Origin of the sequence: Fibrisoma limi BUZ 3 (assembly GCF_000296815.2) — a bacterium.
In the GTDB taxonomy this organism is placed as follows: Bacteria; Bacteroidota; Bacteroidia; order Cytophagales; family Spirosomataceae; genus Fibrisoma; species Fibrisoma limi.
This window is the reverse complement of sequence record NZ_CAIT01000006.1, coordinates 1,612,132-1,669,802: the sequence shown is the minus strand read 5'-3', so window position 1 is coordinate 1,669,802 and position 57,671 is coordinate 1,612,132. Positions and strand designations below refer to the sequence as shown.

Here is a 57,671-nt window from a genome sequence, read left to right as displayed (position 1 = left end):
TGGCTGGCCGCGTAAGTGATGGAAGTAATGTAGCCATGTTGCTGGCCAGTCGATCCACCGAATCAGCCGTTGAAGCCCGACGGCTGGAAGGTGGCGTATTTACCCACTATCTTTTGCAGGGGCTTAACGGCCGGGCCGATCATAACGCTGACGGAATTGTATCTATTCGTGAGCTGCACCAGTACGTATCTCCACTGGTGCGGAAAATGACACGAGGCAGGCAGGCCCCGGTTTTTTACGGACGGTTTTCCGATAATCTGGCTTTAGCATACCTTTGATATCTTCCACATCGTGCAACTTAATCACACGCTATGAGCCAAAACTTTACGTCATTTCAAGACTTTAAACAACGGTATCCGATCCGCCCCAACGATGAAGGAAGTCTGTTAGGAAGTGGCTCCTATGGACGCGTGTTTAAGGTAGAGGACCAAGTCGAAACCGAGTGGGTGGCTATTAAGATCAGCGAGTTTAAAGGCAATGATACTAAGTCTTTAAAAGCCGAAGTCGAATTAGCTCAGCGGGTTCCCCGTCAGACTAATATTGCCCGGTACGATGCCTGTTTCAGACTCGAGACCGATACGTCGATCAGTGATTTTGCCATCATGAAGTATTATCCTGATGGTAATCTGGCGGACCTGCTTCGGCGCGAGCCCTTAACTCCGGTTCAAATCTATGACATTACCAAAGGAATTCTGTTAGGCTTACAGCATCTGCATCGGAACCGGATTGTCCACCGCGATTTTAAGCCTGCTAACATCCTCATTTCGCGCGATAATGCCGGGCGTTTTATTCCTAAAATCGCGGACTTTGGCCTGAGCAAGCTGGTTAGCGACGATGAACTAGATAGTTCTGACTTCGACCTAAGCGATGGCCGGGGTACCCCATCTTACAAGGCTCCGGAACAGATTGAGGGTAGTCGAGTTAGCTTCAATCTTGATCTTTGGGCTTTTGGTGTCATTCTATATGAAATGCTCACTGGGCAAAAGCCCTTCCAGGCAGATACACGTAATAGCAGTGAACAATCGATCCGGCGGGAGATTGAGAAAAAGATTGTTTCCGTTGAGCTTCCCAACCAATTTGAACGAATTGTCGAGCCTTACAGAACGATGATTCGGCGGTGCCTGGTACGTGACATCCGTGAGCGGGTGCGCAAAGAAGACGAGTTGCTGGATCTGCTGGACAACATTCCACAGTTGCTGACCGAGGCCCGAAAACTACGCGATGCGCAGTTGTACGAAGAATCGATTAAAGTATATGAGCAGGTATTAACCAAACGTGAAAATCACTCTCAGGCTACAAAGGAATTGGCACAATGCCATTCGCTGCTGAAAACGAGGCAAATCAATGCATTGGTAGATAGAGCCAGTGCGTGTGTAGCAGCGCAGCAATACGAAATGGCTAAGGCTGATTTCGAGCATGTGTTACGGCTTGATCCGACTCATCCTATTGCTGCCAAAGGCTTAACGTTGTGTTTGGATGGACTCAAAGCGAAAGCAAAGGAGCCTATTCACACCGTTTCACCGGAAACAACAGATGTTTACCTGGAAGAAACGGATATGTACGTGCCTTTGGCGAAGCCGACTCCACAAGCTGATGTGGCGATAAAAGAGGTTCCGAAGTCCAAACCTGCTACAGTGCCTAAAACTGTGATGGCCAATAGCGGCAAAGCCAACCCAACGATTGCCAAGAGTTTAATGGTACAACAGCCAGTTGATTCGCCCGTAAAGCGTTTGCCATGGCAAGTAATCGTACCAGTAGTCGCAATAGTAGGAGGAACTGCATGGTACTTTGCGTCTAATAACACATCTTCGGTTCGTGACGGAAAACAAGTAGTTGGTTCGACACAAGGAACAACTGAGCCGCGGGGAAGTGAAAATGAGAGTTCTACGCCAACCGAGGAAGCAGCGCCGGCTCCCGGTGCCGTGATAACAGTTGTCCCGCCCCAATCAAAATTGACTGATGCAACAGCTAAGCGAATTGACGTAGCACTAGTGAAAGCTCGTCGGGCTTACAGTCAAAAGGATTACAAAACCGCACTTGAATTTTTAAACAGTGCTAATCTACTTGACCCTCAGCGTAGGGACGTAATTGGACTTCGCAACGAGGTGCTTAAGACGTTCTCTGTGCCAGCTAACTTAGAAAAGGAGCCGAAAACTGAAGGTCAAGATGCACCACCAGAAAAAGTAGTGACAGTTGATACTGAGAAGGAGAAGCGCTTAAAAGAACAGCAGGAAGCTCAGGCAAAATATGATGACTTGGTTGAGTCGGGACAGAAAGCCATCACAAACGGAAACAACAAGGCGAAGGCAATGGCGGATTTCAGTGAAGCTCAAACTTTAGCGAAAAAGTATGGGCTGAGCACTGAGAAAGGAGATGCTGCTTATTCTCAAAACATGACTCGTGCCAATCGAATTTTTGATACTGACGAATTTGAAGGCGCTAAAGCATGGTACTTAGTGGCTCAATCCATCAAGGATACTCCTGAAGTCCGCACGAAAATCAAACAATGCACCAATCAATAACCTATCCGTATGCTTAGATCAATACCTCATCTGGTACTTATCCTCTTTTTGACTACGCTGAGTCGACCTGTCTGGTCGGCAGTGGTAGCACCTGTGGCGACCGTTATTGTTGATGAAGAATATGACCGTTACAAAAAAAGAGGTGACGAATTCTTCAAAGCCGGAAACTATACCGATGCTCGTAGACAATACCAGAATTGCCTGTTAGTTCCTGGTTTTGAGAACGATACTTATGCAAAAGCACAGATTGAAAAATGCGGAAATGCACTCGCATTACGCCAGCAAGCCGACGATGCGCTGAAGCAGAATAAAGTAACCGAGGCTATTGGCTTATTCAATCAGGTGCTGGCTATGAACCCGGATGACGCGATTACTAAATCTCGGATAGCTGACTACTACGAGCGGGAAGGGAATCAACTGTACAGTCAGCAAAAGTACGCTCAGGCTAAAGAATTGTACACAAAGGCTTTGCAATACACCCCAAAGCAGGAAATCCTGCGTATTCAAATCCGGAATTGTGACGAAAACCTTGTGGCAAAGCCCAATAAGAAGATTGGTTTGAAATTACTCGCAGGGGCTGTTGCGGTTGGCAGTGGAGCTTATGCGATTATGCTGCGCAGTGATTACCAAAGCAAACTGTCAGAATTGAATCGCATTAGTCAGGCCGTAGACCCTGAGAATACAGGTATTATCGCCAACTCTAATGCCTATCAACAGTATGATGATGCTTATAATGATGCAGAATCGGCCCGGCAAAAAACCAGTACATATAAAGTGTTATTGGGCGTAGCGGCTGTGGCTACCATAACCGAAATATATCTGCTGCTTCACAAACCAAAACCACGAACCGGAGCTAAGCCAATAAGCTGGTATCCTGCTTCGCATTCCTTAGGATTGGCTATCAGTTACACATTCTGATTCTTCACACCATAATAGTTCAGACGAATGAAAACCATATCTGCTTACATATTAAGCATACTTACTATTTGCCTGGCTGGAGCGCTGTTAGTAAGCTGCGACCCCTGGGACTTACCTACCCGGAAAACCAAACGAAACTGCGTAAAGCCATCCGGAACGCTAACTACGAAAATTCAACAGCGGCAAGTTGATTTTGCAGTTGAAGGTAGTTCAGGTACGATCGATAAAGTACAATGGGATTTCGGCAATAATAGCACAACGGTTACCAGTGGCCTGTCAGCAAAGTACACTTACCCAACTTCTGGCACTTATACGGTAAAAGTCACTTTATCAAACACTTGTGGTGATGAAACTACGTTGTCGCAAACGATTGTAGTAAGTGATGCAGTTTTACCTGCTGTAACTTTACAGTCACCTACTGACATATCGCTAAACTCAGCTTCGTTCCGTCTGACTTTGACATCGACTGGTAATGCAACCATCACGAGATACGGTATCTGTTATTCTAGTTCAAGTGGAATACCAGAAGTTGATAAAGATCGAACCGCTGATGTGAAGGGTGGATTGGCTATAAACGATCCTAAGTCATTCACTGCATTGAGTCTTGAACCAAATACATTGTATTACGTTCGGGCTTTTGCCTATAATGAAAAGGTTGGTCCAGCGTACAGTACGCCAGTCATAACATTTCGGACAGGATCTTTACCGTCAGTAGCTACCAATGGAATTTCTAATGTGGCTACTACTACTGCCAATGTCAATTTTGTGTTAAATAATGCTGGAAGCCCGGCCGCTGTAGAGTATGGAATTTGCTATTCTTCGAGCACTAATGCACCGGATGTTAATAACTCGAGCAAAGTCGGTGTTACTAGTCCAAGTGTAGGTACTAATACGCTTGTAGGCCTTACTAGCTTAACGCCTAACACTACTTATTTCTATCGGGCTTACGCCAAGCTTCCTTCTGGTGAGATAATTTATAGCCTCGGACCTGCTCAATCATTTACTACACAAGCTGAGACTGTTACACAGGATTTAGTGGCGTCTATATCGTTTACAGATCGTTCGCTGCAGGACGCAAGTGGTAATGGTAATCATGTTAAGCTGGTCAACAACCCTACGTTTACGGAGGACCGAAAGGGTAATCCCAACTCCGCAATTTACCTAAATGGGCAAGGCAGCTATTTCTACATGGATGATAGTGAAAGCTTGAATCCGGATGCTCTTTCAGTTAGTATCTGGATTAAGCCAATTGCTATTACAAGTGCCGGTCGGGCACAGATCTACAATAAGTCGCGCTTTAGTGATAGTGCCCATGAGGTGTACAGTTCCTTATTAAAGCCTAATGAAAATGGGACAGGCGTTACTGTTATGACCAATATTAAGCAGGGAAGTAATTGTCAAGCCGGTAAAGGATGGCAGGATATAGCTATGACCAGTAATGTTGAATTCAATAAATGGCATCAAGTGGTGCTTACCTACAGTGGTAATACTGCACGTATGTATTATGATGGAACACTGATATCTGTCCAGCCTCTACCTACTAATAGCATTGATAAGTGCCGTGGTGGGGAATTGAAATTTGGCGCTCAAGTCCAGTTTGACCCTGACTATTTCTACGGGTCAATGGATGATATCCGGATATATCGTCGAGTATTATCTGACAACGAGGTTAAAATCTTGTTCAACCAATAAATAGTTCTAGTTAATCTTTTGCAGCACGCGCTGCGCCAACAAGTTAAAAGGATGGGCTTTATCGGCACTGATTCGCTTCAGAGTTGGTAGAGCCTTCTCTTTTTGGCCATTCTTCACGTAGGCCAGGGCCAAAAACCACTCTGCTTTTTGCCGCAACGCAACGGATGGTGTAGCTAAGGCTTTCTGTAGCAGCGGAATGGCTTCGGTCGGTTGTTTGTTGGCTAAATAGCTTAAGCCTAAAAAAAAGTTTCTGTAGTGAACCGTCTGCCGGTCGGCGGGCAATGTCTTGAGCTGGTCAATAGCCGTGCTATAGTTTCCGGCTTCGTACTCTTTAAGTATATCGAGAAACTGCTGACGAGTGTTTGGGGCCAGGCCACGTGGGAACTCTTTGGTCAGTTCATCCACAGGCACGAACGTCTCATTATAAGCTAAGTCAGTTGGCTGCTCTGTGGTTTGTTGAAAGACGAAATAGCCAACCCCCAATACAACCACTACCGAGGCCGCAGCGGCCCAGTACTGCCAGGTTGATAAAGGACGTGTAACAGGCATTGGTTTCGATGATGGATCAGCGGGAACGGCTTCAACACGTCGGTTTGCGTTGTACTGAGCACGTGCCTTGTCGAGTGCCTGAGAGATACCAATGGCCCTAAAACCTAGCCGCAGGTCACGTTGTAGCGTCACTTCCGCCATGAGTTCACTGTCCGCTTGCAGTTCGTTCTCAAACGAAGTACGGTCTGCTGCCGAAAGCTCGTTGTTCAGATACGCTTCGATTAGCTCATACTGTTCTTCAGAAAGTCTCATAGGCCCATTTTTTTAGCGTTCTGCGCATAGAACCCTTTCAGCTTTTCGGCACAATCGTACCGCTTGGATTTGACAGAAGTTTCTTTCATGCCAAGGCGCTCGGCAATTTCACGTAGCGATAATTCCTCTATGTAAAACCACTCGATGAGTTTGCGGCATTCGTCTTTAAGTTGGCTAAGCGACTTCTGAACGGTATTCACCACTTCAAGTCTTTCCAAATCTTCAACCACATTACCTGTATCCATACTATCTACCGAATCAGGCATTGCTGCTTTAGTGCGAACTCGCGCCGATTTCAACTCGGTTAGCCATACACGTTTACAGTACTCAAATAGTACCGTTGTTACCTGAGTACTTGCCTGAAACTGGTATTTACCGGTTTCAACATTGAGCAGAAAGCTTAGCATTCCTTTCTGGAAAGCATCTTCTGCGTCCATTTCAGAGCCATTGTGCGTAAGCATCCAGTGCCGAAACGATGGAAACGATTCAGCATATAAATACTGGTACGCTCGGTCATCACGTCTTTTCAACGCGTCATATAGCTCCTGGTCTGACAGGAAAGTAGGTAATGGTCGGATAGCCATAAAGCTGTAGAATGGACGAAGATAAAACGTAACGCTATTAAGTGTTCTCGTTTGTTTGAATACCAGTTCTCAGCTTATTGGTTATTAATAGGTGATAGTCCTTGAAAGTGAGTGATGTTTGCAGGTTTTTTACAAAATCTAAACAGCCCGGAGTTAGGTAGACAAGACGGGCAGAAAAAAAGAGAAAGTCTCGACTTACCTTTTCTAGCGGCTGCCTATTAAGTGATGAGTATGGCTTATTGGAACGGTCTTTACGAGGCTTTGACCATAATGATAATGCACGTATTCAACGAATACTAGGCGTGAGGTGCACTTTGTGATGTTCTGTTTGCTGTTGATTTGTGCAGGAGGGGCAGCTTCTATCCACACCAGTTACAAAGTGACACTACTGGTAGTTCAATCTTTAGCTCAATGTCATGTCTCAGATGAGCAGCGTTGAGCTAAAATTTTTTACTAAATCGGTAGTCGGCGCCATGACCAGATATGTCAATCTGACTCAGTAAGTCCCCGCATCCTTTAGTCGATATAATCCTGCATCTCTAACACAACCGATGAATAATTCAGGTTGACAATACGCTCAAACCCGCCGATCTTTCTACTAACTTGGCCCAGTTCTGTAGCCTTTTGCTTTCAGTACGTTGTGAACAAGACCACCCCAAGCGGTTAATTAGTAGATTTTTCCTCTTTTCATGAACATAATCGAAGTCCCATTACCAGAGGTCGCAACGGCAGATGCCCTGTTGGCCGATGCCGTTGCGACCATCAACCTGGACGCTTATTTTGAACGCATCGGTTACTCCGGGGCGCGAACGCCGACCCTCGATACGCTGACCGCTATTCAGTTTCTGCACCCGCAGGTTATACCTTTTGAGAATGTCAATCCATTGCTACGGTTGCCGGTTCGTCTGGACCTGGCATCGTTGCAGGAAAAACTTGTTTACAATGGTCGGGGTGGCTACTGCTTTGAGCAGAATACATTGCTCAGTCACGTGCTGCGGGCACTGGGTTTTTCCGTCAAAGGTCTGGCGGCCCGCGTGGTGTGGAACGTACCGGAAGGCGAGGTGAAGCCCCGTACCCATATGTTGCTGCTGGTAGACGTAGCCGGCGAGCCGTATATCGCTGATGTGGGTTTCGGCGGAATGACGCTGACAGCTCCGCTGCGTCTGGAACCGAATGTTGAGCAACCAACTCCGCACGAACCATTTCGACTGTTTCTGGAGAACGACGAATACGTATTGCAGGCCAACGTCCGGGACGAGTGGAAGTCGGTGTACCGGTTTTCGCTTCAGGAGCAGTTACTGCCGGATTATGAAATGGCCAGTTGGTATTTGTGCAGCCATCCGGACTCACATTTTCTGAAAGGCATCATTGCCGCCCGCACCATGCCGGATCGACGGTACGCCCTGCGAGGTAACGAACTGGCTGTGCATGCTGTCGGTGGGGAAACTGAACGGACGGTGATTGCGGATGCGGACACGTTACGCCAGACGCTGACGGATACGTTCCGCATCAAGCTACCGGATGACCCGAAGCTCGATGCCATCCTGCAGCAGACCGTGCAGCCAACGATGTGAGCGTGTTGCTGAATGGTGCGGATGTACAGGTACGTTAAAAAACGTACGGTGAATAGCTCACAGAATTTTTGGGGTGTAGATGGTATGGCTCAGTAGCTCTCCTTATGCATTTCCTTTTGTCGGTGTAATCCCGCTTTCACCTACAACCGACGAATGATTCAGATTGACGATACGCTCAACCCCACCGATTTCTCTACCAAACTGTCCCGATTCTGGGAGCAGTCTGCCCAGAAGATCCGCCTGATCGACGAGCAGTACGATACGGCCAAAGGCTCACCCGTTTTCACTGTTCAGGGCAAGTATACCACTCGTGGCTGGACCGAATGGACGCAAGGGTTCCAGTACGGTTCGGCCATTCTCCAATTCGATGCGACCGGCGACCCGTACTTTGTTGATCTCGGTCGGCAGAAAACCGTCGAGGTCATGGCCCCGCACGTCAGCCACATCGGCGTTCATGATCACGGCTTCAACAACGTCAGCACCTACGGCAACCTGCTGAGGCTGATGGTGGAGGGCAAACTGCCGTACAACGAACAGGAGCGCAACTTCTACGAACTGGCCCTGAAAATCTCGGGAGCCGTTCAGGCCAGTCGCTGGACGACAACGAAGTCCGGCGGTTTTATTCACTCCTTCAATGGACCGCATTCGTTGTTTGTCGACACCATCCGGTCGTGCCGGGCGCTGGTGCTGAGCCACAGCCTGGGGCATGTGTATCAGGCTGAGGGCGACGTAAAAATCAACCTGCTGGAGCGGGCTATTCTGCACATGCGGGCCACCGCTGACTACTCCGTTTTCTACGGCGAAGGGCGCGATACGTACGACATCTGGGGACGAACGGCCCACGAGAGCGTGTTCAACACCAAAGACGGTAATTTCCGGTGCCCCAACTCGCAGCAGGGCTATTCCGGCTTTACGACCTGGACGCGAGGTCTGGCCTGGGCCATGTGCGGCTTCCCCGAGGAACTCGAATACCTCGCTACGTTGGAGGACGCTGAGCTTGAGCCGGTTGGCGGCCGCGATGCCGTGGAAGCCTTTATGCTCAAAGCCGCCCGGGCTACCTGCGATTTTTACATCGAGCATACACCGACCAACGGCATACCGTACTGGGATACCGGCGCGCCGAATCTTCACAAGCTGGGCGATTACCTGGACCGGCCGGCTGATCCGTACAATGCGTTTGAACCGGTCGACAGCACGGCCGCAGCCATCGGCGCGCAGGGCCTGCTGCGGTTGGGGAAGTACCTGACCGAAAAAGGGGATACCGAAGCCGGTAAGCGCTATTGGCAGGCGGGTCTGACCGTATTGAACACGCTGCTCGACGAACCGTATCTGAGCACCGACCCGAACCACCAGGGACTGCTGCTGCACTCGATCTACCACCGGCCGAACGGCTGGGATTACGTACCCGAGGGTAGCCCGATTCCGTACGGCGAGTCGAGTATGTGGGGTGATTATCACCTCCGCGAGCTGGCTTTGTACGTGCAGCGCATGGGTAGCGATGAGCCGTATTATGCTTTCTTCAATTGTCTACGAAAGCCCTCCGATGAGCACAAAGTCTAAACCCCGATACACCCGAATGGCGCAGTTGAAAACGGCAGCCGACTTGCAGAATTACCTGCAGGCCAGTGGCGTTGACCTGCCGTTCGACGAAACCCTGCTGCCACCCGACGAAAGTCCGTTCAACCGGCCTATTCAGCTAAAATCGGGCAAAACGATCGGGAACAGTCTCTGCATTCTGCCGATGGAAGGCTGGGATGGTCTGCCCGATGGTCGGCCGTCGGACCTGACCCGTGGCCGCTGGGTGAAATTTGCCGTGAGCGGGGCCAAGCTGCTATTTGGCTGTGAGGCCGTGGCCGTTTGCCACTCGGGAAAGGCGAATCCCAATCAGTTGGTGCTGAACGCCGATACGTTCCCGGATTTTGTCGAACTGCGGCAACTGATTCTGGAGCAGCACAGGGCGAAGTTTGGCAATACCGACGATCTGGTGATTGGCCTGCAACTGACCCATTCGGGGCGGTTCTGCAAACCACACAGTCACAAGGCGTTTGAGTCTAAAATCCTGTATAGTCACCCGTTTCTGAACAAGCGTTTCGGCATGGACGCGGATTATCCGGCGCTGACCGACGACGAGATTGATCAGATCATCGAGCACTACGTTCAGGCGGCTGTGTTGGCTCAGAAAGCGGGCTTCGATTTCGTCGACATCAAACATTGCCACGGTTACCTCGGCCACGAGTTCCTGAGTGCGGTCAATCGGCCGGGCAAATACGGCGGGTCGTTCGAAAACCGTACTCGCTACCTGCGAAACATCGTAGCCGGTATCCAGCAGGCCGCGCCGGGGCTGGAAATGGGTATTCGCCTGAGTGCGTTCGATTTCCTGCCGTTCAAAAAAGGCCCCGATGAGGTAGGCATTCCCGAATCCGCCGATCAGTACTTCGCCTTTGGCGGCCAGTCCAACGGGCTGGGTATTGACCTGACCGAAACGAAGGCCGTCCTCGAACTGGTGCAGTCGCTGGGTATCCAGTTGGTGTGCATTACCGGTGGCAGTCCGTACTACAATCCGCACCTGATGCGCCCGGCGCTGTTTCCGCCTTCGGATGGGTATCTGCCGCCCGAAGAGCCGCTGCTGGGCGTAAAACGCCAGATCGACGTAACGTGTATGCTGAAACGGGCGTTTCCGGAGTTGATCATCATCGGGTCGGGGTATTCGTATTTGCAGGAATGGCTGCCGAACGTAGCGCAGTACGTACTCCGAACGGGCATGGCGGATAGCGTAGGATTTGGGCGGATGGTGCTGTCGTACCCAACCATGCCGGCCGATATGGTGGCTGGTCGTCCATTGACCCGCAACCTGCTGTGCCGCACCTTTTCGGACTGCACCACGGCTCCGCGCAACGGCCTGATTTCGGGCTGTTACCCGCTGGACCCACATTACAAGAAAATGCCCGAAGCCGATCAGTTGAAAGCGATAAAAGAGGGACTCTGAACAGGAACAAGTAAGGTCAGATTCTCAAATCTGACCAGTTAGGTTTCTGAAACCTAACTGGTCAGGATCTGAACCTAACTCCACTTACCGAAACGCATACATTGAAGCGAAAGCAGAATGACATTGAAACGAGTCGCGTTTATAACCGGCGGCAGTCGGGGCATCGGCTACGGCATTGCTGAACACCTGGCCAAAGCCGGGTTTGATCTGGCGATCAACGGCGTTCGGCCGGAGGAAGCGGCCCGGAAAGCACTGGGTGAGTTACGGGCGTTGGGTGCCGAGGTGATATACTGCCCCGGCGACGTGGCATCGGGTGACGCCCGTGCCGGAATGCTGGACAGAATCCGTCAGCATTTCGGGCGACTGAACGTATTGGTTAACAACGCGGGGGTAGCCCCCAAAGAACGGCGCGACATACTGGAAGCTACCGAAGAAAGCTTTCAATACGTACTGACCACGAATTTGCAGGGCGCGTATTTTCTGACGCAGGCGGCTGCCAACTGGATGATCCAACAACGTAGCGAACAGCCGGAATTTTGGGGCTGCATCGTCAACGTATCGTCGATTTCAGCGACGGTGGCGTCGGTGAATCGGGGGGAGTATTGTGTGGCGAAGGCCGGGTTGAGCATGGCCACGCAGTTGTTTGCGGCCCGGCTGGGCGAGTTTGATATTCCGGTGTACGAAGTCAGGCCGGGCGTTATTCGTACCGACATGACGGCGGGCGTAACCAGCAAGTACGACAAGCTGATCGAAGACGGCCTTTGTGTCCAGAAACGCTGGGGCCTTCCCGACGACGTAGGCAAGGCCGTGGCAGCTCTGGCGCGTGGCGACTTCCCGTATTCAACCGGGCAGGTCATCCTGGTCGATGGTGGCCTGACGGTACCGAGATTGTAGATTTTTTCTAAACGCAGAGGGGCAGAGGACGCGCCGAGTGCGCTGAGAAAGGATATAGATAAGCATTTGAATTTTTGTCATCCCGACCAAAGGAGGGATCTTCAGTAGCTTGTATGTAATTGTTTTCTACCGAAGATCCCTCCTGCGTCGGGATGACAAAAATAGGCTAAGCTATATAGCTGTAATTCAGCGGATTGTTTTAGGGATTATTCATGATTCACGTTAAAATATAAACTCTGTTTTCTCTGCGTGTCCTTTGCCTCTCTGCGTTTAAAACTCCTAAACCCCCATGAACAACCAACCCAACTCCCGGAGGACATTCCTCAAAACGGCCGCCACCGGTTCCCTGGCGGTACTCGGTATGCCGACGATCATTCCGGCTCATGCTTTTGGTGCCAATGACCGAATTCGTGTAGCGGTTATCGGCGTGAACGGTCGCGGTACTGACCACATCGCTGGTTTCTCAAAGCTGACCAACGTTGAGGTCGTTACGTTGTGCGATGTCGACAAAGTCATTCTGGCCAAACGGGCGGACGAATTCGAGAAAAAATACAACCGGAAGGTGCAGATGGAGCAGGACCTCCGGAAGGTCTACGACGACAAGAACATCGACGCCGTGAGCATCGCTACGCCCAACCACTGGCATTCGCTGGCGGCTATCTGGGCGTGTCAGGCTGGCAAGGACGTGTACGTCGAAAAGCCCGGTTCGCACAACCTGTACGAAGGCCGGAAGATGGTTGAGGCCGCTAAGAAATACAATCGGATTGTACAGCACGGGGTGCAGCTACGTAGTTCAACGGCCATTCAGGAAGCCATCAAACACCTGCGCGACGGCCTGATCGGGAAAGTGTACATGGCGCGGGGACTCGTGTATAAGTGGCGTCCCGACATTGGCAATCAGGGCAACTCCACCGCGCCCGACACCCTGAACTGGGACCTGTGGCAAGGCCCCGCCGAAGCCCGCGAGTTCAGCAAGAACTACGTGCACTACAACTGGCACTGGTTCTGGAACTACGGCAATGGCGATATTGGTAACCAGGGCATTCACGAAACCGACCTGTGCATGTGGGGACTGGACGTAGGATTGCCGGAAGAAATTAGCTCGGCAGGCGGTAAGTTTCTCTGGAATGACTGCAAGGAAACGCCCGAAACGCTAACGTCGGTCTACAAGTACCCGAAAGAGGGGAAAGTGATTCAGTTTGAGGTCCGGCCGTGGATGACCAACAAGGAAGATGGCGTGGAGATCGGCAATATATTCTATGGCGATAAGGGCTACATGGTTATCAACGGCTATAACGACTACAAAACCTTCCTGGGCCGGGAGCGTGAGCCGGGGCCGTCGGGCAAAGCCGGGGGTGATCACTACCTGAATTTCATAGAAGCGGTTCGGGCACGGGACAAGTCCAGGCTGAACGGCCCGGTCGAAACCGCGCATCTGTCGTCGGGCATTGCGCACCTGGGCAACATTGCGTATCGCCTGGGCCGGACGTTGAAGTTCGATCCGAAGAAAGAAGTATTCATCAGCGATGCAGAAGCAAATGCCATGCTCAGCCGTAAGTACCGCGCACCCTATACCGTACCACAACAAGTCTAACGTCTGGGCCAGGCCGCTACGGCGTACCGTTTGCGCTTGGCCTGATAATTAACATACACGGCCCAGGCTTGAGCCTGGGCCAGACAAACCATGGTCGAACAACCGAAAACCGAGCCGAAAACCCTCGCCCAGCAACTGTTACAACTCCCGGTACTCGTGGCCGCGCTGGGCTATTTAGTGGACATGTATGACCTGTTTCTGTTCAGCGTCGTGCGGGTGCCGAGTCTGAAAGCGTTGGGAACAACCCCCGATCGGTTGCTGCCCGATGGCATCATGCTCCTGAACATGCAGATGGCCGGGATGCTGATCGGTGGCATCTTCTGGGGCGTATTGGGCGACAAACGCGGCCGATTGTCAGTGCTGTTTGGCTCCATCCTGATTTATTCGCTGGCCAACATCGGTAACGGCCTGATCACCTCCCTGAACCAGTACGCCATTCTTCGCTTTATCGCGGGCGTTGGTCTGGCCGGTGAACTGGGTGCCGGCGTTACGTTGGTGACGGAAGTCCTGCCGAAGAAAATCCGTGGTTACGGTACTACAATCGTTGCGACGATGGGTGTGCTGGGAGCCATCATGGCGTACTTCGTCGCGGACCTGTTTGAGTGGCGGAACGCGTACTTTATCGGTGGGGGACTTGGTCTGCTGCTGCTGGTGCTGCGGGTAAACATCTTCGAATCCCGCATCTTTGAAACGGTCAAGGAACGGCAGGTGAAGCGGGGCGACCTCATCATGTTGTTCTCCGACCGAACCCGCCTACTGAAATACCTGCAATGCATTCTGGTTGGATTGCCGATCTGGTTCGTGGTTGGGATTCTGATTACGTTCTCCCCGGAGTTTGGTCAGGCCATGGGGCTGTCGGCGCCCGTCGTAGCGGGAAAGGCGGTGATGTTATCGTTTACTGGTCAGGTGTTCGGCGACGTAGCGAGTGGCCTGCTTAGTCAGCGCCTGCAAAGCAGGAAACGGGCCATTGGCGGCTTCATTTTGCTGTCGTCGGTGTTTGTGCTGGTGTATCTGCTGGCTCCCCTGCGCGACGTCGATTCGTTTTATCTGCTGTGCGTCTTCCTCGGCTTTGCCAACGGCTACTGGGCGTTGTTCGTGACCATTGCCGCCGAATTGTTTGGCACCAACCTCCGGGCAACCGTGGCAACGACGGTCCCCAATTTTGTACGGGGAGCCGTCATTCCACTGACGTCGTTGTTCATTCTTGGTAAATCGTATGTCGGTACGCTGTATAGTGCCCTGGGGGTTGGTTTGCTGACCATCGCCCTGGCCCTGATCGCCCTGTACTACATGGAAGAAACGTTCAGCAAAGACCTTAACTACGTCGAAACGGAGTAAGGACTTACGGCTGAGCGGTTTTTCCCGCCAGGGCAAGGTTCGGCTCCTGGGTAGGGGATGAGGCCTTCTGGGGTTTCGCGAACCGATAGAGCCGCCATTCCGAGCTGCTGCCCACAAGCGCCAGCGGACGCTGCGCTCGGGTGCGTAAACTGCCCAGATAGGCCTGGTTAATGACCGCAAACCGGGCTACCGGGTTGGTGGCTTCAAGGTGAATCAGCAAAAAATCAGCGAACGAATCGGGGTTTGTCAGCGCCGATAAGTAGTTCTGCTGGTACGGCAGCACAAACGGGCGGACGTTCTGCGTCAGGGCGATGATTGGGTAGGCCGTAGCATCGTCGGTCAGGATGCGGCTGTTGCGCGGCAGTTTCCGGATGATCTGAACCAGGTCATCCGTTTCGCGGTGGGCCAGATTATTCGCCGGACGCCACGGCAGCGCCGACTCCAGAAACGTGCGCTCCTCCTCGTAGGCCGACGTTGAGATGCGTAATCCACCCATCAGGATCTGGACCAGCATCAGGGTGAAGGCCAGTCCCTTCAGCCGACGAAGTTGCGTGACCGATAGCGTAACCAGCCCTACCCAGCCCAGCACCAGGAAAATCTGGTAATACTCGGCCACGAACGGGACGGACGGGTTCTTAATGTACAGGAACTCGATGAGCGCGAATGGACTCAGCAAGGTCAGCAACTGATACGTTCGTCCCCGGAAATTCAGCAGCACCAGCAGCAGCAGGGGCGCATACAACAACCGACGTAGTGAGATCAGCAGGCTTGTGTCCGGCAGCAGGAACTCGTCGGGGTGGTTAACGTAATCAACCTGTAAAATCTGGTTGGTCAGTACGCGCCAGTTGGCATACGGACTGTCCAGAAAGTACTGCGTATCACCGGCATACACCCGGTTCAGCAGGCTAAACAAAAACAGGCCCGCCAACGGCAGCATGAACAACAGGACCAGTAGCGCAAACGATTTGTTGACCAGTTTCCGGCGCAGCGACAGGTTATTAAAGGCCAGCCCCAGCCGAATCAACGTATCGTCGCCCCGTAGCGAAAGACCCTGCAGCGACATAAACAGCACCAGCGGCAGCAGGAACAGACACAGCCAGGCAAAATCGAACGCGCTGAATACCAGGCAGACCAGAAACAGGCTGGCCAGCGATACGTGGTAGGTCGTGTTCGAGCGGAAATAAGCCAGGAGGCTCCGAAAAAACAGGTACCCAAACAGTAGAACGGCATACACGCTACGTCCCGATGCGGCTGCGTAGAGCAGACCCGGATGCAGAAAAAACGTCAGCGCCGTTCCGAGCCGGATCAGCCACGGTACGTCGAGTTCGCGCTGATCGTCCAGTACCAGATAGAACAGAACGGCCATGCCCAGCGCCGACGCGATCACGGGGCCAAGCAGCGGAAAGACACTGCTGAACGCCAGGCTGAAAAAGAACGGGAAGACCGGGAACGTCAGCCCGATGACCGGTAGTTTGTCGCCGATGCCCTGCCACACAATCATGGCTTTTTCGGTCAGAAACAGCGCTTCCTGCGTATGAAAGCCCAGCCGCTGGCCGTTCAGCCCAATCAGCAGGTAGTATGCGGCCAGCAGAACGGCCGATAGAAAAATCCAGAGTCGGGCGCGGTTCATGATGGTTTCGGGGCAACGGGGTTGGTTTTGCTCAGACCGTGGTTGGTTTTCTCCCAGTAGAACGGTTTCGTAATCAACTGCCAGAGTCCTTTGTAAGCGGCAATCGAGTGCATCAGCCAGTACAGCGGGTTCACCAGCGAGAACCAGATCAGTTCGTAGAACCGTCGTTTGAACACCGCCAGCATGTTGATGTAGATCATCAGGATGTTCCCCACAATCAGGTTGAAGGTCGAGATGTACAACACCCAGTCGGGGAACAGCGGTCGGATTGCCTTCAGGTCAAACACCAGGTACGTAATGAAAAACAGCAGCAGCAGCGGATACAGCAGGAACGTCATGGGCGTAGCGCCGATGAAGAAGTTGAAGCCCAGGAAACCCTTCCAGCCAATTTTGTTGATCAGCTTGCGCGGGCTCCGCATGTGCACCAGGTACGTTTGCATATACCCCTTAATCCACCGCGACCGCTGCCGAATCCAGTTGAACGGCTCATTGTTGGCTTCTTCGTAGGTAGTCGAATTTACGATGGCCACTTTGTACCCTTTCGCGAACGCCCGAACGCCCAGGTCGGCGTCTTCCGTTACGTTGAACGGGTCCCAGGCACCCAATTCGCGCAGGACGTCGAGCTTGAAGTGGTTACTGGTGCCGCCCAGTGGAATGGGAATATCGAGCGTACCCAGGCCCGGCAGCATGTAGTCGAACCAGTAGCTGTATTCCAGCGTGAACATCCGGGTCAGCAGGTTCTCGTTCCGGTTAAAGTAGTTCAGCGCTCCTTGCAGGCAGATGAAGTTTTCGGGCAGTTTATTGAACAGAAATACCGTCTTTTTCAACTGGTCCGGGTCCGGAATATCTTCGGCGTCGTAGATGGTCAGAAACTTACCCCGCGAAAAATGCAGGCCGTAGTTGCAGGCTTTCGGTTTGGTTTTCGGCATGTGGAACGGCACGACCACCACCTCGAAAATGGCCGGAAACTCCAGCGCCCGCACGGCATTCAGCGTTTTATCGTCGTCTTCCTCGATCAGCAGCTTGATGTCCAACTGCTCCATCGGGTAGTCGAGGCTCTGGAGGTTCCAGATCAGTTTCCGAATCAGTTTGTCCTCCTTGTAAACGGGCAGGTGGATGGTGTAGACTGGCAGGTCTTCGTTCCGCACTTGCTTCACCTCCTCCTTCGTGACGGCCTGGTGCAGTTCAAAGCGCGAACCAACCAGGGCTAGAAACAGCTTGAAACAGATCGCAATCAGGAAGAAGCTGCTCATTACCACATTGATGGCAATCGTCGTGTTAACAAAATCAAGGCACAGCAGCGCTATCACCACGGCAATCGCGCCGAAGATGACAACCAACTGCGTGGTGGTGAACGTAATGAGCGCCGAGCTTTGCGGGTCGCGGTTAACCAGCTCGAATACCGCCGATTTGACGAAAGGCTCGCCCAGCAGCTTGTGGCTCAACCAGGTGATGTCGAGGTCAGAAGCCGTCAGAATGAGCAGGTCGCGCCCGAACGTCTCCCGAACCAACTGGATGTATGTTTCGTCGGTAGGGTCGGCCATGGCTACCACCACTTTGTCGTCCTGCAACCGCAGTGGCAGGGCCAGAAAGCGGTCGGCAACACGCAGGTCGATCCGGCTCACGACGTCCATGTCGTGCTCTTCGGTCCGGATATTCACCAGTTCGTAGCCGTGTTCGCCCAGTACCCGTTCATATTGCTTGCGGGACAGGTAGCCGTAGTTGAGCAGAATCTTGACCGCAGCAAATCCTGTCCGGGTCTGAAAGCGGGCGATCCGTTCCTGTTGATCATGGGTTAGCAGGCCGGCTTCCCGAAGCCAGTCGGTGGCGGATACGGTATGAATCGTTGCGTCTTGCATAACTTAAAACCGAATAACCGAGGTTACTGTAAAGCCACGACCAATCCCAACGTTCCGGCCGTAGAAATCACGATAGATACCGGCGTAGATCCAGGCTGATTCGCCCAGTTTTCGGCCGTAGCTGATGCTGGCTTTGAAAAACCGAAAATCGGTGTTAACCGAGAGGTTGGCGGGGTTCAGCTCACGAAAGCGGTTGCTGTAGGAAATCAGCCCGCTCAGTTCGCCGACCAGTACGTTCTTGGGGGATACGTACCAGCCAAACGTAGCCAGCAGTGGAACCTGGCTCAACTGGAAATCGCCCGCGTTGAAAAACCGTCGATAGCCAACTTCCGTGTTGAAATACGCATCCCTGGTGCCGAGTTTCAGGCTACCGGCGTAGAGCAGCCGCAGTTCGGCACCACTGCTGGCGTAGCCCAGAAACGGAATCTTCGTGCCGTTCTGATACAGCGGGGCAATACCGACGCCCTGCACCGACAGATACCGCCGGTTCTCGACGTTCAGCAGGTTATACCGAACACCCAGTTCGGCGTCGGCCAGACCGTTGTTACGAACATCGGTGGTATTACTGGTGTAGGCGTTAGCCGTAAACGGTAACGTACCGACGAGTGTCCAGCGATCCGACAGACCGTATTCGCCGTAGAGCCGGACGTTCACCGAGGTAAAGCGGGCATCGTCGCCGAACGCAATTACCTGTCTGTCGGGGTTCCAGTAGCTGGTAGCCCGGTAGTAATACACACCCGGCACGAGCATGAACTTACGCTTGGGCATTGGCCAGGCCGATTTCGGGGTGGCATAACTGCCAAGGCTGCCAATCAGCAGGAGCAGGCAAATCAGATAGCGCATCTTAATTTTCGAAAATAGCCTGTGAGCCTTTGACTTTGGACCGAACGTAGAGGAAGGCCAGCAGAACCAGGACCAGCAGGACCCCCAGCACATACAGGTTGTATTGCTGCCACCAGTCGCGGGCTTTCCCGAATCCGTCGTTGTAATCAATCACCGACTGATCTTCGGTCAGGTTGAACAGGTACCGGTTGGTTCCGGCCGTGATCAGTACGTTACTGGCGAGATTTGTTAGCTGATCCGTTACGTAGCGGGCGGCATTGCGGAAGGCTTCGTTGGCTGCGGGGCCGTTGACAGCCATGAGCAGCACGGCCTGATCGCCCTGCTCAAATACCTGCGCCACTCCGCACGATACCGAGTCCGACACGGCGAACAGCGGCTGGCTGCGGTCGTCGCTATACAGGCGGAAGTCGCGCTGAAACTGTACCGGCGCTTTGTCAAATTGCCCCCACAGGTTGTCGCCCCGATCAAGGAATGCGATCAGGTTACCTTTGGTAGAATCGCCCTTGGCATACGTATCGGAGGTGTAGACCGCCGGTACTGATAAAAAGGCTGGTTGGCTGGTGTTGCCGATATTTAACTGACGAACCACTTCGCAGATGCCCGGAATCGCCGATGCTACCTGTGATTTGCTGACTACCAACGCGATTGGCTTGTTCTGGAACGCTCCGGGGAATTGCAGAAAACTTAACTGCTCGGTTGAGTACGGCGATGTAAGGCGGATGGATGACCGCTGGACGTCGACCTGTGCAAAGAAATTCAGGAAGCTGTTCTGACAGACGTTGGTGCCGGGAAAGAACCGGAACTCAGCCTGCAGTGAGTTGAACGGCTTGAGCAGGTACCGCTTCAGCCGGGGTGAAATCGACACCAGTCCCGACTTGTCAAGCGTCGTCGTGCTGAACAGTACCCCGTTGATGTAGAGGTTCAGAAAACCCCGGTCGCCGGGCTGCAGGCCGCTGTAGCGGGCTTCGAGGTGGGTTTCGATTTCTCCCGGCTGCTCGGCAAAATCGCTCAGCCGGAATGAATACGAACGGCGCAGCGAACCAATGCCCTGCATCATGTCGGGCGTACCGCCCAACTGAGCGAGGGTCAGCCGGTCGGTACGTTCAACGGCCGGTGCAGCAGCCGCGGCTTTATCAACAACCAGAAAATCGCCGAAAGCTGAAGCCAGAATGTTGGGATTGGCTATGGCACCTACCGTTTTGGCATACCCAGCCTGATCGGCCCCGGTCACAAACAGGACTTCAGGGCCAGCGGGAATGCCTTTTTGCAGGAAAAACAGCCCCTGACCGGCCTGCGGCTGGCGGGTGAGCATGGCTTTGTACCGCGCGGGCAGGCTACCCGCTTCCCCGACAACAATGACGTTCCGGAGCGAATCCGGCGCTTTATCGGCGGCATAAAGCGTAACGCCACGGGGACGCAGGGTGAACATCCGGCTGTAGAGGGCGCTCACCAACTGAATGTCGTTCGGGGTTGGGTTAGCCGGGTAGACGATGGCTTCCTTTGACGGCAGGCAGTTCGATAGGTTCAGTCGCTGGGCGCCATTGGCGGCCGTGTTGTAGGCCACGAACGACGCTCCGCTCACCCGTAGCCACAGAGCCGGATTTTCGAGGTCCTTGCAGCGGTCGTTGGTGATGTTGAGCTGCGTTTTTACCTCGACCTGTACGAACGGCGAACCGGCGTCCCGGCTGGCTTCCGATAAGGGAATCGTTACGGGCGCGGTTGGGTCGAGCTGGTCGAGTCGCAGACTCAGCGCCGGTTGATTACGTATCAGCACCGTTACCGACGACTGGCCGAGCTGCAATGCCTGCGACGGTTTCATAAACAGCACCAGTTGCCCGTTTTGTAACGTAGCTGTAGCGGGTAGTCGCAGGTAATACGCCGACGAGCCGCTGAGCCCCTGGATCGTCTGATCATCATAACCGGCCGTCTGAAACGAAATACGGGACGCTGAAACCGGTGCCAGTGTTGTAACCGGTGCCGTTGTTGCCTTGGGGCTAGCAACAGCCGGCCGCTGAGCCTGAAGTTGAAACGGTATGAGTACAATTGCCAGTAAGCCACTGGCGATTAGACGTACAAAGATCGGTGACATTGTATAGAAGTGGTTATACAGAATTACGGGTAGGTATTGACACTAATTCGATTAAACGCTGGGAAACTCGACCCGGTAGTAATTGCCGGTTTCGGGGCTGCTGCGGTAGTACAGATGACCGTTCATAGCTTCGGTCAGCCGAAGCGCAATGGATAGGCCCAAACCCGCCCGATCGGGGGAGTTGACGTTGTTGTGCGACAGTTCATCGAGCTTCCCGAACATTTCGTCCAGCCGGTCCTGGCCGATAGCCTTTCCCCGGTCGGTCAGTTCAAAAACGAACAGGTTGTCGGCCAGGGTGGTTTGCAGCGTAAGCGTATTGGTCGGTTGCGAAAACTTGATGGCGTTGTTGATGAGGTTCTGAAAAATCTGCCCGGCAAACACCCGGTCCAGCCGCAGCGAGATCGGAATGGTCGCCGGATCGTAGTTCAGCGTGATGTTCTTCTGTGCCGCTACTTCCTCGAGGTTATGGACAATCTTCTCAATCTCCTGGTTAACCTCAAATACCTCGTAATTGAAGGAGATGGCCGGGCCTTCGATGTCCTTAACGTCCAGCAGCTTGTTCAGTAAGTACTGAATGCGCTGGGTAGCATCGCCGATATACTCGACGTATTCGCGCTGGTCGCTGTTAAATGACCAGCTTTCGGTTTGTAGCTCACCAACCGACATTTTAATCGTACCGACCAGGTTTTTCAGGTCGTGGCCGGCAATGTAGATGAAATTATTTTTCTGCTCATTGAGCCGCTGCAACTGGCCGTTGGTTTCGGAAATGACCCGGTTTTTGTCGGACAGTTCTTCGTTGAGTCCCTGCAGTTGCTGGTTCGCCTGTTGGGTAATCAGTTGCAGTCGGGTTTCTTTCCACAACAGCCGGTAGCGGGTGCGGGGAATGTAGCCGGAGAACAGCGCAACGACAAGGAAAATCTGCCCCCCTTCTTCAAAAAACGTAGCCAACGGATACCGCTGATTCAGGGCATAATACCCCAGGAGCAGCAGTACAATAGCCAGCGCGGTATGCAGGTAGGAATTTGTCGATTCCCAGTAGATGACTGAATTAATGAGCAGAAAAATAACCGAAAGTGTCAGAAAGTACGTACTGACAGCGCTCAGATCGACAATGTTGCACAGCACAGCGTACGTAACGGATACCGTCGTAAACATGACGTGCAGGGGAAGGCGGTAATCCAGTCGTCGTTTTCGCACCAGTTCATACACAACATATACGAAGAGCACGGTGATCAGGCGAATCATAAGCACTGATTGCCAGACGTATGGGGCGAAAATCAAATCCAGGATCGAGAAGAACGGATAAATGAACAGGAACGCCCAGATAATAATGTTGGTGACATACCAGGAACGGCGGTAGACCTGTTGACTTAACTCAGCTTCAGAAACGGTGGTAGTATGGTTGCTTGTAGCGTCTATTACCATAGGATTAGGTTATGCTGGCTATTAATTTCTCGTGCAGTTGGGCGGTATCGAACGGTTTCAAAACACAGTCCGTAAAGCCACTCAGCATCATCTCTTCTTTGAGCAGCTCATTGGCCGATGCAGCGAGTATGACCACCGACTGGTCAAATTCGCGGATGGTGCGGCAGGCGGTGGCTCCGTCCATAACCGGCATCTGAAGATCCATGATGATAACGTGGTAAGGCGTTAAGTTCTCCTGATGCTGTCGTACCATGTCAACAGCCTGCTTGCCATTCTCGGCTGTAGCAGTCATGGCACCCCATTTGGCAATTAACTTGCTGAAAAGCTTTAGATTCAGTGTGTTGTCATCCACAATTAAAACACGTACTCCGGCAAGACTTGACTCCATACAGTTGGCGATAAATGATTCTTTTTTTAATTGTTGTTAACAAAACAACTAAGAAAGTATCAGTGTAAAAAACCCATTAGTAGAGTTTTAGGGTACTCGTAATCAGAATCAGTAGTAGTTGGCAGGATTAGCCGTATGAGAAAAGAACTGCTATGAATGTACAAGCCAACAATTTAACTGGTTGACAGGATCAATGTCAATACTTAATTGAATGTTTGCCAGGTGTATTGGCTGAAAGCTACGTCTTGTAGCAAGCTAAAGGTAATTGATTATCACTCAGGCAAATCTAAGTAGTCAGTATTAATGATTGGTTAAAACAAGATTAGATATAAGTTAATATAATATATAGAAATAATATTTTATATGATCAAATTATAAGGTTTACACCGAATGTAGCTCCAACGAGCCTACAACTGGTGTAAACCTTTGCTTTGTTATTATTTAAGAATCGGCTCCAGAGCAGCCCGGTTTTCGTCGAGCCACTGGGTAATGTCCGTTACGATTTCGCGGATGCCCAGTTCGGGTTTCCAGCCGGTCATCTGCGTAACCTTCGTGTTGTCGGTAATGTAGAGTCGAATGTCGGCGGCCCGGTTTTCGGTTACCTGACGGATCGGAATGGTTTTACCCGTCACCTCCTGGCAAATTGTTGTCAGCTCCTGCAACGACGCGCTGCTGTTGACACCACCGCCCGCATTGAGAATCTCGCCATTGACCTGGTCGAGGTTATGCAGTTGCCAATCCACCAGCCGATACAGATCGGCGATGTGCAGCATGTCGCGGGTTTGTTTGCCCGTACCGCCGTAGCCGATGTAGGCCAGCGACTGTTCGAAGTAGTGCTTGGCAATCCAGAGTACCATGACGCCCTGATCGACCTTACCCATCTGCCACGGTCCGGTAATGACTCCGCAGCGGTTTATGACCGTCTTCAGACCGTAGAACTCGTTGTATTCCTGAATGATCAGTTCCGATGCCAGCTTGGTAGTGCCGTAGAGGGACCGGGCTCCGTCGAGCGGGAAGTTTTCGGCAATGCCCCGCGATGATACGCCCGGTACCGGCTGGTTGTCGGTCAGTATGAACCGAGTTTCGGCTTCCTCAAAATTCAGCGTTTCAATCGTTTTGATCGGGTACACCCGGCTCGTCGACAGGAAAATAAAGCTGGCTTTATGACGCAGGGCATAATTGAGGCAGTTGACCGTGCCCAACAGATTGGTGTTGATGAGGTAGTCGGGTGTGCCGTCCAGACCGGCCAGTACCGATGGCTCCGCCGACGCTTCAATGACGGTGTCAACGGCTGGCAGCGCATCAAAGTCTTCCTTACTGCGGATGTCGCCGTGTACGAATTCGATACCGGCCTGCTTCAGCCGGGCAATGTTCAGTTCTGAACCGCGCCGTTTGAGGTTGTCCAGCGCAAAAATCTGGTAGTTAGGGTAGTTACTCTTGAGCGAAATGGCCAGCGATGAGCCAACGAAGCCGGCCCCGCCGGTGATGAGGATTTTCATAAGCAAAGAGTGAAAGAGTGAAAGAGTGAATGAGCGAAAGGCGATCCGTTATCGTTGTACGGCGGACCAATCTTTTACACCCGACGGCCCATCATTTTTTCGCTCATTCACTCATTCGCTCTTTCACTCATTAATTTAACTCGTTATTCGTTTCAGTTTGACGTTTTCCACCGGGCGGATGACCAGCGGCACTTTTTCCACTTTGACGGAACTGCTGTCCAGCCCGAACCAGCGATCTTCGGACGTAGTGAAACTCTTGAAGAAGAAATAGAGGTTCATGATCAGCCGCTCGCGGACGGGCAGATCATTTTCAAACGACAGGAATTTTTCGAGTACCACAAACCGGAAATCGCCGATGACGTTCTGGCGGCTCAGCGATTCGTAGCGGCTCGTGATGTCCACTTCCTTGTTCCGCACCATGTCTTCGATCACCTTTCGGAAAAACAGGTTGATCCGCTGCTCCACCCGGAAGCCCAGCCGGAAGGTTACCTTGTAGCAGTCGTCGGGGGCAATGGTGTTGACTTTATACTCCATCGTATACGGATCGTCGGTCGTATCGACGTGAACAAACCAGTAAATGTCGGCGCGTTTGGGGCGTTTCTGAAAAATAGAGTAGATAATCTTCGACTCGATCTCCGACTGCCGGGCCGCGTTGCTCATGAACACCAGATGCGTCGCGTATTTTGGAATACTGATGTCGCGGCTCAATTCTTTGATCGCCTGAATGTAGTGGTCGATGCGGACGTATTCTGTCAGGCGTAGTTTGATCTGGAAGGCCTGCAGCCAGATGAACATCACACCGGCAATGGCCGAGCCGATCAGCACAGATACCCAGCCGCCATGCGGGAATTTGATCAGGTTTGCGACCAGGAACGACCCTTCGATGGAGAGGTAAAGAACCAGAAACAGCAGCACACCCCACGCGCTGAATTTCTTAATGTACAGATAGTAGGACATCAGCAGCGTGGTCATCAGCATCGTCAGGGTAATGGCCAGACCGTAGGCGGCTTCCATATTCGACGATTCGCGGAAGTAGAGCACTACGCCTACGCAGCCGGCCCACAGCAGCAGGTTCACGCTCGGTACGTAGAGCTGACCTTTCTGAGCACTCGGATACCGTAGCCGCACTTTAGGCCAGAAATTGAGTCGGATGGCTTCGCTGATGAGCGTAAACGAACCACTGATGAGCGCCTGGCTGGCAATAACGGTAGCGGCCGTGGCAATGCCGATGCCAATCGTGAGAAACCACGAGGGCATGAGTTCGTAAAACGGAATGCGGTTATTCAGCGTTTGCCCTTCAATGGCCAGTAGCCACGCACCCTGGCCAAAATAGTTAAGCAGCAGACACGTTTTTACAAACACCCAACTGGTACGGATATTGGCCCGGCCGCAGTGGCCCATGTCCGAGTAGAGGGCTTCGGCCCCCGTTGTACACAGGAATACCGAACCGAGCAGCCAGAATCCACCGGGGTATTCTGACAATAACCAGTAGGCGTAATACGGGTTAAAAGCCTCCAGGACCGAGGGGGCCTGAACAATCTGGATCAGACCGAGCGTACCCAGCATGACAAACCAGACCAGCATAATAGGCCCGAACGCCGTGCCGACCACGCTTGTCCCGAACGCCTGAATGAGAAACAGTACCGTCAGGATGGCAATAACAATCGGGACGGTCGGAATATTGGGGTACAGCAGCTCCAGACCTTCAATAGCCGATGAGACCGAGATGGGGGGCGTAATGATGCCATCCGCCAGCAGGGCGGCTCCACCAACCATAGCCGGGAGTGTGAGCCAGCGGGCGTGTCGGCGGACCAAGGCGTACAGGGCAAAAATACCGCCTTCTCCCCGGTTGTCGGCCCGCAGAATCAGGATGACGTACTTGACGGATGTCTGGAGCGTCAGCGTCCAGAACACGCAGGAAAGAGCCCCCTTTACCAGATTAGCCTGGACTACATTGGTTCCCACAATAGCTCGGAGTGTGTAGAGCGGTGACGTACCAATGTCGCCGTAGATGATCCCCAGAGCAACCAGCAGGCCGGCGGCCGAAACGGTGTCTAAGTGTCGTTTGTCTTCCATAAATGAGGCTTCAGCCTACGTACTGTGCAGAGGGTAAAAACGCGGCAAAGATAGGCTATGTTTACTATTATTGACTGAGTGCGACAAGAAAGTTAATCTGCCTGGGTCCGTTCGGAGCCGCGGGAAATCCATGAACTAGCTTCGTGCGTAGATTTTATTGGTAATGTGCTATCGGAAGTGAAGTCGAACCTGTACATTGCGTCGGTTTTAACGTTATGGCTGCCAATTATTCCCGTACTGCTGTTCTTCTGTTTACGCTCTCCGCGCGTGCTGAAACGATCCGTAAAGCATCGGTAACGACGCGGTTGGGTAGGCGACGTCAGCGGAGAGGGCAACAACTGTGGGATAACCTTCAGCAACTGGCCGTGGCTAAAATACAGGCAGCCGGTCTGCCTTGTCTGCGATCAGCCACTCTTCTTGCCCCGCCCGAACAGACGTTGCCTTTTGGCCGGCAACTTCGCCTGGCCGCAACAGCCGCCCTGCAGCAGGGATACGATCGGATCATCGTCATCGGAAACGACTGCCCCAGCCTTCACGTCGCTGATTTGCGGGCTGCTGCCGATACGCTGGCTGCGGGTGGCCTGCCGCTTGGCTTCGATCAGCGGGGGGGCGTTTTCCTGTTCGGTCTCGACCATCGTTTCCTGACCGCCGATCATGCCGATTCGTTCGAGCAACTGCCCTGGCAGACGGCCGGACTGGGGGCGGCCCTGCACACTCTGCTGCAGGAATCGTTTGGCAGAACCAGGGCATTGGCAACATTACGGGCCGACTGGAACGAGGCCACCGACGTACGAACCGGTAGCTGGCTGGCCGGTGCGTTTGCGTGGCTGACCGGTCGTATTGGCACCCTGTTGGATTGGGTTATCGCCGACGTTTATTTCATTGTTTCTTCTTCACTTCACTTCTCCAGTTGCAGCCGCAGTTTGCGCGCTCCTCCCGCTCTTGGCTGATAGCCGTTCCATGTCTGCTGAGCTCGCCGGTAACTACAACACCGGTTCGAATTGCTTTACCCCTTTAGAACGTCAATTTGCTGCGTGAGCAGCCGTTTCATCGATGAAAAAACTATTCTTGTTTTGCTGGCTCATGCTGAGCCTGACTTATCACGCGTTTGCCCAGACGACCGATCTGCTTGTGACTGTCCGCGAACTCACCCGGCAGCAGGCCGTAACTGGTCAGACGGTGTACCTTGAAAACCCGGCGATTGGTCTGAACCAGTCGGCGCAGACCGATGCCAATGGAAAAGTGCTGTTCCGGGCTTTGTCGCTAAACGGGGTGTATCGCGTGTACACGAAAGAAAATGATACGTACCTGGAAAGTGAAGCCGCAGGTATTGTGCTGCGGGCAAACTTCCGCCGGTCGGTGACGCTGCTGCTGCCGGCCAAACGGGAAGTCTCACTGTCGGAAGTTCAGGTTCGGAGTACGAGTGCGTCGCGGATCAATACCGTCAACGCTGAAGTGGCTTCCGAAATCGACATCCGGAAAGTGGAAGAACTGCCGGTTGAGGGCCGCGACATCACCCGGGTGCTCTACCGTCTGCCCAACGTCAGTCAGGCAACGGGCTTCTTTCCGGAAGCTCCGAACGTCAGTATCAACGGAGCCAACGGCCTGTACAACAACTACCTGATCGACGGAATGGACAATAATGAGCGGTTTCTGGGTGGTCAGAAGTTTGCCGTTCCGGTGGGCTTTACGCGCAACGTAACCGTACTGACCAACAACTATTCGGTGGAGTTTGGAAATACCGGCAACGGAATTATCAACATCACCAGCAAATCGGGGAGTAACGAAACCACCGGTGAGGTATTTTTCCTGACCCGACCTGGTGCGGTGATCGATGCCCAGACCAGCTATCCGCTGCGTGATCTATCCGGCAATCAGGTGAAAGACGGCTTCCAGCGCTACCAGGGCGGTTTTGGGGTAGGCGGTGCCCTCGTTAAAAACAAAACGTTCTACTACCTGAACGTAGAGCATACGACCGACATCAAGGACAATCTGCTCACGGCCCCGCTGCTCGGCATCAACGAGACCATCCGTGGCACAAACCGCTTTACCTACATCTCGGGGAAGATCGACCAGTTCTGGAACGATCGCTTTAAGTCATCGCTACGGGTCAACGTTGGGCAGGTGGCCATCGGTCGGCAGGCCGGTGGGCTCTCCGGCGGCATCACGTTCCCGTCGGGGGCCAATGCGCAGGATCGTAATTCGCTGCTGATTGCGTCGAGGAATACGTATGCGACGGATCGGTTCGCGTCGGAAACGAACGTGCAGTACAGCCGCTTCCGCTGGAACTACGCCCGGGCCGAAAACCCCGACAGCCCCGACGTAACGGTGCTTGACCCAACCGGGCAGGGCGTTGCCTACCTGGGTCATCCGGGCTACCTGTTCGATTCGCACGAAAGTACCGTTCAGGTACAGCAGAAATTCTCGTTTTACCGCGGCAATCATACGTTCCGGGCCGGGGCTGAACTCATTTCAGCAAACCATGAACTCTTCGGCGGGGGCAATCCAAACGGAAGCTATACGGTGCAGCTAACGGCGGCTCAACTGGCTGCACTTCGCGAACGGAACATCGGCACAAATCTCAGCCCGACTGATATTCCGGCCGATGCCCGGGTGCTGAGCTATGCCGTGGAACTACGTCCGGCTGCGTATGGTACCACTCAGAACATTGTCAGTCTGTATGCCGAGGATCAGTGGACGGTTAGCCCGCAGTTGAACGTAACGCTCGGGCTGCGCTACGACTACGACAACCTGTCGAAAGGAGGGGCGGCTCAGGGCGATTTTAACAACATTGCTCCCCGGGGTAGCTTCAATTACAAACTGACCGGCCGCTCGGCCTTGCGGGGTGGGGTAGGGCTCTTCTACGATAAGATCCTGTACTCAATCTACAGCGACGCCCTCCAGCAGAACAACACCGGGGCCGACTTCCGGCGCCAGATTCAGTACTTTGTGGAGCGGGGGATTCTGCCCGCGAACACCAACATCGACCGGGTTACGTTCGATGGTAATCTGACCGTTGGGGGCGCTACCAGCAATACGGGGCAACCCATTCGGTACCTTCAGGGCCCACCGGCTTCCTCGTATGCCGGGCAGCGGAACCTGTTCAGTGGCGAACGCCGGATTCTGAACCCCAATGGCTACCAGAACCCGTACACCCTCCAGACGACGCTCGGCTACCAGTATCAGGTGAATGACAATGTGCTGTTCTACGCCGATGCCGTCTACAACGAATCGTACAACCTGTTCCGCACCCGCAACCTGAACGCACCGGCCCCGTGGGACTACAGCCTGAGTGCGCAGCGGAACATCGCCCGGTCGACCGACTGGGCCAACTCGACCCGACCGCTACCGATCTCGAACGGCTCGGCCGTCATCGACGGACGGACGCTGACCGGCGTGGCGCAGAGCCTGGTGATGACCGAAACGGCGGGCCGCTCGCGATACATGGCCCTGAGTGTGAACCTGCAAAAGGACAAGGGAGCTAGCAACTATGCCTATCGGCTGATCTACACGCTGTCGCGGTTGTACAACGACACCGAGGATATTAACTTCCGGGCTATGGATGCCAACAACTTCGCGGCCGAATGGGGACCGTCCGTCAACGACCGGCGGCACATCATCAACGGGATCGTGAACTATTACGTGGGGCGTTGGCTGACCTTAACAGCCGCGGCCCTGGTGCAGAGCGGTCAGCCGATTAACCGGGTGCCCGATGGAACACGATACGTTGTTGTGGACCAGAACCTACAGCCAGTGCTGGTTAATGGCCAGCAGATCACGACCAACGATCTGAACGGCGACGGCGGGGCATTTGGTGATGCGTATGTGGGTAACAGCGATCGGCAGCCCGGCGAGAGCCGCAATAATGACCGCCTGCCCTGGTCTAAAGTGGTGGATGTCAGTGCTCAATTTGCCGTTCCGCTGACTAGTCAACTTAATCGACGGATTGAAATCCGGGCGGATGTTTTTAACGTATTTAATACGAATAACCTGAGTGGTTATTCCAACAATGCCACGCAGAGTAATCAAATTCAGATTGGCCCCCGGGGCAGCGGCATTGTCCAGCGAAATGCCGCTCCACCCCGTCAGTTTCAGTTTGGGGTGCGCTATCTGTTTTGACGTAACCGTGGGATTGAACAGTGTGTTGAGTAGTTGGGGATGAACGGGATTCGTCAGGAAGAGAAGCAATTTCTACCCAACCCGTCCATCTTCACTACCAAGTTTGTTTTAATTAGGTGTGTTCTGGCAGACGGCTTGTTCTTTGAGCGGGCCGTCTCTTTTTTGATCTGTTCCGGGCAACAGGGGCTGATTCCCGGTATTGGTGAATATCTGGTTGAAGCCGGTCAGACGTACCGTCAGACCTGAGGGGTCGGATGACTCGGTCTGACGGTACGTCTGACCGCTGGAAAGCTCGTGTCTGGTTAAAGCCGGTCGACGGTACGTCTGACCGCTAAACGAATACGATTATTAAAAACAAAAAGGCTTTATTTTAGCCACTTACGAATGTTTACCATGAACCTCGTTAGAGTCATACTTTTTCTTTCGCTACTCTGCACGGCCTGTTCCACAAATGAACAGCGCGATCCGGCCACTGTTCTGAACCAATCGTGGGACCAGATTGACGAGCGGGGGCGGAACCAGCCCGTAGTACTGCTGATGTGGCTGGGCGATCCGTACATCAATGACTACATGAACAAGTACGTGAAGCCGACTGTGAAAGAACGATTCGGTATCGATCTCCAGATTTCGGGCGGGCAGGGGGCACAGATTGTGCAGACACTCGTGGCCGAACGGGAGGCCGGCCAACCCAGCCAGATCGATATGGTGTGGATTAACGGGGAAACCTTCTACCAGCTCCGGCAGATCGATGGCCTGCTCGGACCCGTAACCGACAGGATGCCGAACGCCCGCTACGTTGATTTCAGCAATCCGTTCATTGGAGTTGACTTTCAGCAGCCGGTCAATGGCATGGAGGTGCCCTGGGGCAACGTACAACTGGCGTTCATCTATGATTCGCAGAGGATCAGCCAGCCGCCCCGTTCGTTTGCCGAGTTACCGGCCTACATAAAGGCGCACCCCGGCCAGTTCACCATCCCGAATGAATTTACGGGGATGACCGTTCTAAAATCATGGATGATTGCGTTGTCTGGTGATCCGAAACTATTTCAGGGTAAATTCCGTGAGGACGTCTACGAAAAGTGGTCGGGGGAGGTATTTCGGCAGATCAACGAGCTGAAACCATACTTTTGGAAACGGGGTGAAACCTTTCCGGAGCAACTCTCAACCCTGCACCAGTTGTTTGCCAACGGCGAAGTCGCCTTTACGTTCTCGAACAACGATGCCGAGGTCGACAATAAGGTAAATCTGGGCTTTTTCCCAAAAACGGCCCGGGCGTACGTACCGGCACCCGGTACCATCCAGAACACGCACTACATGGGTATTATTCGTACCGGTCAGCATCCGGAAGCGGCTATGGTAGTCGCGAATTTCCTGATGTCGCCCGAAGCGCAGCTCAAAAAAATGGACCCAAACGTCTGGGGTGATCATACCGTGCTGGCCATCAACAAACTACCGGCTGACTACCAGACGAAGTTCAATAACCTGCCCACGCGCCGGTACGCACCCAAACGGGACCTCATTCAGGGACTGGCGTTTCAGGAGCCTGCGCCGGAATATATGGTTCGGCTATACAAAGATTTCCGGACAAAGGTGATCGAAAACAACAAATAATAGGACCGATACGGTGAAACAGCGATCACTTCTGCTCTGGCTATACGCCCTGCTGGTGGTGGGTTTGCCACTGGCCGGGTTGTTCAATGCGTTTTTGTACAGTGTTGGGTTGGTGGGGCCGTTATCGGTGGGTTTTACCCCCCGGTACTGGCAGCAGCTACCTGGCGAAACCTCATTGCTGACATCGCTGGGATTCAGCCTGTACGTAGCGGTAGTGTCGGTGGGACTGGCGGTGATACTTGCTCTGGTTCTGGTTCTGAGATACCAGACCACATTACGCCATTGGCCGTTCCCGACCTTGCTGTACGTGCCTCTCCTGTTTCCGTCGCTGGTGATGGCCTTTTATCTGTTTCAGTTGCTGGGTGGATCGGGCTGGCTGGCGCGGATGGCCTACCAACTGCACCTGATTCAATCGCCGGCTGGTTTCCCGGAGCTGATTCAGGATGGAGCGGGCCTGGGTATTCTGCTGGCGCAGGTAGGGCTGGCATTTCCGTTTTTTACCCTGCTGTTTCAGTCCCTCTACGCTGACGCCCGGCTGGATGAGCTGCGAAACCTGACCCGAACACTGGGAGCGTCGAGTTGGCAGTTCAACCGGCGGGTGGCTGCGCCCATTCTCCTTCGCCGGGCCGCCCCAACGCTGGTTCTGTACGGCGTGGCGGTGCTGGGGGCTTACGACATTCCCCTGCTGCTGGGCCGGAATTACCCGCAGATGCTGTCGCTGTACATCACCACAAAGCTGCAGCGTTTCGACCTGACGGAACTGCCCATGGGCTATCTGGTCGGGTTTCTGGTCACCCTGGTATTGATGGCTGTTATTTACGCAACAACCCGCTGGACCCAACGTCATGCCCTCTAATCAGTCGACACTTGACGAAGTCGTCCGGGCAAATCCGGATACCAAATCGCGGGCCGGTCTGCCAGGTTCCATGCCGCGTAGCGGATTGGCTTGGGGCCTGTTGCTGTTGTTCAGTCTGCCGTTCGTGCTGCTGCTACTGTTGGCGCTGGGTCAGTACTGGCGCTTTCCCGACGTACTGCCGCCGACCTACGCCCTCGATGCGCTGACCCGTGTGTTGTCGGCGGATAGTGCGCTGGCTTCCGGGTTGCTGCTGAGCCTGCTGATTGCTACGGTCGTGGCGATTGTTTCGACGGCAGGGGGCTTTGTGGTGGCCCGCGCCATAGCCGGTGCCACTCGGCCCGACCGCTGGGTAACGCTGAGCTATCTGCCGTATGCTTTGCCGCCCGTACTGCTGGCGGTGTTGATCCAGCCGTATTTCATCCGGCTGCACCTGTCGGGCTCGCTGGTCGGGGTGGTGCTTGGCCTGCTGTTGATTACGATACCGTTTGCCGCGCTGTTTTTTCGGAGTTTCTGGGGAGAACAGGCAAGGCAGTATGAGCAGCTAAGCCGGACGCTCGGCTGTACGCAGGTGCAGGCATTTCGGCGGGTACTGCTGCCCCTCGCCCGGCCGCTGCTCATTACGTGCCTGTTTCAGACGTTCCTGATCGCCTGGTTTGATTTTGGGCTGACTAATTACCTGAGTGTTGGAAAAGTACAGACGCTGACGGTGCAGGTGTTCATTTATGTGGGAGAGGCTAACAGCCGGCTTGCAGCCGTGGCGTCGCTGCTGTTGCTAATACCCCCCGTCCTGCTGTTGTGGCTCAACCGGAAGGCCATTGTCCGGCGGGTTGTCTAACGCAAAACCCCAGCCACACGAACGCGACTGGGGTTTTGCATTGGTTTATCCACGACGACCGTAGATGCCGCCCCGGTCGTACCGACGGCCCTGCTGGAAGGCAAACAGCTTTTGCCGCTGAGCCGGTGTCAGTACCGCGAGCATGGCCTGCTGTTTCTCCCGCTGGAGTCGCTGGAACGCTTGTGGATTCCGGCGCTCACGGGCTGTCAGGCCACGGCGGTCGTAGTCGTTCTCAATCTTTCTCAGTTGTTTTTCCTGCCGGTTGGTCAGCCCAACAATGTTATCCAACTGATCAATTCGGTAGGCTTCGTACGCATCGTCAGCCCTCGGATTCGTCTGGGCCGGAGTGGGGTACCGGTTATAGCCGGGTTGGGCAACGGCGCAGCCAGCGGTCAGAACGGTAAGGGTGGCGAGGAACATGAGTGACTTTTTCATGGTTTCTGAGTTTTTGTTGTTTGTCGGTTAGAAGCCGATTGACTCCCGCCGTTTAACAACCTTCTCCCTCAGATCGACCAATGGGGCCTTTTGCTAGATGAAGCGCCAGTAAATTACCGATGAATCCGTCGCTTCCCCGTTCCTGCCAACCCGGGCAGTTCTGGCCACTATTCCCGGATCATGTATTTCTGCCGGACGCTCTGCAAATACCAGTTGCCACCCCCGTAGGCCGTGGTGCAAAGGCCGACGATCCACATCACGCCCCAGCGGCTGGCGTAGGACCAGTTTCCTTTGCTGACGCCACCCATCAGGCCCATCAACATCAGAAATAAGCCGAGGGTCAGGAACAGCGCATTCCGCATCACTTTGGGGTACATCTGCCGCAAATCGTAGGCACCATAGGCCTTGTTTCGGTTTTCGAACACAATGTCGTCGAGGGTGTCGACCCGGAGCTGGTTGTCCGACTGGGTCGTCAGTTCCTGGTAATACGTCTTGTTCAACTGGCTGACGGTTTGTCGGTCAGTATTGTGCTGGACGTGCTCCAGGGCTTTTTCGAAGGGCAGGCCGAGCCATACGTAGTATTCCACTTCGCAGGCCAGATGATCGAGGAGTTCGTCGAGCAGAAAAGGGTCGGAGCCGTTCAGGAGGAGGTGATTACGAAGAATATCTACCTGGTGCTGCGTAAGGGTTTGCATAAACGTAGGGGATAAAAGTTGAGTATCTGGCTGTTAGTGACCTACGGTCAGTTTCGGCTGCGGTTTCAGCAGACTGCGCATGGCTTCGACGAATCGCTCAAATTCCGACACTTTCCGCTCGGCCGTTTCGGTACCTTGCGGAGTGAGCGAATAATATTTACGCAGTCGGCCGTCTACTTCTTCCGACTCCGTGAGGAGCATGCCTTCCTGTTCGAGTTTATGCAGCACCGGATACAGAGCGCCGAATGTCAGGGCGATCTGTCCCTGCGTCCGTTCTTTAACCGATTGCGTAATTTCGTAACCGTACATGCGTCCCCGCTCAGCAAGCATCTTCAGGACAATCGTCTTGAGGGTGCCGCGTAAAAATTCATTGCTGGATGATTCCATAGGTAATAGTCGTTCACTAATTTACTTACGTATGGTAAATATATGTAAGGATCTGATATATCCAAAGAAAGTCAGGTATTAATTTTTTAACGAACCTGATCATCGGGTGCCAGGTTTTCTGGGTGAGGTTATTCGGATATTGTCGGGAAATCAATCGGAATCTGCCAGAATTTCGTAAATCGCTGTATGTAGCCAACAATTCAATGCCATTCGTTATGGTAAACGCCCTGCTTATTTCGAACAACATCGCCGGTCTGGACGAGTATTACGTATCGAACGAACTGGTGCAGTATACCGTCTGTCGGATCACGAAAGACTTTGACCCTGACCTGACACCCTACGATCTGCTGGTTGTTCCCAACGGTTCCGACCACGTGGCCATGCTGAAGATCAAAGACAAAGTGCGGGCGTTTCTGGATGCAGGCAAAGCCCTGATCTGCTCCGACGGCTGGTTTACGGACTGGGTGCCGGGAAATCAGTGGGTCATGGACAACAGCAAACGAACCATCGACATCCGGTACCATCTGAAAACCGATCGCTATGGCCTGTTCAGCGATGTAGACCTCAATGAACTAACGTTTTCGCACGGGATGAGCGGCTGGTGGGCCTGCGGCTATATTCGGGCGGCCGATGGCGCTGATGTGGTGGTAGAAGACACCTGGCAGCGACCCATTATTGTGCTGGACGAGGTCAGCACGAACGGGATCATGCTCCTGACGGCGAGCGGTCCGTTAGCCGACGTTACGTTCAGTGGCGATAGGGAAGATGCTCTGGTTAAACTGTACCGTAATTTCCTGAGACGGGTTCAGGTAAAAAGCAGGGCAATACCGGTAAACGCTGATTGAGTAGATTGTCGCTGGTAGTCGGTAAACCGTTGAGTTCAATATATTTAGTCAGTGTTCCCTGTGTTCTAAAAACTGTTAAGCATGCAATCAATCGGTCTTGTATTCAACGGCGTGTGGTCGCATTACGCCATGGCAACTGCCCCCAAATACCGCGACATCTATAAACTCATTTACGTCTATGACCTCGACAACGAGGCCGTAGCGGGGCTGGATGCGCTGGTTATTCCGTTCCAGTCGAATCAACAGGAACTGGCGGCCCGAAAAGAGGTGATCTATACTTTCCTGAAGCAAGGCAAAAAAGTATTTGTGGAAGGCGACAGCACTGCCGACTGGCTGGATGCGCAGTGGGAAGACCGGCCGGTCAATAACTATTGGTGGGTCGAAAACCCGAACAATCCGCCGGTATCGGAAACGAACTACGACCACCCGATTTATCAGGGACTGACACCCCGGCAGGCCTGTTGGCACACGCATGGCGTTTACACCCGCATTCCGGCGCATGCTGAGATGATCCAGGCAAACCCACAGGGCGACATCATTTCCTGGCAAACGCACCACTACGGCGGTACGTTGTTTGCCACAACGCTCGACCCCATTGTAGAACACGGCGTTCAGCAGATTACCCACCTCGATAATTATGTCGACCGGCTGACCGAGTGGCTGTCCGGCGTCAAACCAACCCCCGGCCGTATGACTATCGAGTCAGGCGTGTATGGGGAGGGGGCGCTTATATGAACGTAAATTGCCGCCGATTGCGCCTGCGAAACCAACGTAATCGGCGGCAATAGTTTGTCACACTCATGCTTCAAGTCACGCAGCTCGCTAAACGTTTCGGATCGGCTACCATCCTGAATAATCTTTCGTTTGACCTCCCGGCCGGGCAAATTCTGGCCGTGCTGGGCCGGTCGGGTTGCGGTAAAACTACGTTGCTCAAGATACTGGCGGGGCTGGAAACACCCGACTCGGGTGATGTTCGGATGGACGGGCAAAGCATGCTGTACGTACCGCCCGAACGTCGGCAGATTGTGTATCTGTATCAGGAGCCGCTGCTGTTTCCGCACCTCAACGTGTTCGAGAACGTAGCCTTTGGTCTGCGTATCCGCAAGGTCGATAAGGCTACTGTAACGCAGCGCGTCAACGACTTGCTGGCCGAGCTGGGTTTGAGCGACCAGGCGGAGAAGCAGCCGGGGCAGTTGTCGGGTGGGCAGCGGCAGCGGGTTTCGTTTGGTCGGGCGCTCATCATCCAGCCGCGACTGCTGCTCCTGGACGAACCATTCGGGAACCTCGACGCGCAGACCCGGGCATCGATGCAGGAACTGTTCGGTCGGGTGGCCCGCCAGCACCAGATGACAGCCCTGTTCGTTACCCACGACAGCCGCGAGGCTCTGACGATCGGTACGTCATTCGGCTACCTCGACCGGGGTGTGCTCACTACGTTTGCGTCTGTCAGTGAGTTTATTGCCGATCCCAGAACGGGTGTCCGCGAGGAACTGGCCTTCTGGGAAGCTGTGCAAGGACACCGGACGCTGGATGTCGGACGTTAGCGTATCGATCACATCCAATTACCAACGTCCAGTAGCCAAAATCAACCCTCATGTTCCGCGATTACAACCACATTGAATCTGTTTACTGGGTGTTTACGCAGCTTTGCAACGACCAATGTGCGCACTGCTATAATCTGTCTGGTCCGAAAGGGGAGCGGATCAGTGAAGCTGACTGTATGGCCATTATCAACAATCTGCCGGACCGTATCGACCGACTGATTCTGTCGGGAGGGGAACCGCTGGCCGATCGGAAGCTTCTCTACACTATCCTTGATCGGCTGGCCGACCGGTACGCTGATTTACCGGCTGAACAGCGTCCACAGCTTATGCTGCAAACCAATGGTGATCTGCTGACGGGTGAAATCCTGGACACCCTGATTGAAAAAGGCATTACGCGCTTCGACATCGCCAGCATTGATCGGTTTCATAAGCAGGCCGGAGCGCGGCTGATGGACCTGGCCGACCTGTTTGCGTCGAGGGGCGTCAACGGCGACGAAAAAGACCCACTGATCGAAAAAGATAACTACCTCCAACAGCACTGCCTGACCTGGGGGTACTGGGGCGCTACCGACGACATGTGGCTGGGCGGCAACTGGGCGAGGGGCCGGGCCTACCAGACCGGCCTCTGGAAGCGTGACCCTGATCACAATTTCTGCGCGATTCTGTCGGGAGCAGTCGGTTTCTTGAGTGGTGGAGATAGCATCCCGCAGGAAATATCCATTCAGCTCTGGCGGATTAATCCCTGCTGCCCCGGCACCAAAGACCCGCTCGGCGACGCCCGGACCGAAACGGTGGCCGACGTACTCCGGCGGGTTGCAGAATTACCCGTGTTTCAATCTCTCGATAAGGGCGATCCGTACCGGATGGGGGAGAGCGTTGGCGTATCGGAAGAGTACGCCCGCAAGCGGTGTGGCGAACTGGGTAACGTCTGCCTGTGGTGCGATGAGTTCTTGACGGAACACTACGACATGAAGTCCCTGAAAGCAGCGGAGCCACTGACTCTGTAACAAATTTTGTTACGTATGGCTAAATTAATACCGAGTTGAATAAGTTCTGAGCCATTTTCGGCACCGGTCGTCATCATCGGCCCCGTCGGAGCATATCCGCGTACGGATCCGGCAGCTCACTTTCTTCGACACCTCTGGCCGCCCGTTCGATGTCGTAGTCGACCCGAATGGGTTCCACCGAAATGCCTTCAACCCCGCCCGGCTGGGCCATTTTGTCGATGGTCAGCAGCAGGTAGCACGCCCGTGGGTCGCCGTCTTTAGGCTTGCCTACCGAGCCAATGTTAATAGCATGGCGGAAGTAAGTTTGCTGGTCTTCCGGCTCAGCACTCACTACCTTGTGGAACGGCTTGTGGGTATGGCCAAAGCAAAGGATGTCGGCATTGGCGCCTTCCAGCACCCGACCAAGGCTGCGGTCGCCCCGGTCCTCGAACAGGTATTCGTTCACGCGCCGGGGACTGCCGTGAACCAGCAGTAAACTCAGAGGCTTCTGCTGCTGCCAAAGCTTTTCCGGGTTGTTTTCCAACTCAAATTCCACCCGGATGTGGGTGGGCAGGGTGCGCAGGTAAGCCCGTTCGGCTTCACCCACCGCCCCGTTGGTGTAGGCAATTGACACCTTTCCCATCGCTTTTTCGTCTTCTTCGCGGTAGGCACAGCCACAGTCGTCGCTGGCCCGGCCAATACCGTAGTCGTAGTTACCGGCAATCGTCGGAATACCCCGCTGGCGGATTGTGTTGATCACTTCATTCGGCCATACGTTGTAGCCGACCAGGTCGCCGAGGCAATATACAGCGTCGGGCTGGCGGCTGTCAATGTCAGCTAAGACGGCTTCCAGGGCCGGTAGATTGGCGTGAATGTCGGAAAAGAGGGCAATTGTCATGAGGTAGTAGTTTTGAATTTGTTACGTTGGCGGAGGGCGACGTTGACCAGCAGAATCAGCACGGGGACTTCAATCAGCGGACCGATGACGGCTGCGAACGCTACGCCGGAATTGATACCGAACACCGCAATGGCTACGGCAATGCCCAGCTCGAAGTTGTTACCAGCCGCCGTGAACGCAAGCGACGTGCTTTTGGCGTAATCGGCCCCGGCGCGTTTGGCCAGGGAAAAGGCCATGAAGAACATCGAAACGAAGTAGATTACCAGCGGTACGGCAATGCGGAGTACATCCAGCGGAATCTGGACAATGAGTTGCCCTTTCAGGCTGAACATCAACACAATGGTAAACAGCAGGGCAACGAGCGTAATGGGGCTGATGGTGGGCAGGAACGTCTTTTCATACCAGGTTTGCCCTTTCCAGCGCGTCAGGCCCCAGCGGGAGAGCATCCCGGCAATGAACGGAATACCCAGGTAGATGAACACACTCTGAGCAATCTGCCCAATGCTTACGTTTACATCAATACCCCGCAGACCGAACAGGGGCGGAAGCAGCGTGACGAATACGTAAGCATAAATGGAATAGAACAAAACCTGAAAGATGCTGTTGAAGGCGACCAGACCCGCTACGTAGTCGCGGTCGCCCAAGGCTAGGTCGTTCCAGACGATAACCATAGCGATGCAGCGGGCCACCCCGATCATAACCAGACCGGTCATGTAATCGGGCTTGTCGGGCAGGAACAGAATGGCCAGCAAAAACATTAGCACCGGGCCAATCAGCCAGTTCTGAACCAGCGATAGGCCAAGGATCTTTGTGTTTCGAAACACCTGAGGCAAACGATCATAGCGCACCTTGGCCAGTGGCGGGTACATCATCAGAATCAGGCCCAGGGCCAGCGGAACGTTAGTTGTACCCGACTGGTAGGCGTTCAGCGACTGCTCAATCTGCGGAAACAGGTTACCCAGCAGCACGCCGATGGCCATGGCCAGAAAGATCCAGAGCGTCAGGAATCGATCCAGAAAGGTTAATCGTGGGGGCTTGGCAACCCCGGTCAGGGTTCGGGTATTCATACGTAGTTGGTTCATAAGCTGTTGCCTATCAAGCGCAGCAGGTAGGCCCTCAGCAAACCTCGTTCTCGTCGGCCAGCGAAGCGGTTGGTTTCTGAGCAAACACCGTGATGCTGTAGATACCCCGATCTGCCTGCTGGTAGGTGGCCAGCTCATCGGTAGTCAGGTAGTTCTTCAGCAAGTCGGTTGGTAAGTTGATTTCCTTTTTCTTCTGGATCTGTACGTTGGTGAAGCCGGTTCCGGTAACAATATCGAGGTACGCGCTTTCCTGAATAGCTCCCGATACGCAGCCCGCGTAGAGTTCGGCGTCGCGCTGCAAACCCTCTGGCAGCTCGCCCACCAGCACGATGTCCGAGATGCTGAAGTGGCCACCGGGTTTGAGGATGCGGTACGTTTCGGCAAAGGCCCGTTCTTTGTCCGGCACCAGATTCATGACGCAATTGCTGACCACCACATCGGCGAGGTTGTCGGCCAGGGGCATCTCTTCGATGTCGCCATAGACAAACTCGACGTTCGTGTAGCCGAGGGCTTTGGCGTTTTTGCGGGCGCGGTCGATCATGGCCGGGGTCATGTCGAGGCCAATCACGCGACCCGTTTCGCCGGTTTCGGCGCGGGCCACGAAGCAGTCGTTGCCAGCCCCGGAGCCGAGGTCAACCACCGTATTGCCGGGTTTGATCTGGGCGAACTGGGTAGGCAGCCCGCACCCCAGGCCCAAATCAGCACCGGCTACGTAACCGTTCAGATCAGTGTATTCATCCGCCATTAGGATCGTGTAATCGCTGCCTGCTGCAGCCGGTCCCGAACTGGACGGTCCGCAGCATGAAGTTGGCCCGCAGCCACAATCGACCGCAACCCCTTTCGAGCTGTCGGCCTCGGCAATGTCGCTGTACTTCTGCCGTACGATTTCTTTGAGTTGTTCTCCAGTAGACATAAGGAATTGGTTTATTGTAATATTACGATGATTGCAAGCAAAAAAATTAACAGCACTCGTTCACGGTAAATGAAGCCAGCAGATCGCCAAACACCGTTTTCACTTCGTCCCAGACAGGTTCGTTGATGCAGTAGCAGACCCGTGGCGGCTGAATGTTGCCTTTGATGATGCCAATGCGGCTCAGTTCCTTTAAGTGCTGCGATACGGTGGCCTGCGACAAAGGCAGTTCATCGACCAGGTCGCCACAGATGCAGGTTTTGGTGGCCACCAGATATTGCAGAATGGCTACCCGCGCCGGGTGGGCGAACGCTTTGGCAAGTTCGGCAATCCGGTTTTGCTCAACCGTAAATACTTCAGTCTTCGTCACTCCCATGCGACAAAGGTAATGGTTAATTTATTTATCGCAATATTGCGATGAAAATTTATGAAAATAAAAACACTACAACCGGGCAAAAAGCGAATAAGGTACGTTTTGGTGCTCTACCCACTGAGCTACTCTGGATCATCCCGGGATGTTTCCAAAGGCCGGGCTCGAACCGGCGTCCGCCTGATTAACAGTCGAAGTAACCCTATTCTACGGCACCGGTTACGGTGTTTATTGTAAGCAAGGCAACAGGCGTACAGCGTTTGAGATGTTGTTGAGCTATCCCGACTGCTCGGGAGCGAGAATCGAACTCGCAGCCTTCCCCAAAGGGATGCTCTTCCGAAGTAACGCAATACTACGGCACTTGCTAAGAACAATGCAGTGTAACAGGCGAACAGAGAACAAACCGGAATTCGAACCCCAACTCCCCCTGCCGGTTTCAACCAATCGAACGAAGCGGTCCACCGTAGCGCGAACTCTGCTCAACTGCACCTACAAACAATTAAAAACAGGAGTAACAGGCGGGGCGGGTCTGGGGCACCGCATTCCGGATTTGCACCGGATAGTCTCATCCTACGTTAAGAATCACACTATTCTTCCCCAATGGTGAGCGAAGTAACCCGCCCCTACGACATCCTGTTAGTTGTCAGAGCGCGATTTCGTTAATCAGGCTCAGCGTCGTTTGCCCTTCTTCGAGGGCTTGCAATACGTCAAATATTTTGTCTGACCAACCCGCGATCAGATAAACGTCGTTGTTCTCTGCTCGCAATGGTGCTTGTCCATAGCCGGCTAAGTCAAACAGATATAATTTCGCATTGGGCGCAATCTGCTTGTACTTTGTCCACTTGGCAGCCAGGGTATTCGTAGCTACCTGGTTCCTGGTTGCGCTGTCCCACATCTGGCAGTCGGTAAAAAACATCACCTTGTCGGCTACGTATCGGCGCTTGATCAGGTCGTCGAGCACGAGGTAGCCGTTGGTTGAATAACCAACCTCACCCTGGCGCTGGTAGAACTCGCTCACATTGGTCAGTACGTGTTTCGTCGGCAGGCTGATCGTTTTCCACTTGTCGCCGAACATACCGCTCAGCACATGCCTGCATCTCGATTGCAGCAACATACCAAGGAGTAAACCAATGTCGTAGAGCATCACTTTACTTTTCGGTGAAACTACCTGCTGCATCGATCCTGATACGTCGCAGGCTACAACCACACGGGTATCGGCTCCAAAACCGCGCAGATTAGCCGTGCTGGCATAGACTGCGTCTTCCAGTGCCTCCAGCACCATCGGAACGTGCCCTAGTTTCAACAGCGTCAGTTCGCGGTAGGCCGCCAGGAATCGAAACGGCAACTGCCTGGCATTTCGGACGGCTTTTTCGTTGGCCAGCAGCGCGCATACTTTTTCGACATGAACCGCGCTGATGCCAGCTTCCAATAGGTTACGAAGGTTCCGCAAGGTAGCCATGTAGCCCATTTTGCCGCTGTCGATCAACGCTTCCCATTTCGCCCGGACGGCAGCCTCTTTTTCCGAGTCGGTTGCAAACTTGGTTTGCCCCAATGCACTCAACTCGGTTTCCCAGGTGTATGGTGTTGCCAGCGAACCGCTGACAAGCTTGTTGAAAACGGCTTGTTGGGTTTCGTCTTTTGCTTTTGGATGGACGAGAAATAACGCATCGCGGAGCTTCACGGCCGTGTCGCGGTTATACTTGGCGAACTGGTACTCGTCAAACTTGTTGAAGGCTGTTGCCAGGCCTTTCTGCACCTGTTTCGAAACGCGGTTCAGCTTTTTCGTGCCGGTGCGCTCGTTGGTCAATTGGTAATAGGCCAGCAGCTCCGTGATTTCGTCCGGGCGTTGTACGACCCGGCCGATGGCGTTACCGACCAGCTTATTACCGTTGTGAACCTTGGCCAGTTCGCCGACGAGCATAACCGGAGCTGTGCGCAAATACATTTTTTTACGAACGTACACTGCCAGCTTAGCCACAAACGCCGGATTGACCTGACCGATCAACTCCCTGATGCGAATTAGTCGGCTATCTGTCTTTTCGTAGTGGCTGTCATTCAACATAGTCGTAACGACAGCCGCGTAAAGCTCCATCTCAGGAGTCAACGTGAAGGCTTGAGCGCCCTCATAGTTTACCGTTTTGTTCTGGTTGCGGATGTTGAATTTCATGGTCTTTGGCGTTTGTGTCAACCTTGACGATACAAAGGTTTAGCCCTCCTGCGCAGCCTTTTTGCGCAGTTGAAAAATTTTCAAGATTTTTCTAAAAAATTTTGCGCCCTCCATGCCCGCCAACCGCAACGCCCTGATTCGTTACCGTGCCATTGATACTTGCCTGACAAACCGGTACCGGAAATGGACGCTCGATGATCTGATCGAAAAAGTGTCGGAAGCCCTCTACGAATACGAGGGGATTGTGAAAGGCATCAGTCGCCGAACGATCCAGGCCGACATTCAGATGATGCGCAGCGATAAGCTGGGGTACAATGCGCCCATCGTGGTGATTGGCAAAAAGTATTACGCCTACGAAGATCCCGGCTACAGCATCACGCAGATCCCACTGACGGGGCAGGACCTCGGCCGGATGAGCGCGGCCGTTGAGGTATTAAGGCAATTCAAAGGCTTCTCGCATTTTGAGCAACTGAACGAAGTAGTGCAGAAACTCGAAGCGCACGTGTACTCGGCGGCCACGAACAACCAATCTGTCATTGATTTCGAGAAAAATGAGAACCTGAAAGGGTTAGTTTACCTCGACATGCTCTACCAGGCGGTCGTGCAGCAGAAGCCGGTGAAGATTATGTATCAAGCCTTTCAGGCTCGTAATCCTAGCCAATTCTGTTTCCAAATCTGGTGGCTGAAAGAGTATAAAAACCGCTGGTTCGCCGTGGGCGTTCGGGAAAAACAATTCGAGGTTGTCAATCTGGCGCTGGATCGCATGCAGGCTGTACAACTGGCCGACGAGGTGACGTATCGCCCTAATCCGGGCATCGATCCTGATGTGTTCTACCGGGATGTGATCGGGGTGACGGTTAGCACGACCATGCGGGCATGCCGGGTACTGATCTGGGTAGCGCTGGAACAGGCCCCCTATGTAGAGACCAAACCTTTACATGCGTCGCAGCAGGTTGTTGAACGACGTGACGATGGTGTTGTGATCGAACTGAAAGTCCAGTTGAACTTCGAACTGGAGCGCGAGGTGCTGGGCTTCGGGGATGGAATGGTGGTGCTGGCACCGGCCCGCCTTCGCCACCGGCTTGAACAGCGACTGGCTGCTGCTACCATGCGCTACGAAGCGAGTCAAGCCCTGACGGTGCCGGAAAACGAATAATTACGCACGCAGGAAGAAATACACCGTCAGGATCAGGCCGATGCTTACGATAATGATCCGCAGCCGCTGGGGTGATACCCGTTTGGCGTAAACGGCCCCGGCGTACCCACCCAGAATAGCCCCCCCGATCATAACCAGGGCCGACGGCCAGACGATCACATCGGCCACGATGAACGTAACGACCGAAATGCCGTTCACGACGACGGTCAGCAGGACTTTCAGGGCATTGGCATTGCGGACGTCGGTCATGCCCAGCAGACTGAACGTAGCCATCATCATGATGCCCATGCCCCCGCCGAAAAATCCGCCGTAAATGGACACCAGTAACAGAACCAGTGTCTGGAGCCAGCCGGGAGCCGGGCGTTCGGCGGTTTGTTGCTTCTCCAGCCGCGACTTGAACGCAAACAGCAGTGTGGCCGTAAGCAGCAGATACGGAAAAACCTCGCCCAGCGTGTCGGACGAAAGCCGAAGCAGAAGCAGGGAACCGGCCAGTCCGCCGAGCAGGCTGATCAGCAGATAGCTGGTGAGTCGGTTTCGGTAGGCTCCCCATTGCTGCCGCAGCGTGATAGCGCTCGAAACAGTACCGGGCCAGAGTGCTACGGTGCTGGTGGCGTTGGCCGACAGTAGCGATAAGCCCGAAAATGTCAGGGATGGAAACGTCAGGAAGGTACCGCCCCCGGCAACGGCGTTCATGGCACCCCCGCCCAGCGCGGCCAGAAATAACAGTCCGTAAGCGAATACGGACGACCAGTCAATCGATGTCATACTTAATACGCCTGCTGTGCTGTACCGGCAGGGCCACGTAAATGTCCCGTTAAATTTACCGTCCAGACCGGGCCGTGAACAGTTTTCTTACCAATGACGAGCCCAATACCCGTGCCGCCGAACGTCGTAGTAAGGAGCCGCCGAAAAATACCGAAAATTTCATCGCAGTGACATTGTAGACGCCAATGCTGTACGGCTGGCTACCCGGACGTAGCCAAAGTCATTATCACCTTATCTAATTGGCTCTGATTACTAACCCGGTTGGTATCGCATCATCTGATCAACCGAAACAACGGGCGTTGTGTTATGGTGCATCCTGATCAGTTAATAAGCCGGCGGTTCTGGTTTACCCCGCGCTGAATAGGGAGTAAGCTGTGCTGCAAGGCAATATTTCCTGATACGGCCCGGCCGGCAACAGGCATCTGATACGTGTGGTTCGTTCCGGCAGCGTACGTAATCCCCTGAGGCCATTGGCTATGGCTGATGAGAACACAATGAACCGTTTGTACCGAATAATCAATAAATAATAAGGTGCTTTGTAGGGCTATCCTTATCTTTGACAGATAGTTACCTTCCACCATATAACCATGAGCGACGAAATTCAGATTTTACTGATCGAAGATGATCAGGATGATGTGGACCTGTTTCAATACGCGCTTCAAACCAACGCCGTCGCCTGTGAACTGAACGTCATTATGCAGGGAGACGAAATTGCGCCGTATCTGGCTACGTCGCCAAGCCAGCCCGATATTATTGTGATGGACCTCAACCTACCGCTGGTGCATGGTCGGGACGTACTGAAGCAGATCAAGGCTACCGATCACTTCCGACAGGTTCCGGTGCTTGTGCTCACTACGTCGTCGGCAAACGAAGACCGTGATTACTGTTATGCGATGGGCGCAAACGAATTTATAACAAAGCCGACCACGCTGGCCGGCTTCAATTCACTCATGTCGGCGATTGTACACCTCACCGGAACAGGCAGTCGTTAGAGCAGCGTATTCCAGAGCAGGTAGCCGTTCAGGCCGATTATCACCGTGGCGATCGCCCACGCAATGGCATTCATCCACCGTGGATTCACAAAGCGGCCCATCTTAAGCTTGTCGCCCGTAAATTGTACCAGCGGTACCACGGCAAAGCTCAACTGCAACGACAGTATAACCTGGCTCAGCACCAGTAGCTCGGCGGTTCCTTTTTCGCCGTACAGCAGAGCAACAATCAGGGCCGGGACGATGGCGAGCAGCCGCGTAATGAGTCGGCGTACCCACGGCTTCAGCCGCAGGTTCAGAAACCCTTCCATCACAATTTGCCCCGCCAGCGTACCCGTCAGCGTCGAGTTTTGCCCCGAAGCCAGTAGCGCAACCGCAAAGAGAATACCCGCCAGTTGAACCCCCAGAATTGGGTTAAGCAGTTGATGAGCGTCCGTAATATCGGCCACGTGCTGATTGCCCGAGAAGTGAAACGTAGCCGCCGACAGAATCAGGATGGCCGCATTGATGAAAAAGGCCAGAAACAGCGAAACCGTCGAGTCGATGGTGGCGAACCGAATGGCCGATTGCCGTCCGGTGTCCGTGCGGTCGTAGTCGCGGGTCTGTACAATGCTGGAATGGAGGTACAGGTTGTGCGGCATCACCGTAGCACCCAGAATCCCGATGGCGATGTAGAGCATACTGGGGTTCGTGACTATCTCCACACGGGGCAGCAGCCCCCCGGCAATGGCACTAACAGACGGCTGGGAAACGATCAGCTCGTAACCAAAACACAGCAGAATAATCAAAATCAGGCTGGCTACGATGCTTTCGATCACCCGGAAGCCCTTGTGCTGCAAATAGAGCAGTAGCATGACATCGAGGGCGGTGATACTGATACCAATCGGCAGCGGCAGGCCAAACAGCAGATTCAGAGCAATAGCCGAACCAATTACTTCGGCCAGGTCGGTAGCCGCAATGGCGATCTCGGCCAGCAGCCACAACCCAATCGACACCGGACGGCTGTAGTGGTCGCGGCAGGCCTGGGCCAGGTCGCGGCCCGTGGCGATGCCGAGTTTTAAGGACAGATGCTGAAGCAGGATGGCAAATAAATTGGAGATCAGAATGACAGACAGCAGCCGGTAACCAAACTGAGCGCCCCCGGCAATGTCGGTAGCCCAGTTGCCAGGGTCCATGTAGCCGACGGCTACCATGAGTCCGGGGCCCACGTAGGCCATCAGGGTGCGGAAGAAGCCGCTGTTACGGGGTACTTTTATGGTACTATGGACGTCCGGCAGCGATTGGGATGCGTTGTCCTGTCGCCAGCCTTTCATGAACGTATTTGTTGTATTCATACTGATATCGAATGTTGAAGGCCCGAGTGTCGACGAAAGACCGTGGACATCTACCCGCTCCGGATTTAATGTGCCGTATCTGCTACCTAATTTCTCAGGGATCAAAGATAAGGATTGTTAAAATAAAAATTTAGACAAGTCTAAATTTTTAGAAAGTTTAACATAAAAACTACCTTTGTGGGAAAACTGTTTTACCGTTTTCTGTCGTTTTTGAAGGCAGACAGTACTTATGCAGTCATTCACCGAAGAAAACTATCTAAAGACCATCTACTACCTCGCTAATCGACAGCAGGGCGAAGTAAGTACGAATGCGCTGGCCGAAATGACGGCTACCAAAGCGGCTTCGGTGACGGATATGTTGCGTAAACTGGCTGATAAACAACTGATCCATTACAAAAAATACCAGGGTGTCCGGCTGACGGAAGAAGGGGAGCGACTGGCGCTACAGATTATCCGGCGGCATCGGTTGTGGGAAGTGTTTCTGGTCGATAAGCTGGGCTTCCGGTGGGACCAGGTGCACGAAATGGCCGAAGAGCTGGAGCACATCCGGTCGGAGGAACTGGTGGAGCGACTCGATACGTTTCTGGGCCACCCGCAGTTCGACCCGCACGGTGACCCAATCCCGACACCGGCGGGGCAGATGCCGGTAACGGGCTATCAGAAGTTGTCGGAAGTGGTGGTGGGCGAACCTGTTCAACTGATGGGAGTGCTCGAACATTCGACGGAGTTTCTGCAACATCTCGACCGGTCGAACCTGACGCTGGGCTGTACGGTAGTCGTTCAGGAAGTTAACACCTTCGACCGATCGGTGCTGGTACAACTGGTGGGGGATCGGACGGTGTTTATCAGCTACGAAGTGGCTAAAAATTTATTGGTTAATCAACCGGCCGGTTAAGGCTCTACCTGCGATCCGGGCTGTTTAACTCGCTAACCGACCCCCAAACGGGTCGATCGATGTATGAAATTATTAGACTGGTATATACTCAAACGATTCCTGCAGACGTACATCTTCGTGGTGCTGGTTATCGTACTGGTGGTCGTGGTAATCGACTACACCGAGAAGGTGGATAACTTTCACCACCACAATGCCCCGACTGATAAAATTCTGGGGGAATACTACCTGAATTTTGTTCCGTACTGGGCCAACTACATCAGTCCGCTGATGGTTTTCATTGCCACGGTGTTCCTCACTTCGCGGCTGGCGGCCCGGACCGAAATCATTGCCATGCTGAGCAGCGGCATCAGTTTCATGCGGTTGCTGTTTCCCTACGTTGTTGGGGCGTCGGTGCTGGCGGTGCTGACGTTCTTTCTGGTCAACTACGTGATTCCGAGGGCCAACAAGACCCGAATCGCGTTTGAAGTACAGTACATCAACGACGCCTATACGTATTCTGGCCGCAACGTACACCTTAAGATTGCGCCGGATGTGTATGCGTACCTGGAGAGCTATAACAACTCGAGCAACACCGGCTATAAGTTTACCCTGGAGAAAATCGAGGGTAACCAGCTTAAGCAGAAGTTGTCGGCTGACCGGATTGAGTGGGATGCCAAGAAAAAGAAGTGGGCGGTCTACGACTACAAAGTGCGGAACATTGACGGTCAGCGCGAAACCCTGACGCCTGGCACCCGCATGGATACCACCCTGAACCTGAAACCCGACGACTTCGGCAGCGACTTCAACCTCTACGAAACCTTTACGCGGCCCGAACTCAACCGGCATATTGAACTGCTGCAAAGCCGGGGGGCCGATGGTGTGGAAACGTACCTGCTCGAAAAATATGCCCGCGACACCCGACCCTTTGCCATTATCATCCTGACGGTGATCGGCGTCATTATGTCGGCCCGTAAAACCCGGCGGGGGGTAGGCTGGCAGGTAGCGCTGGGTTTCATGCTGGCGTTCACGTACCTGCTGTTTTTCATGCTGGCCAAGGGTATCGCCGAAGCCGGTAATCTGAATCCCGTGCTGGCGGTCTGGCTGCCAAACCTTATTTTTGCGGGCATCGGAGTGTTGCTGTACAAGACAATCCCCCGATGAACTGAAATATAATGCCACGAATTACACGTAGCCGGGCGGATGTTGCCTTGTGTAATCGAGGACCTTCAGCGCGATCACATCCATTATGACAAAACCAACACTTGCCGATTACCTGCAACTTCACTTTATCGTGGTAATCTGGGGCTTCACGGCCATTCTGGGCAAGTTTCTGGAGCCACTGTCGTCGCCAGTGGTGGTGCTGTACCGTACGTTGCTGGCGGCCGGTGGAATGGCGCTGGTGCTTTATTTTCGAAATCAGTCCGTTCAGATAGCTCCCGGCGAACGCCTGCGGTTACTGGCAACGGGGGGGCTGATTGCCCTCCACTGGATCGCGTTTTTTGCCGCGGCCCGCATCGCCAACGTATCGGTCTGCCTGGCCGGAATGGCCACCAGCTCTCTCTGGGCGAGTTTGCTGGAACCGCTGTTGCTCCGTCGGCGAATACGCTCCGTCGAAGTTTTTCTGGGGGCGGTGGTCATGTGTGGTCTGTACCTGATTTTTCGGTTTGAATTTGACAAGATAGCCGGACTGCTGGTGGCCGTACTCTCGGCGATGCTTTCGTCGCTGTTTACCATCATCAACAGCCGGTTCACCCAGCGGCATAATGCACTGGTAATCTCTTTTTACGAAATGAGTGGGGCGTTTCTGACCTCGGCGGTGTTCGTCGGGCTGCTCATCGGACTTGGGCAGTTGGAGGGGCCGCTGGTACCGGTTTCGGCGTATCACTGGCTGTGGCTGGCGATCCTGTCGTTTGTCTGTACGGTATACGCCTACACAATCGGTATTCGGCTATTGCGTAAGTTTTCGCCGTACATGGCCGTCTTAACCGTAAATTTGGAGCCGGTGTATGGAATTTTGCTGGCTGTGCTGATTTTCGGCAGTGCGGAGCGCATGACCCCGGGGTTCTACGTTGGTACGCTGGTTATTCTGGCAGCCGTGCTGGCGTACCCGTTTCTGAACCGGTCTACGCGCAAAACTCAGGTTCAACTGCCTACATCGACTTAGTTCTTCCGGCATGATATCATCTACGTCGTCGCGTTTCGCTACGTTTTTACTCTTGAGTGTTGCTTTGCTGGTGGCGATTCCACTGGCCGTACTATCGTTTTACAACCATCCATCACCCGCCGACGATTACTGTTTTGCCAATACGGCCATGCAGTATGGCTTCTGGCAGGCTCAGCAGTTTTACTACGACGGATGGAGCGGGCGGTTCTTTCACAACTTCATTGTGCATTCGAGCCCGCTGACCATTGGCTGGTATGGCGGCTATAAAATCTACCCGCTTGTTCTGCTGGCCCTGTTGATCGCCAGTGTCTATGCGCTGGCGAGCCAGTGGCTATACGGTTTCGATACCCGGACAAAAGTGACGTTTGCGGCCGGGCTGTTCATTGGGTTTGCAGCTATGCTGGCTGGTCTGGCGGAGTTTTTATACTGGTATGCCGGTATGGCCTGCTATAGTCTGTCGTGCGTGCTGTTCCTGTTTCTGCTGGCTACACTGCTGGCACACGGGCGGCAGGGATTCCGGCTACAGGCAAAGTACATCGTGACGGAAGCGTTGCTGATCACGGGCATTATCGGGTCGAGCGAAACCAGCATGGTTATGGTGATGTCGTTGCTGGGCCTGCTTGCGCTGGGTGAACTGATTCAACAACGTCGGCTGTCGGCGACGATGCTGGTGTTGCTGATCGTTTCAGCCGTTGGGTGCTATTACCTCATTACGGCCCCCGGAAATGCCGTTCGGATGGGGTCGAACGCAAACAGCAGCAACATTTCGCTTACCCTGACGTCGTCTCTTCGCTACGCGGTCGGCTACGTGACCCGCCAGCTATTCGCGACACCGTTGCTGCCGATGTCGCTGCTGTATCTGCCAATCGCCTACCGCCTGACGGCCCAGCCATTACCCGCTTACCTGCGTATCCATCCTCTGCTGGCCCTGCTGCATGGCGGAGCAACGGTACTGGTACTGATCTCGCTGCATTTCTACGGGGTCGGTATTGCGCCCGTGCCGCGTCTGGTCAATATCATCAATCTGGTGTTCTGGCTAAGCTGGGGTTATAACCTGACGCTCTGGGTAGCCCGGCTGCGTCCACGTTTCCAGCCAGCGCTGTGGCAGCCCTATGCCAAACCGGCACTGGTCGGTATTGCGGTGTGGGTGACCCTAACGGTCTGGTTTGGACCGGTGGTGCACATGGTATACGAAGACCTTTGGAACGGCCGGCCGCAGGCGTATGACCGGGCCATGCAGCAGCGCTATGAGCAGCTGACTACGTCCGGCGATTCTCAGGCTGTTCTGGCACCGCTGCCCGTTTATCCAGCATCCATGTTTCTGGAAGACGTGAAAGACAATCCGGAGCACCTCTGGAACCGATGCTGGGCTGATTACTACCATAAGAAAACCATTGTGCTGAAAGCCAACACCGAACGCGAAGGGCTGACGCAATAAATCATTGACATCAGAGACCGGCTGCCCGACTGTAGCTATTTTCGTAAGGATGCTACGGTGTGCAACGGTTTCCAGTAGTTGACATTCCGATATGGAGCAGTTATCTGTTTTACCAACCAAAGCCGTTGCCCCCAGCCTGTTGCGCCGGGCTGCTTCGCTGCTGGTGGCCATACCACTGGTCTGTTTTGTGGCACTCCTGCTGACCTATACGGTCAATGTGCCCTGGATGGACGACCTGGATGCGTTTCTGAACTTCATTGTTGGCTACACCGATGCCCGCACAACAGCCGAAAAGCTCGACTGGCTCCTGCGGCCCAATAACGAACACCGCATCCTCATTGCCAAGCTCATTACGCTCGGTATGTATGACCTGACCGGCGAGGTGAACTTCCGGTGGTTGATTTTCATCGCATTTGGTTTCCTGCTTGGGATTCTGGGGCTGTTTTATCGGGTATTCCGATCGATCAAACTGCCTTTGCTGGCTTTTGCGCCGGTTCCGTTCCTGCTGCTTCAGCCCCAGCACTACCTGACCAGCATCTGGGCCATCACAGGCTTGCAGCACCAGGTGGTCGTTTTTCTGACGTTTTCGGCTATTTACCTGTTGGCGGGGCGGGGTCGGGAACGGTTTGCGGGTGCTACGGTGCTGCAACTGCTGGCGTCGCTATCGATGAGCAACGGCCTGTTTGGCTGGGTTGCGGGGGCCGTTGTGCTGACGTTGCAGCAGCACTGGCGTCGACTGGGCGTCTGGCTGGCTATCGGTATCGCTACGATCATTTTTTACTTCCACGATTTCAGCAGCCCACAGGGTAACGAAACCAGCTTCTCGTTTTTCCTGAAGTACCCGTATCTGGTGTTCTCCGGTTTCTTTACGTTCACCGGGGCGTTGTTCGATTTTTTTCCAAAATACAGCATCTTCTGGCGTAGCGTACTGCCAACGCTGGCCGGGCTGGTCGTGATTCCGACGATGCTCTGGTTTTTGTGGCAGATGAACTGGGAAACCATTTCGTTCCGGCGGTCGGGGAGTTCGGGCTGGTCGTCGGTTGGGCGCACCGAAGATGCGTTGCAGAAACGACGGTATTTCTTCACCGGCTGCTACGCGTTTCTGATGGTCAACGCCGTGATTGTTGCATTCTTACGACCTCGCTTTGGCTACAGTGTCATGCTGGTGAGCAACTACATGCTGTACCCGGCTGTGCTGGTCGTGTTGCTGTACCTCAATGGCCTGAGCGAGTTCCGGGTCGGCAGGACCGTGACGCAGTGGTTCCGGGTCGGAATGGTCCTGAGCATACTGGTGTGGGGTGTTTCCTATATGCGACACTGGCCTAAAGTGTCCCAGCGCCGGCAGATGCTGCTCAGTTTTGCCTTCGATCAACAGCACAACCAGGTGGGGCTGGGTGCAACGCCGGGAACGCCGTTTGCCGACATGGCCCGGCAGGTGATCAATGAGACGATAAAACGGGGAATGTATACCTATCCGGCCGAGATAGCTACGCTGTTTGAACCGGTGCTGCGACCCGCTACCCGGACGCTGCCGCCCGATCCGCTCCTGAAACTGGAACGTATCGACAATGAGTACAGCACCGTAGTGCAGACACCAAACTGGTCGCCCCCGGCCGCAACCCGGCAGGCTTATGTAGTCGCCGTCTCCGACCGGTGGACGTTTCTGTTTCCAACAGAGTCCTATTTTGCGCCAGGCCCATTCTTCCTGAATCGCCCTGTACCGGGCCTGCGGGCCGAAGTCATTCGGGGGATGCTGCACCCGGGAACGTATCGGATCGGTATGCTGATTCTGCCCGGAAATACCCAGCCGGTTCGGTTCGGCAAACAGACCATTACTGTGCCATAGTAAAAAAACGCGTACTTTTGCCCGTAGGAACCGTTTCATTCCTTACTACCTTGTCTGAGCCGCAGATCTCAATTGTTGCCCCGCTGTATAACGAACGCGAATCGTTTCCGCACCTCGTTGCCCGACTCAATGCCGTCATGGATGCGTCGCCACTTCGTATCGAGGTGGTACTGATCGACGATGGCAGTCGTGACAATACGGCCGCCCTGATGCAGCAGGTGGCTCTTGTCGATGCGCGGTACCACTGCGTTTTCCTGTCCCGTAACTACGGCCATCAGATTGCCCTGTCGGCCGGTATCGCATCAGCCCGGGCTACCGAAGCGCTGTTTATTATCGACGGCGATTTGCAGGACCCCCCCGAACTGCTAACCGACTTCTACAACAAGTACCTGGAGGGCTACGACGTTGTGTATGCCATTCGGAAAAAACGGAAGGAGGGTGTGTTCAAACGGCTGGCGTACTCGATGTTCTACCGGCTGATGCGCTCCATTTCATACGTTGACATACCGCTCGACAGCGGGGATTTTTCGCTCATCAGCCGGCGGGTGGCCGACGTACTGAGCCAGATGCCCGAAGAAAGCCGTTTTATCCGGGGTATGCGCAGTTGGATTGGATTTAGTCAGATTGGTATTGAATACGAACGCGATGCCCGGGTAGCCGGAGCGCCGAAATATTCGTTCAAGATGCTGCGGAAACTGGCGTACAACGGTATTTTCAACTTCAGCGAGTACCCAATCAAGCTGGTGACGCGCCTGGGGTTGATCACCTTTACGATCGCGTTTCTGTACTTGATTCAAACGCTGATCAAAAAGTATTTTTACGGCGACGTGCCGCAGGGCTTCACGGCAACACTGTTCGTCATTGTCCTTTTCAGCGGGGTGCAGCTTATCGCGCTGGGCCTGATCGGGGAGTACGTACTGCGGATTTTCTTTCAGACCAAAGGCCGCCCGCTCTACGTCGTAAAAGAAGTGATCCGGCAGAAAGAACGACTGGGCCCCCGGCCCCTTGAAACGGCCCCGGCAGTTTGCAAGCCGGCTACCCCGTAGTCATTCAGGATTGTTGTCAGAAATTGCTCAATGTTTCAGTTTTGATACTCAACGGAAAAGCGGCTGGTTATTAGGTCAGTAGGCGCAGTTGTGCGCGCAGACTGATTTTGTTAGTCTACCTATCAGTCCAGCAGAATCTATGAAGTTTGTTCCACTATCCATAGACATTTACTTGCTGGTTCCGGCTAAGTAAAGTATGCAACCACCACACAAAACCTTGCTGAAACAGCCTGCTACAGGGTTGATTCTGTTAGTACCTGTCTTTATTTTCTTCGCTTCTTTTTTCTACTATTCGTTAAACATTCCCTGGTTTGACGATTTTGAAAGCATCCCCTATTTTCTGACGCGATTTCTGAATGCAGCGTCGTGGCATGAGAAGTGGGAAGCCATTCTCCGGCCGAACAATGAACACCGGTTGCTCTACGCCCGGCTGGTTGTTCTACTGTATACGACCCTGACGGGCTCCATCAATTTTCTCCACCTGATGGTCATCGGCAACCTAGGACTGATTGTCATTTCAGGTCTTTTTTATGTTGCCGGGCGTCGGCAGAGGCTTGCCTGGTATTATCTGCTGCCGGTTACGTTGATCCTGTTTCAACCCCAGCCGTATCTGATGACGTTTACGGCCCTGTTTTCGCTCCAGTATCTGGCTATCATTATGCTCATCATGCTGACCTTGTACGCACTGGCGCAGAACTCGCCGACCAGCTACGGGATCGCCCTGATTATGGGCGTGTTCAGTACGTTCAGCATGGGCAACGGCTTGCTGGTGTGGGTGGCGGGCGCGATGGTGCTGGTTGGGCAGAAGCAGTGGCTTCGACTGGGGGGATGGATTGGCGTTGCTTCACTGGCTGTTTTTGGGTATTTCTATGGCTATCCGGTACAACAGGGAAATCAGGAAGGGTTTGCGTTTCTGATTCAGCATCCGCTGCAGGTTGTTCGCGGCTTTTTTGTGTATGCCGGGAGCTTGTTTGACCTCATGCCCGCCTGGGCAGTCGATGAGCGGGCGCTGCTGCCGCTGGTCGTTGGGGCCATACTGATTATGTTCTGGATAGTTTGGGCGGTGCGGCTGGTCGTCTTACGAACCGAGCCGATGTCGCCCTGGAATGGCTTTCTGCTGGGGGTAACGCTGTTTCTGGTTATGAATACGGCGCTGGTAGCCTTGTTTCGTACGCGCTTCAATTTCGAAATGATGCTATGGAGTTCATACCGGGCATACATCATGGTACTATCAGCCGCGGTGTACCTTATCTTCATTAACCAGCTCTCTCCCGAGCGACGCCGACGCTGGTTTCCGGCGTTACTTGGTTTGGCCCTGGTCGTGAACGTGGTTTCTTACGTAACGTATACCCAGCAAGTGATTAACTGGCAGAATAGCAAGCTGGCCCTGGCCTTTAACCAGCGTTATAACCGGATCGGTTTAGGAGGCTCACGGCAATCAATGCTGGCTGACTTTATTGATCAGCAACTAGATGAGATGAAACGTCGGGGGTGGTATGAGCTGCCTAATCCGGTAATCACCGCCAATGAGCAGCAATTCCTTACGAACAATCCCCAGGGGCCGCAACCCCTCCGGCTGACAATCCAATCGCTTCCGGATTACGTAA

At 53.8% G+C, this 57,671-nt stretch carries 49 protein-coding genes (2 of these 49 only partly in view); 29 read left to right on the top strand and 20 right to left on the bottom strand.

The window, feature by feature from the left end:
* The 4 genes in view from BN8_RS14890 to BN8_RS14875 are tightly spaced (at most 33 nt apart) and all read left to right on the top strand, a layout consistent with a single transcriptional unit that may run on beyond the window.
* Positions 1-278: the 3' portion of a caspase family protein gene (locus BN8_RS14890; RefSeq protein WP_040005832.1), read on the top strand. The gene continues 508 nt to the left of window position 1, outside the view; 278 of the gene's 786 nt are visible here — the last part of the coding sequence; its start codon lies off the left edge, out of view; its stop codon occupies positions 276-278.
* Positions 279-311: 33 nt separating this feature from the next.
* On the top strand, positions 312-2,522 hold the full coding sequence (locus tag BN8_RS14885) for a serine/threonine-protein kinase (protein ID WP_009282732.1): 2,211 nt from the start codon (positions 312-314) through the stop codon (positions 2,520-2,522).
* 9 nt (positions 2,523-2,531) lie between these two features.
* The gene (locus BN8_RS14880) at positions 2,532-3,440 is read left to right on the top strand and encodes a tetratricopeptide repeat protein (protein WP_009282731.1); all 909 of its coding nucleotides are present in this window, start codon (positions 2,532-2,534) and stop codon (positions 3,438-3,440) included.
* 27 nt (positions 3,441-3,467) lie between these two features.
* Complete coding sequence (locus tag BN8_RS14875; protein WP_009282730.1) at positions 3,468-5,132, top strand: LamG-like jellyroll fold domain-containing protein; 1,665 nt, start codon at positions 3,468-3,470, stop codon at positions 5,130-5,132.
* A gap of 6 nt (positions 5,133-5,138) precedes the next feature.
* Here the strand turns inward: BN8_RS14875 and BN8_RS14870 are convergent, their stop codons facing one another.
* Both BN8_RS14870 and BN8_RS14865 read right to left on the bottom strand, forming a co-directional pair.
* Positions 5,139-5,933 carry a tetratricopeptide repeat protein gene (locus BN8_RS14870; protein ID WP_009282729.1) on the bottom strand — a complete coding sequence of 265 codons (795 nt, stop codon included), beginning with the start codon at positions 5,931-5,933 and terminating at the stop codon, positions 5,139-5,141.
* Positions 5,930-6,517 carry an RNA polymerase sigma factor gene (locus BN8_RS14865; RefSeq protein ID WP_009282728.1) on the bottom strand — a complete coding sequence of 196 codons (588 nt, stop codon included), beginning with the start codon at positions 6,515-6,517 and terminating at the stop codon, positions 5,930-5,932. The genes BN8_RS14870 and BN8_RS14865 overlap by 4 nt, the downstream gene beginning before the upstream one ends.
* A gap of 689 nt (positions 6,518-7,206) precedes the next feature.
* On the opposite strand from BN8_RS14865, the gene BN8_RS14860 reads away from it, so the two are divergent.
* The 6 genes from BN8_RS14860 (at position 7,207) to BN8_RS14835 (ending at position 14,903) form a co-directional block, all read left to right on the top strand.
* Positions 7,207-8,091, top strand: coding sequence for an arylamine N-acetyltransferase family protein (locus tag BN8_RS14860; protein ID WP_009282727.1), 885 nt, complete (start codon positions 7,207-7,209; stop codon positions 8,089-8,091).
* A 153-nt stretch (positions 8,092-8,244) separates the two neighbouring features.
* The gene (locus BN8_RS14855) at positions 8,245-9,651 is read left to right on the top strand and encodes a glycoside hydrolase family 88 protein (protein WP_009282726.1); all 1,407 of its coding nucleotides are present in this window, start codon (positions 8,245-8,247) and stop codon (positions 9,649-9,651) included.
* Positions 9,635-11,077: an oxidoreductase gene (locus BN8_RS14850; RefSeq protein ID WP_040005831.1), complete on the top strand. Its 1,443-nt coding sequence runs from the start codon at positions 9,635-9,637 to the stop codon at positions 11,075-11,077. Before BN8_RS14855 ends, BN8_RS14850 begins: the two co-directional genes overlap by 17 nt.
* Before the next feature lie 117 nt (positions 11,078-11,194).
* A complete protein-coding gene (locus BN8_RS14845) occupies positions 11,195-11,971 on the top strand; it encodes a 3-ketoacyl-ACP reductase (RefSeq protein ID WP_009282724.1) in 777 nt (258 codons plus the stop codon).
* Between the two features lie 289 nt (positions 11,972-12,260).
* The gene (locus BN8_RS14840) at positions 12,261-13,565 is read left to right on the top strand and encodes a Gfo/Idh/MocA family oxidoreductase (protein ID WP_009282723.1); all 1,305 of its coding nucleotides are present in this window, start codon (positions 12,261-12,263) and stop codon (positions 13,563-13,565) included.
* Between the two features lie 90 nt (positions 13,566-13,655).
* Positions 13,656-14,903: an MFS transporter gene (locus BN8_RS14835; RefSeq protein WP_009282721.1), complete on the top strand. Its 1,248-nt coding sequence runs from the start codon at positions 13,656-13,658 to the stop codon at positions 14,901-14,903.
* A gap of 4 nt (positions 14,904-14,907) precedes the next feature.
* Here the strand turns inward: BN8_RS14835 and BN8_RS14830 are convergent, their stop codons facing one another.
* The 8 genes from BN8_RS14830 to BN8_RS14795 form a co-directional block, all read right to left on the bottom strand.
* Entirely contained in the window at positions 14,908-16,533 is a 1,626-nt protein-coding gene (locus BN8_RS14830) for a hypothetical protein (RefSeq protein ID WP_009282720.1), read from the bottom strand.
* Positions 16,530-18,392 (bottom strand): glycosyltransferase, encoded by a 1,863-nt coding sequence (locus BN8_RS14825; protein ID WP_009282719.1) that lies wholly within the window; start codon positions 18,390-18,392, stop codon positions 16,530-16,532. Before BN8_RS14825 ends, BN8_RS14830 begins: the two co-directional genes overlap by 4 nt.
* A 3-nt stretch (positions 18,393-18,395) precedes the next feature.
* Entirely contained in the window at positions 18,396-19,235 is an 840-nt protein-coding gene (locus BN8_RS14820) for a hypothetical protein (RefSeq protein ID WP_040005830.1), read from the bottom strand.
* Between the two features lies 1 nt (position 19,236).
* On the bottom strand, positions 19,237-21,324 hold the full coding sequence (locus tag BN8_RS14815; protein WP_009282717.1) for a cellulose biosynthesis cyclic di-GMP-binding regulatory protein BcsB: 2,088 nt from the start codon (positions 21,322-21,324) through the stop codon (positions 19,237-19,239).
* A gap of 51 nt (positions 21,325-21,375) precedes the next feature.
* Positions 21,376-22,749, bottom strand: a complete 1,374-nt coding sequence (locus tag BN8_RS14810; protein WP_009282716.1) for a sensor histidine kinase — start codon at positions 22,747-22,749, stop codon at positions 21,376-21,378.
* A 4-nt stretch (positions 22,750-22,753) separates the two neighbouring features.
* Positions 22,754-23,137 carry a response regulator gene (locus BN8_RS14805; protein WP_009282715.1) on the bottom strand — a complete coding sequence of 128 codons (384 nt, stop codon included), beginning with the start codon at positions 23,135-23,137 and terminating at the stop codon, positions 22,754-22,756.
* A gap of 437 nt (positions 23,138-23,574) precedes the next feature.
* Complete coding sequence (locus tag BN8_RS14800; RefSeq protein WP_009282714.1) at positions 23,575-24,636, bottom strand: NAD-dependent epimerase/dehydratase family protein; 1,062 nt, start codon at positions 24,634-24,636, stop codon at positions 23,575-23,577.
* Between the two features lie 135 nt (positions 24,637-24,771).
* Positions 24,772-26,712, bottom strand: a complete 1,941-nt coding sequence (locus tag BN8_RS14795) for a KUP/HAK/KT family potassium transporter (RefSeq protein WP_009282713.1) — start codon at positions 26,710-26,712, stop codon at positions 24,772-24,774.
* A gap of 215 nt (positions 26,713-26,927) precedes the next feature.
* Between BN8_RS14795 and BN8_RS14790 the strand changes: the two genes are divergently transcribed.
* From BN8_RS14790 to BN8_RS14765, 6 genes are all read left to right on the top strand, one after another.
* A complete protein-coding gene (locus tag BN8_RS14790) occupies positions 26,928-27,662 on the top strand; it encodes a DUF2064 domain-containing protein (RefSeq protein ID WP_009282712.1) in 735 nt (244 codons plus the stop codon).
* 103 nt (positions 27,663-27,765) lie between these two features.
* Positions 27,766-30,831 carry a TonB-dependent receptor plug domain-containing protein gene (locus BN8_RS14785; protein WP_009282711.1) on the top strand — a complete coding sequence of 1,022 codons (3,066 nt, stop codon included), beginning with the start codon at positions 27,766-27,768 and terminating at the stop codon, positions 30,829-30,831.
* A gap of 39 nt (positions 30,832-30,870) precedes the next feature.
* On the top strand, positions 30,871-31,077 hold the full coding sequence (locus tag BN8_RS14780; protein WP_040005829.1) for a hypothetical protein: 207 nt from the start codon (positions 30,871-30,873) through the stop codon (positions 31,075-31,077).
* Positions 31,078-31,224: 147 nt separating this feature from the next.
* Positions 31,225-32,442, top strand: coding sequence for an ABC transporter substrate-binding protein (locus tag BN8_RS14775; protein WP_144051667.1), 1,218 nt, complete (start codon positions 31,225-31,227; stop codon positions 32,440-32,442).
* A gap of 13 nt (positions 32,443-32,455) precedes the next feature.
* Complete coding sequence (locus BN8_RS14770) at positions 32,456-33,298, top strand: ABC transporter permease subunit (RefSeq protein ID WP_009282708.1); 843 nt, start codon at positions 32,456-32,458, stop codon at positions 33,296-33,298.
* The gene (locus BN8_RS14765) at positions 33,288-34,133 is read left to right on the top strand and encodes an ABC transporter permease (RefSeq protein ID WP_009282707.1); all 846 of its coding nucleotides are present in this window, start codon (positions 33,288-33,290) and stop codon (positions 34,131-34,133) included. The genes BN8_RS14770 and BN8_RS14765 overlap by 11 nt, the downstream gene beginning before the upstream one ends.
* Before the next feature lie 45 nt (positions 34,134-34,178).
* Here the strand turns inward: BN8_RS14765 and BN8_RS14760 are convergent, their stop codons facing one another.
* The 3 genes from BN8_RS14760 to BN8_RS14750 form a co-directional block, all read right to left on the bottom strand.
* On the bottom strand, positions 34,179-34,568 hold the full coding sequence (locus BN8_RS14760; protein ID WP_009282706.1) for a hypothetical protein: 390 nt from the start codon (positions 34,566-34,568) through the stop codon (positions 34,179-34,181).
* A gap of 167 nt (positions 34,569-34,735) precedes the next feature.
* A complete protein-coding gene (locus BN8_RS14755) occupies positions 34,736-35,263 on the bottom strand; it encodes a hypothetical protein (protein ID WP_009282705.1) in 528 nt (175 codons plus the stop codon).
* Positions 35,264-35,296: 33 nt separating this feature from the next.
* Positions 35,297-35,650 carry a PadR family transcriptional regulator gene (locus BN8_RS14750; protein WP_009282704.1) on the bottom strand — a complete coding sequence of 118 codons (354 nt, stop codon included), beginning with the start codon at positions 35,648-35,650 and terminating at the stop codon, positions 35,297-35,299.
* A 203-nt stretch (positions 35,651-35,853) separates the two neighbouring features.
* Here BN8_RS14750 and BN8_RS14745 point away from each other — a divergent pair, with 203 nt between their 5' ends.
* The 4 genes from BN8_RS14745 (at position 35,854) to BN8_RS14730 (ending at position 39,046) form a co-directional block, all read left to right on the top strand.
* The gene (locus BN8_RS14745) at positions 35,854-36,495 is read left to right on the top strand and encodes a hypothetical protein (RefSeq protein WP_009282703.1); all 642 of its coding nucleotides are present in this window, start codon (positions 35,854-35,856) and stop codon (positions 36,493-36,495) included.
* A gap of 81 nt (positions 36,496-36,576) precedes the next feature.
* The gene (locus BN8_RS14740) at positions 36,577-37,230 is read left to right on the top strand and encodes a hypothetical protein (protein WP_009282702.1); all 654 of its coding nucleotides are present in this window, start codon (positions 36,577-36,579) and stop codon (positions 37,228-37,230) included.
* 65 nt (positions 37,231-37,295) lie between these two features.
* Complete coding sequence (locus BN8_RS14735) at positions 37,296-38,039, top strand: ABC transporter ATP-binding protein (RefSeq protein WP_009282701.1); 744 nt, start codon at positions 37,296-37,298, stop codon at positions 38,037-38,039.
* A gap of 50 nt (positions 38,040-38,089) precedes the next feature.
* Positions 38,090-39,046, top strand: coding sequence for a radical SAM protein (locus tag BN8_RS14730; RefSeq protein WP_009282700.1), 957 nt, complete (start codon positions 38,090-38,092; stop codon positions 39,044-39,046).
* 73 nt (positions 39,047-39,119) lie between these two features.
* Here BN8_RS14730 and BN8_RS14725 read toward each other — a convergent pair whose 3' ends face one another.
* The 5 genes from BN8_RS14725 to BN8_RS14705 all read right to left on the bottom strand — a co-directional run bounded on the left by BN8_RS14725 (position 39,120) and on the right by BN8_RS14705 (position 44,452).
* A complete protein-coding gene (locus BN8_RS14725; RefSeq protein ID WP_009282699.1) occupies positions 39,120-39,923 on the bottom strand; it encodes a metallophosphoesterase family protein in 804 nt (267 codons plus the stop codon).
* The gene (gene arsB, locus BN8_RS14720) at positions 39,920-40,990 is read right to left on the bottom strand and encodes an ACR3 family arsenite efflux transporter (protein ID WP_040005828.1); all 1,071 of its coding nucleotides are present in this window, start codon (positions 40,988-40,990) and stop codon (positions 39,920-39,922) included. Before arsB ends, BN8_RS14725 begins: the two co-directional genes overlap by 4 nt.
* A 49-nt stretch (positions 40,991-41,039) precedes the next feature.
* Positions 41,040-41,918, bottom strand: a complete 879-nt coding sequence (locus BN8_RS14715; protein WP_009282697.1) for an arsenite methyltransferase — start codon at positions 41,916-41,918, stop codon at positions 41,040-41,042.
* A 46-nt stretch (positions 41,919-41,964) separates the two neighbouring features.
* Positions 41,965-42,291, bottom strand: coding sequence for an ArsR/SmtB family transcription factor (locus tag BN8_RS14710; RefSeq protein ID WP_009282696.1), 327 nt, complete (start codon positions 42,289-42,291; stop codon positions 41,965-41,967).
* 637 nt (positions 42,292-42,928) lie between these two features.
* Positions 42,929-44,452, bottom strand: coding sequence for a TROVE domain-containing protein (locus BN8_RS14705; RefSeq protein ID WP_009282695.1), 1,524 nt, complete (start codon positions 44,450-44,452; stop codon positions 42,929-42,931).
* Between the two features lie 112 nt (positions 44,453-44,564).
* Between BN8_RS14705 and BN8_RS14700 the strand changes: the two genes are divergently transcribed.
* Positions 44,565-45,608 (top strand): helix-turn-helix transcriptional regulator, encoded by a 1,044-nt coding sequence (locus BN8_RS14700; RefSeq protein WP_009282694.1) that lies wholly within the window; start codon positions 44,565-44,567, stop codon positions 45,606-45,608.
* On the opposite strand, the gene BN8_RS14695 is transcribed toward BN8_RS14700, so the two are convergent.
* Positions 45,609-46,373, bottom strand: a complete 765-nt coding sequence (locus BN8_RS14695; protein ID WP_009282693.1) for a sulfite exporter TauE/SafE family protein — start codon at positions 46,371-46,373, stop codon at positions 45,609-45,611.
* A 587-nt stretch (positions 46,374-46,960) separates the two neighbouring features.
* Here BN8_RS14695 and BN8_RS14685 point away from each other — a divergent pair.
* Positions 46,961-47,365, top strand: a complete 405-nt coding sequence (locus BN8_RS14685) for a response regulator (RefSeq protein ID WP_009282691.1) — start codon at positions 46,961-46,963, stop codon at positions 47,363-47,365.
* On the opposite strand, the gene BN8_RS14680 is transcribed toward BN8_RS14685, so the two are convergent.
* Positions 47,362-48,696, bottom strand: coding sequence for an Nramp family divalent metal transporter (locus BN8_RS14680; RefSeq protein ID WP_009282690.1), 1,335 nt, complete (start codon positions 48,694-48,696; stop codon positions 47,362-47,364). The genes BN8_RS14685 and BN8_RS14680 overlap by 4 nt on opposite strands.
* A gap of 229 nt (positions 48,697-48,925) precedes the next feature.
* Between BN8_RS14680 and BN8_RS14675 the strand changes: the two genes are divergently transcribed.
* The 7 genes from BN8_RS14675 to BN8_RS14645 all read left to right on the top strand — a co-directional run.
* On the top strand, positions 48,926-49,591 hold the full coding sequence (locus tag BN8_RS14675) for a metal-dependent transcriptional regulator (protein WP_009282689.1): 666 nt from the start codon (positions 48,926-48,928) through the stop codon (positions 49,589-49,591).
* A 63-nt stretch (positions 49,592-49,654) separates the two neighbouring features.
* Positions 49,655-50,731 (top strand): LptF/LptG family permease, encoded by a 1,077-nt coding sequence (locus BN8_RS14670; protein WP_009282688.1) that lies wholly within the window; start codon positions 49,655-49,657, stop codon positions 50,729-50,731.
* An 85-nt stretch (positions 50,732-50,816) separates the two neighbouring features.
* Complete coding sequence (locus BN8_RS14665; RefSeq protein WP_009282687.1) at positions 50,817-51,734, top strand: DMT family transporter; 918 nt, start codon at positions 50,817-50,819, stop codon at positions 51,732-51,734.
* 10 nt (positions 51,735-51,744) lie between these two features.
* Positions 51,745-53,172 (top strand): DUF6056 family protein, encoded by a 1,428-nt coding sequence (locus BN8_RS14660; RefSeq protein WP_009282686.1) that lies wholly within the window; start codon positions 51,745-51,747, stop codon positions 53,170-53,172.
* 91 nt (positions 53,173-53,263) lie between these two features.
* Positions 53,264-55,018 carry a hypothetical protein gene (locus BN8_RS32885; protein ID WP_009282685.1) on the top strand — a complete coding sequence of 585 codons (1,755 nt, stop codon included), beginning with the start codon at positions 53,264-53,266 and terminating at the stop codon, positions 55,016-55,018.
* Positions 55,019-55,068: 50 nt separating this feature from the next.
* Positions 55,069-56,064 (top strand): glycosyltransferase family 2 protein, encoded by a 996-nt coding sequence (locus BN8_RS14650; RefSeq protein WP_040005826.1) that lies wholly within the window; start codon positions 55,069-55,071, stop codon positions 56,062-56,064.
* Between the two features lie 196 nt (positions 56,065-56,260).
* Positions 56,261-57,671, top strand: the 5' portion of a protein-coding gene (locus BN8_RS14645) for a hypothetical protein (protein ID WP_009282683.1). The gene runs 266 nt beyond the window's last position; 1,411 of the gene's 1,677 nt are visible here — the first part of the coding sequence; its start codon is at positions 56,261-56,263; its stop codon lies off the right edge, out of view.

Bases quoted from the DNA above. Each gene is read 5' to 3' on its own strand.
- BN8_RS14885 (WP_009282732.1), top strand. From the start codon at position 312: ATGAGCCAAAACTTTACGTCATTTCAAGACTTTAAACAACGGTATCCG.
- BN8_RS14880 (WP_009282731.1), top strand. From the start codon at position 2,532: ATGCTTAGATCAATACCTCATCTGGTACTTATCCTCTTTTTGACTACG.
- BN8_RS14875 (WP_009282730.1), top strand. From the start codon at position 3,468: ATGAAAACCATATCTGCTTACATATTAAGCATACTTACTATTTGCCTG.
- BN8_RS14870 (WP_009282729.1), bottom strand. From the start codon at position 5,933: ATGAGACTTTCTGAAGAACAGTATGAGCTAATCGAAGCGTATCTGAAC.
- BN8_RS14865 (WP_009282728.1), bottom strand. From the start codon at position 6,517: ATGGCTATCCGACCATTACCTACTTTCCTGTCAGACCAGGAGCTATAT.
- BN8_RS14860 (WP_009282727.1), top strand. From the start codon at position 7,207: ATGAACATAATCGAAGTCCCATTACCAGAGGTCGCAACGGCAGATGCC.
- BN8_RS14855 (WP_009282726.1), top strand. From the start codon at position 8,245: ATGATTCAGATTGACGATACGCTCAACCCCACCGATTTCTCTACCAAA.
- BN8_RS14850 (WP_040005831.1), top strand. From the start codon at position 9,635: ATGAGCACAAAGTCTAAACCCCGATACACCCGAATGGCGCAGTTGAAA.
- BN8_RS14845 (WP_009282724.1), top strand. From the start codon at position 11,195: ATGACATTGAAACGAGTCGCGTTTATAACCGGCGGCAGTCGGGGCATC.
- BN8_RS14840 (WP_009282723.1), top strand. From the start codon at position 12,261: ATGAACAACCAACCCAACTCCCGGAGGACATTCCTCAAAACGGCCGCC.
- BN8_RS14835 (WP_009282721.1), top strand. From the start codon at position 13,656: ATGGTCGAACAACCGAAAACCGAGCCGAAAACCCTCGCCCAGCAACTG.
- BN8_RS14830 (WP_009282720.1), bottom strand. From the start codon at position 16,533: ATGAACCGCGCCCGACTCTGGATTTTTCTATCGGCCGTTCTGCTGGCC.
- BN8_RS14825 (WP_009282719.1), bottom strand. From the start codon at position 18,392: ATGCAAGACGCAACGATTCATACCGTATCCGCCACCGACTGGCTTCGG.
- BN8_RS14820 (WP_040005830.1), bottom strand. From the start codon at position 19,235: ATGCGCTATCTGATTTGCCTGCTCCTGCTGATTGGCAGCCTTGGCAGT.
- BN8_RS14815 (WP_009282717.1), bottom strand. From the start codon at position 21,324: ATGTCACCGATCTTTGTACGTCTAATCGCCAGTGGCTTACTGGCAATT.
- BN8_RS14810 (WP_009282716.1), bottom strand. From the start codon at position 22,749: ATGGTAATAGACGCTACAAGCAACCATACTACCACCGTTTCTGAAGCT.
- BN8_RS14805 (WP_009282715.1), bottom strand. From the start codon at position 23,137: ATGGAGTCAAGTCTTGCCGGAGTACGTGTTTTAATTGTGGATGACAAC.
- BN8_RS14800 (WP_009282714.1), bottom strand. From the start codon at position 24,636: ATGAAAATCCTCATCACCGGCGGGGCCGGCTTCGTTGGCTCATCGCTG.
- BN8_RS14795 (WP_009282713.1), bottom strand. From the start codon at position 26,712: ATGGAAGACAAACGACACTTAGACACCGTTTCGGCCGCCGGCCTGCTG.
- BN8_RS14790 (WP_009282712.1), top strand. From the start codon at position 26,928: ATGGCTGCCAATTATTCCCGTACTGCTGTTCTTCTGTTTACGCTCTCC.
- BN8_RS14785 (WP_009282711.1), top strand. From the start codon at position 27,766: ATGAAAAAACTATTCTTGTTTTGCTGGCTCATGCTGAGCCTGACTTAT.
- BN8_RS14780 (WP_040005829.1), top strand. From the start codon at position 30,871: ATGAACGGGATTCGTCAGGAAGAGAAGCAATTTCTACCCAACCCGTCC.
- BN8_RS14775 (WP_144051667.1), top strand. From the start codon at position 31,225: ATGAACCTCGTTAGAGTCATACTTTTTCTTTCGCTACTCTGCACGGCC.
- BN8_RS14765 (WP_009282707.1), top strand. From the start codon at position 33,288: ATGCCCTCTAATCAGTCGACACTTGACGAAGTCGTCCGGGCAAATCCG.
- BN8_RS14760 (WP_009282706.1), bottom strand. From the start codon at position 34,568: ATGAAAAAGTCACTCATGTTCCTCGCCACCCTTACCGTTCTGACCGCT.
- BN8_RS14755 (WP_009282705.1), bottom strand. From the start codon at position 35,263: ATGCAAACCCTTACGCAGCACCAGGTAGATATTCTTCGTAATCACCTC.
- BN8_RS14750 (WP_009282704.1), bottom strand. From the start codon at position 35,650: ATGGAATCATCCAGCAATGAATTTTTACGCGGCACCCTCAAGACGATT.
- BN8_RS14745 (WP_009282703.1), top strand. From the start codon at position 35,854: ATGCCATTCGTTATGGTAAACGCCCTGCTTATTTCGAACAACATCGCC.
- BN8_RS14740 (WP_009282702.1), top strand. From the start codon at position 36,577: ATGCAATCAATCGGTCTTGTATTCAACGGCGTGTGGTCGCATTACGCC.
- BN8_RS14735 (WP_009282701.1), top strand. From the start codon at position 37,296: ATGCTTCAAGTCACGCAGCTCGCTAAACGTTTCGGATCGGCTACCATC.
- BN8_RS14730 (WP_009282700.1), top strand. From the start codon at position 38,090: ATGTTCCGCGATTACAACCACATTGAATCTGTTTACTGGGTGTTTACG.
- BN8_RS14725 (WP_009282699.1), bottom strand. From the start codon at position 39,923: ATGACAATTGCCCTCTTTTCCGACATTCACGCCAATCTACCGGCCCTG.
- arsB (WP_040005828.1), bottom strand. From the start codon at position 40,990: ATGAATACCCGAACCCTGACCGGGGTTGCCAAGCCCCCACGATTAACC.
- BN8_RS14715 (WP_009282697.1), bottom strand. From the start codon at position 41,918: ATGTCTACTGGAGAACAACTCAAAGAAATCGTACGGCAGAAGTACAGC.
- BN8_RS14710 (WP_009282696.1), bottom strand. From the start codon at position 42,291: ATGGGAGTGACGAAGACTGAAGTATTTACGGTTGAGCAAAACCGGATT.
- BN8_RS14705 (WP_009282695.1), bottom strand. From the start codon at position 44,452: ATGAAATTCAACATCCGCAACCAGAACAAAACGGTAAACTATGAGGGC.
- BN8_RS14700 (WP_009282694.1), top strand. From the start codon at position 44,565: ATGCCCGCCAACCGCAACGCCCTGATTCGTTACCGTGCCATTGATACT.
- BN8_RS14695 (WP_009282693.1), bottom strand. From the start codon at position 46,373: ATGACATCGATTGACTGGTCGTCCGTATTCGCTTACGGACTGTTATTT.
- BN8_RS14685 (WP_009282691.1), top strand. From the start codon at position 46,961: ATGAGCGACGAAATTCAGATTTTACTGATCGAAGATGATCAGGATGAT.
- BN8_RS14680 (WP_009282690.1), bottom strand. From the start codon at position 48,696: ATGAATACAACAAATACGTTCATGAAAGGCTGGCGACAGGACAACGCA.
- BN8_RS14675 (WP_009282689.1), top strand. From the start codon at position 48,926: ATGCAGTCATTCACCGAAGAAAACTATCTAAAGACCATCTACTACCTC.
- BN8_RS14670 (WP_009282688.1), top strand. From the start codon at position 49,655: ATGAAATTATTAGACTGGTATATACTCAAACGATTCCTGCAGACGTAC.
- BN8_RS14665 (WP_009282687.1), top strand. From the start codon at position 50,817: ATGACAAAACCAACACTTGCCGATTACCTGCAACTTCACTTTATCGTG.
- BN8_RS14660 (WP_009282686.1), top strand. From the start codon at position 51,745: ATGATATCATCTACGTCGTCGCGTTTCGCTACGTTTTTACTCTTGAGT.
- BN8_RS32885 (WP_009282685.1), top strand. From the start codon at position 53,264: ATGGAGCAGTTATCTGTTTTACCAACCAAAGCCGTTGCCCCCAGCCTG.